Annotated in this window: 38 protein-coding genes, 4 tRNA genes, 4 rRNA genes, 1 pseudogene and 1 riboswitch (1 of these 48 running past the window's edge); of the genes and pseudogenes, 31 read left to right on the top strand and 16 right to left on the bottom strand. The window is 52.7% G+C overall.

Features of this window, described 5'->3' with window-relative positions; translation table 11 throughout:
• The first annotated feature begins 192 nt into the window (after positions 1-192).
• The 3 genes from rrf (SK39_RS10365) to birA all read left to right on the top strand — a co-directional run bounded on the left by rrf (SK39_RS10365) (position 193) and on the right by birA (position 2,687).
• A 5S ribosomal RNA gene (gene rrf / locus SK39_RS10365) occupies positions 193-308 on the top strand.
• A gap of 391 nt (positions 309-699) precedes the next feature.
• Positions 700-1,728, top strand: coding sequence for a UDP-N-acetylmuramate dehydrogenase (gene murB, locus SK39_RS10355; RefSeq protein WP_003845339.1), 1,029 nt, complete (start codon positions 700-702; stop codon positions 1,726-1,728).
• Positions 1,725-2,687, top strand: coding sequence for a bifunctional biotin--[acetyl-CoA-carboxylase] ligase/biotin operon repressor BirA (gene birA, locus SK39_RS10350; RefSeq protein ID WP_003031105.1), 963 nt, complete (start codon positions 1,725-1,727; stop codon positions 2,685-2,687). The genes murB and birA overlap by 4 nt, the downstream gene beginning before the upstream one ends.
• A 32-nt stretch (positions 2,688-2,719) precedes the next feature.
• Here the strand turns inward: birA and coaA are convergent, their stop codons facing one another.
• The gene (coaA, locus tag SK39_RS10345) at positions 2,720-3,670 is read right to left on the bottom strand and encodes a type I pantothenate kinase (RefSeq protein WP_003031107.1); all 951 of its coding nucleotides are present in this window, start codon (positions 3,668-3,670) and stop codon (positions 2,720-2,722) included.
• Positions 3,671-3,960: 290 nt separating this feature from the next.
• Positions 3,961-4,041 (bottom strand): annotated as a pseudogene (locus SK39_RS27570) (hypothetical protein); the annotation flags it as partial.
• A 19-nt stretch (positions 4,042-4,060) separates the two neighbouring features.
• Here SK39_RS27570 and SK39_RS10340 point away from each other — a divergent pair.
• The 13 genes from SK39_RS10340 (at position 4,061) to rpoC (ending at position 18,250) form a co-directional block, all read left to right on the top strand.
• Positions 4,061-4,136: transfer RNA gene (locus SK39_RS10340), tRNA-Thr, on the top strand.
• 8 nt (positions 4,137-4,144) lie between these two features.
• Positions 4,145-4,229: transfer RNA gene (locus tag SK39_RS10335), tRNA-Tyr, on the top strand.
• Positions 4,230-4,343: 114 nt separating this feature from the next.
• Positions 4,344-4,418 (top strand) — tRNA-Gly (locus tag SK39_RS10330).
• Positions 4,419-4,423: 5 nt separating this feature from the next.
• Positions 4,424-4,499: transfer RNA gene (locus tag SK39_RS10325), tRNA-Thr, on the top strand.
• A 118-nt stretch (positions 4,500-4,617) separates the two neighbouring features.
• A complete protein-coding gene (tuf, locus tag SK39_RS10320; RefSeq protein ID WP_003031109.1) occupies positions 4,618-5,802 on the top strand; it encodes an elongation factor Tu in 1,185 nt (394 codons plus the stop codon).
• A gap of 230 nt (positions 5,803-6,032) precedes the next feature.
• The gene (gene secE, locus SK39_RS10315) at positions 6,033-6,416 is read left to right on the top strand and encodes a preprotein translocase subunit SecE (RefSeq protein WP_003033128.1); all 384 of its coding nucleotides are present in this window, start codon (positions 6,033-6,035) and stop codon (positions 6,414-6,416) included.
• A 1-nt stretch (position 6,417) separates the two neighbouring features.
• Positions 6,418-6,963 carry a transcription termination/antitermination protein NusG gene (gene nusG / locus SK39_RS10310; protein WP_003033125.1) on the top strand — a complete coding sequence of 182 codons (546 nt, stop codon included), beginning with the start codon at positions 6,418-6,420 and terminating at the stop codon, positions 6,961-6,963.
• Between the two features lie 154 nt (positions 6,964-7,117).
• The gene (rplK, locus tag SK39_RS10305; protein ID WP_003033122.1) at positions 7,118-7,546 is read left to right on the top strand and encodes a 50S ribosomal protein L11; all 429 of its coding nucleotides are present in this window, start codon (positions 7,118-7,120) and stop codon (positions 7,544-7,546) included.
• A 3-nt stretch (positions 7,547-7,549) separates the two neighbouring features.
• Positions 7,550-8,257, top strand: a complete 708-nt coding sequence (rplA, locus tag SK39_RS10300; protein WP_003033119.1) for a 50S ribosomal protein L1 — start codon at positions 7,550-7,552, stop codon at positions 8,255-8,257.
• A 414-nt stretch (positions 8,258-8,671) separates the two neighbouring features.
• Positions 8,672-9,169: a 50S ribosomal protein L10 gene (gene rplJ / locus SK39_RS10295; RefSeq protein WP_001207203.1), complete on the top strand. Its 498-nt coding sequence runs from the start codon at positions 8,672-8,674 to the stop codon at positions 9,167-9,169.
• 66 nt (positions 9,170-9,235) lie between these two features.
• On the top strand, positions 9,236-9,601 hold the full coding sequence (gene rplL / locus SK39_RS10290; RefSeq protein ID WP_003033114.1) for a 50S ribosomal protein L7/L12: 366 nt from the start codon (positions 9,236-9,238) through the stop codon (positions 9,599-9,601).
• Between the two features lie 320 nt (positions 9,602-9,921).
• Complete coding sequence (gene rpoB / locus SK39_RS10285; protein WP_003033111.1) at positions 9,922-13,950, top strand: DNA-directed RNA polymerase subunit beta; 4,029 nt, start codon at positions 9,922-9,924, stop codon at positions 13,948-13,950.
• A 76-nt stretch (positions 13,951-14,026) separates the two neighbouring features.
• Complete coding sequence (gene rpoC, locus SK39_RS10280) at positions 14,027-18,250, top strand: DNA-directed RNA polymerase subunit beta' (RefSeq protein WP_003033107.1); 4,224 nt, start codon at positions 14,027-14,029, stop codon at positions 18,248-18,250.
• Positions 18,251-18,361: 111 nt separating this feature from the next.
• On the opposite strand, the gene SK39_RS10275 is transcribed toward rpoC, so the two are convergent.
• A complete protein-coding gene (locus SK39_RS10275) occupies positions 18,362-18,679 on the bottom strand; it encodes a PTS lactose/cellobiose transporter subunit IIA (protein ID WP_003033104.1) in 318 nt (105 codons plus the stop codon).
• 4 nt (positions 18,680-18,683) lie between these two features.
• Positions 18,684-18,989, bottom strand: coding sequence for a PTS sugar transporter subunit IIB (locus SK39_RS10270; protein WP_003033102.1), 306 nt, complete (start codon positions 18,987-18,989; stop codon positions 18,684-18,686).
• 1,092 nt (positions 18,990-20,081) lie between these two features.
• Here SK39_RS10270 and cspG point away from each other — a divergent pair.
• A complete protein-coding gene (gene cspG / locus SK39_RS10265; RefSeq protein WP_003033098.1) occupies positions 20,082-20,294 on the top strand; it encodes a cold shock protein CspG in 213 nt (70 codons plus the stop codon).
• Positions 20,295-20,413: 119 nt separating this feature from the next.
• Here cspG and thiH read toward each other — a convergent pair whose 3' ends face one another.
• The 7 genes from thiH to SK39_RS10230 all read right to left on the bottom strand — a co-directional run bounded on the left by thiH (position 20,414) and on the right by SK39_RS10230 (position 26,524).
• Complete coding sequence (gene thiH / locus SK39_RS10260; protein WP_048216977.1) at positions 20,414-21,547, bottom strand: 2-iminoacetate synthase ThiH; 1,134 nt, start codon at positions 21,545-21,547, stop codon at positions 20,414-20,416.
• Positions 21,544-22,314 carry a thiazole synthase gene (gene thiG / locus SK39_RS10255; protein ID WP_032937281.1) on the bottom strand — a complete coding sequence of 257 codons (771 nt, stop codon included), beginning with the start codon at positions 22,312-22,314 and terminating at the stop codon, positions 21,544-21,546. Before thiG ends, thiH begins: the two co-directional genes overlap by 4 nt.
• Position 22,315: 1 nt before the next feature.
• Positions 22,316-22,516, bottom strand: a complete 201-nt coding sequence (gene thiS / locus SK39_RS10250) for a sulfur carrier protein ThiS (RefSeq protein WP_003033088.1) — start codon at positions 22,514-22,516, stop codon at positions 22,316-22,318.
• A complete protein-coding gene (locus SK39_RS10245) occupies positions 22,497-23,255 on the bottom strand; it encodes a HesA/MoeB/ThiF family protein (RefSeq protein ID WP_032937282.1) in 759 nt (252 codons plus the stop codon). Before SK39_RS10245 ends, thiS begins: the two co-directional genes overlap by 20 nt.
• Positions 23,248-23,883, bottom strand: coding sequence for a thiamine phosphate synthase (thiE, locus tag SK39_RS10240; protein ID WP_032937283.1), 636 nt, complete (start codon positions 23,881-23,883; stop codon positions 23,248-23,250). The genes SK39_RS10245 and thiE overlap by 8 nt, the downstream gene beginning before the upstream one ends.
• Complete coding sequence (gene thiC / locus SK39_RS10235; protein ID WP_048216976.1) at positions 23,883-25,781, bottom strand: phosphomethylpyrimidine synthase ThiC; 1,899 nt, start codon at positions 25,779-25,781, stop codon at positions 23,883-23,885. The genes thiE and thiC overlap by 1 nt, the downstream gene beginning before the upstream one ends.
• A gap of 80 nt (positions 25,782-25,861) precedes the next feature.
• A riboswitch (TPP riboswitch) is annotated at positions 25,862-25,984 on the bottom strand.
• A 51-nt stretch (positions 25,985-26,035) separates the two neighbouring features.
• Positions 26,036-26,524 (bottom strand): Rsd/AlgQ family anti-sigma factor, encoded by a 489-nt coding sequence (locus SK39_RS10230; RefSeq protein WP_003033077.1) that lies wholly within the window; start codon positions 26,522-26,524, stop codon positions 26,036-26,038.
• Positions 26,525-26,620: 96 nt separating this feature from the next.
• Between SK39_RS10230 and nudC the strand changes: the two genes are divergently transcribed.
• The 6 genes from nudC (at position 26,621) to SK39_RS10200 (ending at position 30,986) form a co-directional block, all read left to right on the top strand.
• Positions 26,621-27,394, top strand: a complete 774-nt coding sequence (nudC, locus tag SK39_RS10225) for an NAD(+) diphosphatase (protein ID WP_003033074.1) — start codon at positions 26,621-26,623, stop codon at positions 27,392-27,394.
• 50 nt (positions 27,395-27,444) lie between these two features.
• A complete protein-coding gene (hemE, locus tag SK39_RS10220) occupies positions 27,445-28,509 on the top strand; it encodes a uroporphyrinogen decarboxylase (protein WP_048216975.1) in 1,065 nt (354 codons plus the stop codon).
• 9 nt (positions 28,510-28,518) lie between these two features.
• The gene (nfi, locus tag SK39_RS10215; RefSeq protein ID WP_003033072.1) at positions 28,519-29,199 is read left to right on the top strand and encodes a deoxyribonuclease V; all 681 of its coding nucleotides are present in this window, start codon (positions 28,519-28,521) and stop codon (positions 29,197-29,199) included.
• A gap of 33 nt (positions 29,200-29,232) precedes the next feature.
• A complete protein-coding gene (locus SK39_RS10210; RefSeq protein ID WP_003842015.1) occupies positions 29,233-29,823 on the top strand; it encodes a YjaG family protein in 591 nt (196 codons plus the stop codon).
• A gap of 186 nt (positions 29,824-30,009) precedes the next feature.
• On the top strand, positions 30,010-30,282 hold the full coding sequence (gene hupA, locus SK39_RS10205; protein ID WP_001044509.1) for a nucleoid-associated protein HU-alpha: 273 nt from the start codon (positions 30,010-30,012) through the stop codon (positions 30,280-30,282).
• Between the two features lie 11 nt (positions 30,283-30,293).
• Complete coding sequence (locus SK39_RS10200) at positions 30,294-30,986, top strand: DUF1481 domain-containing protein (RefSeq protein WP_048217411.1); 693 nt, start codon at positions 30,294-30,296, stop codon at positions 30,984-30,986.
• Between the two features lie 61 nt (positions 30,987-31,047).
• Here the strand turns inward: SK39_RS10200 and zraP are convergent, their stop codons facing one another.
• Positions 31,048-31,491: a zinc resistance sensor/chaperone ZraP gene (zraP, locus tag SK39_RS10195; protein ID WP_003842009.1), complete on the bottom strand. Its 444-nt coding sequence runs from the start codon at positions 31,489-31,491 to the stop codon at positions 31,048-31,050.
• Between the two features lie 18 nt (positions 31,492-31,509).
• Positions 31,510-31,698 (bottom strand): hypothetical protein, encoded by a 189-nt coding sequence (locus SK39_RS10190; RefSeq protein WP_032937285.1) that lies wholly within the window; start codon positions 31,696-31,698, stop codon positions 31,510-31,512.
• A 57-nt stretch (positions 31,699-31,755) separates the two neighbouring features.
• On the opposite strand from SK39_RS10190, the gene zraS reads away from it, so the two are divergent.
• Both zraS and zraR read left to right on the top strand, forming a co-directional pair.
• Positions 31,756-33,141, top strand: coding sequence for a two-component system sensor histidine kinase ZraS (gene zraS, locus SK39_RS10185; RefSeq protein WP_032937286.1), 1,386 nt, complete (start codon positions 31,756-31,758; stop codon positions 33,139-33,141).
• A gap of 5 nt (positions 33,142-33,146) precedes the next feature.
• Positions 33,147-34,472, top strand: a complete 1,326-nt coding sequence (gene zraR, locus SK39_RS10180; protein ID WP_032937287.1) for a sigma-54-dependent response regulator transcription factor ZraR — start codon at positions 33,147-33,149, stop codon at positions 34,470-34,472.
• Here the strand turns inward: zraR and purD are convergent.
• Together purD and purH are read right to left on the bottom strand one after the other, a co-directional pair.
• On the bottom strand, positions 34,469-35,758 hold the full coding sequence (gene purD, locus SK39_RS10175; RefSeq protein ID WP_032937288.1) for a phosphoribosylamine--glycine ligase: 1,290 nt from the start codon (positions 35,756-35,758) through the stop codon (positions 34,469-34,471). The two genes, zraR and purD, sit on opposite strands and share 4 nt — an antisense overlap.
• A gap of 15 nt (positions 35,759-35,773) precedes the next feature.
• The gene (purH, locus tag SK39_RS10170; RefSeq protein WP_032937289.1) at positions 35,774-37,363 is read right to left on the bottom strand and encodes a bifunctional phosphoribosylaminoimidazolecarboxamide formyltransferase/IMP cyclohydrolase; all 1,590 of its coding nucleotides are present in this window, start codon (positions 37,361-37,363) and stop codon (positions 35,774-35,776) included.
• A 621-nt stretch (positions 37,364-37,984) separates the two neighbouring features.
• Between purH and SK39_RS10155 the strand changes: the two genes are divergently transcribed.
• The 3 genes from SK39_RS10155 (at position 37,985) to rrf (SK39_RS10145) (ending at position 42,864) form a co-directional block, all read left to right on the top strand.
• Positions 37,985-39,526 (top strand): 16S ribosomal RNA (locus tag SK39_RS10155).
• Between the two features lie 225 nt (positions 39,527-39,751).
• Positions 39,752-42,658, top strand: a 23S ribosomal RNA gene (locus SK39_RS10150).
• 90 nt (positions 42,659-42,748) lie between these two features.
• Positions 42,749-42,864: ribosomal RNA gene (rrf, locus tag SK39_RS10145) — 5S ribosomal RNA — on the top strand.
• The 16S, 23S and 5S rRNA genes sit together here, the layout of an rRNA operon.
• Positions 42,865-42,969: 105 nt before the next feature.
• Here the strand turns inward: rrf (SK39_RS10145) and SK39_RS10140 are convergent.
• Positions 42,970-43,407 carry an acetyltransferase gene (locus tag SK39_RS10140; protein WP_032938238.1) on the bottom strand — a complete coding sequence of 146 codons (438 nt, stop codon included), beginning with the start codon at positions 43,405-43,407 and terminating at the stop codon, positions 42,970-42,972.
• 156 nt (positions 43,408-43,563) lie between these two features.
• On the opposite strand from SK39_RS10140, the gene metA reads away from it, so the two are divergent.
• The 3 genes from metA to aceA all read left to right on the top strand — a co-directional run.
• On the top strand, positions 43,564-44,493 hold the full coding sequence (metA, locus tag SK39_RS10135; protein ID WP_003841431.1) for a homoserine O-acetyltransferase MetA: 930 nt from the start codon (positions 43,564-43,566) through the stop codon (positions 44,491-44,493).
• A 268-nt stretch (positions 44,494-44,761) separates the two neighbouring features.
• On the top strand, positions 44,762-46,363 hold the full coding sequence (aceB, locus tag SK39_RS10130) for a malate synthase A (RefSeq protein ID WP_032948287.1): 1,602 nt from the start codon (positions 44,762-44,764) through the stop codon (positions 46,361-46,363).
• Positions 46,364-46,394: 31 nt separating this feature from the next.
• Positions 46,395-46,599, top strand: the 5' portion of a protein-coding gene (gene aceA / locus SK39_RS10125; protein ID WP_048216974.1) for an isocitrate lyase. The gene runs 1,100 nt beyond the window's last position; only the first 205 of its 1,305 coding nucleotides appear in the window; the start codon lies at positions 46,395-46,397; its stop codon lies beyond the right edge, outside the window.

The following is a 46,599-nucleotide window of genomic DNA, read 5'->3' as shown; positions in this document are numbered from 1 at the left end:
CTCCTGAAGGAACGTTAAAGACGATGACGTTGATAGGTCGGGTGTGTAAGTGTAGCGATACATTGAGCTAACCGATACTAATGAACCGTGAGGCTTAACCTTACAACGCCGAAGATGTTTTGGCGAAGAGACGACATTCAGCTTGAAACAGATTACATTAACCGGCGAGAAGCGGGTTAATAACAGAATTTGCCTGGCGGCTGTAGCGCGGTGGTCCCACCTGACCCCATGCCGAACTCAGAAGTGAAACGCCGTAGCGCCGATGGTAGTGTGGGGTCTCCCCATGCGAGAGTAGGGAACTGCCAGGCATCAAATAAAAGCGAAAGGCCCGGTCGAAAGACCGGGCCTTTTGTTTTATCTGTGGTCTGTCGGTGAGCGCTCTCCTGAGGAGGACAAATCCGCCGGGAGCGGATTTGAACGTTGCGCAGCAACGGCCCGGAGGGTGGCGGGCAGGACGCCCGCCATAAACTGCCAGGCATCAAATAAAGTGAAGAAGCCCATCCTGACGGATGGGCTTTTTTGCGTGTGTGCGGGGTAAAAACCGCCGGGCTGAACGTATTGTGCAGGCCTGATAAGCGCAGCGCATCACGCACATCGCAGCACCATCGGGTGCAAAGCAATATCCTGAGCCTCCATAACACAAGCCATCCTGCGGTATATGCGGTAAACTAGGCGCGATTTTGCATCAGGAAAGCGTCTATGAATCACTCCCTTAAAGCCTGGAACACCTTCGGTATCGATCAGCAAACGAATGAACTTGTCTGCGCCGAAAATGAACAACAATTACTGAATGCCTGGCAATTAGCCAATGCATCGCATCATCCAGTACTGATTCTGGGCGAAGGGAGTAACGTCCTGTTTCTTGATACCTTCCAGGGTACGGTGATCGTCAATCGTATTAAGGGTATTGAGATTACAGAGCAACCTGATGCGTGGCATTTGCACGTAGGCGCGGGTGAAAACTGGCATCAGTTGGTGTGCTATGCGCTGGAGCACAACATGCCTGGCCTGGAAAATCTGGCACTTATTCCGGGCTGTGTCGGCTCATCGCCAATCCAGAACATTGGTGCTTATGGTGTGGAACTTCAGCGTGTTTGCGAATATGTGGACTGCATTGAACTGGCGACCGGCAAACATCTGCGCGTCAGTGCTACAGAATGCCGTTTTGGTTACCGTGACAGCATCTTCAAGCATGAATACCAGGATCGTTTCGCAATTGTAGCCGTTGGTCTGCGCTTACCTAAACAGTGGCAGCCCGTTTTGACTTACGGTGACCTGACGCGCCTGGATCCTACAACAGTTACACCTCAGCAGGTTTTTGATTCAGTCTGCCATATGCGCACGACAAAACTGCCCGATCCGAAAGTAAACGGTAATGCGGGTAGCTTCTTTAAAAACCCAGTTGTCACTGGGAATATTGCGCAGGAGCTCCTGGCTAAATTCCCAACAGCACCTCATTACCCGCAGGCTGATGGTTCTGTGAAACTGGCAGCAGGCTGGCTTATCGATCAGTGCCAGCTAAAAGGTATGCGCATTGGTGGCGCGGCGGTACATCAGCAGCAGGCACTGGTGCTGATCAATGCAGATAATGCGACGAGTCAGGATGTAGTGCAACTTGCACACCATGTGCGCCAAAAAGTCGGTGAGAAATTTAATGTCTGGCTCGAACCAGAGGTCCGGTTTATTGGTCCGCAGGGTGAAATGAATGCTGTGGAGATCATTGCATGAAGGATAATACCGTCCCTCTGACGCTTATTTCATTATTGGCCGATGGAGAATTTCATTCCGGTGAGCAGCTCGGTGAAACGTTGGGAATGAGCCGTGCCGCAATCAATAAGCATGTCCAGACGTTGCGCGACTGGGGGGTTGATGTCTTTACTGTTCCAGGTAAAGGATACAGCTTACCGGAGCCTATCCAACTATTAGATGCCTCACTTATTCATTCTCAACTGGATGGTGGAAATATCACTGTCCTGCCGGTTATCGACTCAACCAATCAGTACCTGATGGACCGAATAGGTCAGCTGGAGTCAGGGGATGCCTGCGTCGCTGAATATCAGCAGGCCGGGCGCGGCCGCCGTGGTCGGAAATGGTTTTCACCGTTTGGTGCCAACCTTTACCTCTCAATGTTCTGGCGGCTGGAACAAGGACCGGCCGCCGCGATTGGCCTGAGTCTGGTTATTGGTATCGTCATGGCTGAGGTTTTGCGCGATCTGGGTGCGGATAAAGTCCGTGTAAAATGGCCCAACGACCTCTATTTACTCGACCGTAAACTGGCAGGGATCCTGGTTGAACTGACCGGTAAGACAGGTGATGCCGCGCAAATTGTTATCGGCGCAGGTATTAATATGTCCATGCGCCGGGTTGAGGAAAATGTGGTTAATCAAGGCTGGATTAACCTACAGGAAGCGGGCATTAACATTGACCGCAATACCCTTGCTGCCCGACTGATACGTGAGTTGCGCGCTGCGTTGGTGCTCTTTGAGCACGAAGGATTAGCACCGTATCTGTCTCGCTGGAAGAAACTGGATAACTTTATCGACCGCCCGGTAAAACTTATTATTGGTGATAAAGAAATATTTGGTATCTCTCGTGGAATAGACGCGCAAGGTGCATTATTGCTTGAACAAAATGGCGAGATCAAACCCTGGATGGGTGGAGAAATATCGCTGAGAAGTGCTGAATAATAAAAAGGGGAGCTGAGGCTCCCCTTTTTTATTTATTTACGTAGCCTGACTTGCTCAACGGCATGATTGGCGCTTTTAGTCATAATCAAGCTGGCTCTTTCACGTGTTGGTAAAATGTTTTGCTTTAAATTCAGCCAGTTAATCTCTTTCCATAGCGATGTGGCAGTATTGATAGCCTCATCTTCTGATAATTTTGCATAGTTATGGAAATAAGAGTCCGGGTTGGTAAACGCCCCTTCACGGAATTTCAGAAAGCGGTTGATATACCACGTCTGGAGTAATTCTTCTGGCGCATCAACATAAATAGAAAAGTCGACAAAGTCAGAAACAAATACATGATGTGGATCGTGAGGATAGTCCATCCCGCTTTGTAATACATTTAACCCTTCGAGTATTAATATGTCGGGCTGGGCAACGGTTTTGTCGCCATCAGGGATCACATCATAGATGAGATGGGAATAGACCGGTGCCGTGACGTTAGGTACGCCTGATTTCAGATCGGAAACGAATTTAACCAAGCGATGCATATCATAGGACTGGGGGAAGCCTTTCTTCTTCATTAGTCCACGATCTTTCAATACCTGGTTAGGGTGGAGAAAGCCATCGGTAGTAATCAATTCAACCTTACGATGCTCTGGCCAGCGACTGAGCAAGGCCTGCAAAACACGCGCTGTCGTACTTTTACCGACGGCAACGCTGCCAGCAATACTAATAATATAAGGAATACGCTCGCCATTCGTGCCTAAAAATTGCTCCAGCACTGCCTGACGTCGCAGGTTTGAACTGATGTAAAAGTTTAGCAAACGCGAGAGAGGCAAATAAATCTCGGCAACTTCTTCCAGCGATAAGTCTTCGTTAATGCCTTTAAGACGAGCAATCTCTTCCTCGGTCAGGGTCATCGGCACGGAATCACGAAGCGCAGCCCACTGGTTGCGATCAAACTGTAGGTAAGGCGACGTTAACGCTTGCTCTTTTATACTCATACGCATGGTCTGGCTGTCATTGCTATATCAGGTCTGCGGTAAAAAACGAAATCATCCCCGGTACGCAATGGCACGCACATTTCAGTTAATTTGGACAATGGGCAGGAGGGTAACACCAGATGGAGGGGAATAATAAGAAAAAATCATCCTCTGAAATGCAATGTGACGGGTATTCCAGATGTATAAAGATGTGCTTTCTCTCTATCAACGCGTGCATGCCGGAGCAAAATTCCTCCCTGAGGTGGCACCTGGCGTTGGAAATTTGTCCAATCCAAAGAAGAAATAGATTATTTATCGGTCGCATAGTGCAAAATGTGAGCGATAGAACATTTTATGCAATTTTTTAGTTGCATGAGTGCGCATGTCTCCATAAAATGCGCGCTACTTGATGCCGACTTAGCTCAGTAGGTAGAGCAACTGACTTGTAATCAGTAGGTCACCAGTTCGATTCCGGTAGTCGGCACCATCAAGTCCGGTGGGGTTCCCGAGCGGCCAAAGGGAGCAGACTGTAAATCTGCCGTCACAGACTTCGAAGGTTCGAATCCTTCCCCCACCACCACTTTCTGGCAGCGTTATCGCCGCCTGAGTTGATTAAAAAATTAATCAGCTCGAACAGAAAAGAGAGAAATCTCTTTTTTGTTACAGAAAGAACTGGGTAGCCGAGTTTCAGGATGCGGGCATCGTATAATGGCTATTACCTCAGCCTTCCAAGCTGATGATGCGGGTTCGATTCCCGCTGCCCGCTCCAGACGTGCTGATATGGCTCAGTTGGTAGAGCGCACCCTTGGTAAGGGTGAGGTCCCCAGTTCGACTCTGGGTATCAGCACCACTTCACTTCTCCTTCCCGTTTCTCTCTGTTTACTTTTAAAAGCATTCAACAGCTCAGGTATATTGCCTGGTTGATGTGGTGATATCACCGATTTATCCGTGTCTTAGAGGGACAATCGATGTCTAAAGAAAAATTTGAACGTACTAAACCGCACGTTAACGTCGGTACTATCGGCCACGTTGACCATGGTAAAACAACGCTGACCGCTGCAATCACTACCGTTCTGGCTAAAACCTACGGCGGTGCTGCTCGCGCATTCGATCAGATCGATAACGCGCCGGAAGAAAAAGCACGTGGTATCACCATCAACACTTCTCACGTTGAATATGACACCCCGACTCGCCACTACGCACACGTAGACTGCCCGGGCCACGCCGACTATGTTAAAAACATGATCACCGGTGCTGCGCAGATGGACGGCGCGATCCTGGTTGTTGCTGCGACTGACGGCCCGATGCCGCAGACTCGTGAGCACATCCTGCTGGGTCGTCAGGTAGGCGTTCCGTACATCATCGTGTTCCTGAACAAATGCGACATGGTTGATGACGAAGAGCTGCTGGAACTGGTAGAAATGGAAGTTCGTGAACTTCTGTCTCAGTACGATTTCCCGGGCGACGACACGCCGATCGTTCGTGGTTCTGCTCTGAAAGCGCTGGAAGGCGAAGCAGAGTGGGAAGCGAAAATCATCGAACTGGCTGGCTTCCTGGATTCTTACATCCCAGAACCAGAGCGTGCGATTGACAAGCCGTTCCTGCTGCCTATCGAAGACGTATTCTCCATCTCCGGTCGTGGTACCGTTGTTACCGGTCGTGTAGAGCGCGGTATCATCAAAGTTGGTGAAGAAGTTGAAATCGTTGGTATCAAAGAGACCGCTAAGTCTACCTGTACTGGCGTTGAAATGTTCCGCAAACTGCTGGACGAAGGCCGTGCTGGTGAGAACGTTGGTGTTCTGCTGCGTGGTATCAAACGTGAAGAAATCGAACGTGGTCAGGTACTGGCTAAGCCGGGCTCTATCAAGCCGCACACCAAGTTCGAATCTGAAGTGTACATTCTGTCCAAAGACGAAGGCGGCCGTCATACTCCGTTCTTCAAAGGCTACCGTCCGCAGTTCTACTTCCGTACTACTGACGTGACTGGTACCATTGAACTGCCGGAAGGCGTAGAGATGGTAATGCCGGGCGACAACATCAAAATGGTTGTTACCCTGATCCACCCGATCGCGATGGACGACGGTCTGCGTTTCGCAATCCGTGAAGGCGGCCGTACTGTTGGTGCGGGCGTTGTTGCCAAAGTAATGAGCTAATTGCCGAATAACATTTGACGCAATGCGCAATAAAAGGGCATCATTTGATGCCCTTTTTGCACGCTTTCACACCAGAACCTGGCTCATCAGTGATTTTTTTTGTCATAATCATTGCTGAGACAGGCTCTGAAGAGGGCGTTTAGTCCGAAACGCACCAGAGCATTTCGGTTTGGATCGCCTCGCTTACGCGGGGTGAAAATGTTTGTAGAATACTTCTGACAGGTTGGTTTATGAGTGCGAATACCGAAGCTCAAGGAAGCGGGCGCGGCCTGGAAGCGATGAAGTGGGTTGTTGTCGCTGTATTGCTGCTTGTAGCTATCGTTGGCAACTACCTCTATCGTGACATGATGCTGCCGCTGCGTGCGCTGGCCGTAGTGATTCTGATTGCCGCAGCGGGTGGTGTCGCGCTGTTGACAACAAAAGGTAAAGCGACCGTTGCTTTTGCCCGTGAAGCGAGAACCGAAGTCCGTAAGGTCATTTGGCCAACTCGCCAGGAAACATTGCACACCACATTAATTGTGGCTGCGGTTACCGCAGTAATGTCACTGATCCTGTGGGGACTGGATGGTATTCTGGTTCGCCTGGTATCCTTTATCACTGGCCTGAGGTTCTAAGATGTCTGAAGCCCCTAAAAAGCGCTGGTACGTCGTTCAGGCGTTTTCCGGTTTTGAAGGCCGCGTAGCCACGTCGCTGCGCGAATATATCAAGTTACAAAATATGGAAGAGCTGTTTGGCGAAGTCATGGTGCCGACCGAAGAAGTGGTCGAAATCCGTGGTGGCCAGCGTCGCAAGAGCGAACGTAAATTCTTCCCGGGCTATGTACTGGTCCAGATGGTGATGAATGACGCAAGCTGGCACCTGGTGCGTAGCGTGCCGCGTGTGATGGGCTTTATCGGCGGTACATCTGACCGTCCGGCGCCGATCAGCGACAAAGAAGTTGATGCGATCATGAACCGTCTGCAGCAGGTTGGTGATAAACCGCGTCCGAAAACGATGTTTGAGCCAGGTGAAATGGTTCGCGTTAGTGACGGCCCGTTTGCTGACTTTAACGGCGTGGTTGAAGAAGTGGACTACGAGAAGTCCCGCCTGAAAGTCTCTGTTTCTATCTTTGGTCGTGCGACCCCGGTAGAACTGGACTTTGCCCAGGTAGAAAAAGCCTAAACAGCGATCAAAAAAGCGGCGATTTAATCGTTGCACAAGGCGCGAGATTGGAATACAATTTCGCGCCTTTTGTTTTTATGGACCCTGTCCGTAAAACGAATTTAATCACGGGGAGCCTCCTTGAGGCGCTATAACCCAACTAGAGGAATTTAGAATGGCTAAGAAAGTCCAGGCCTATGTCAAGCTGCAAGTTGCAGCTGGTATGGCTAACCCGAGTCCGCCGGTAGGTCCAGCACTGGGTCAACAAGGCGTGAACATCATGGAATTCTGCAAAGCGTTCAACGCAAAAACTGATTCCATGGAAAAAGGTCTGCCGATCCCGGTTGTTATCACCGTTTACGCTGACCGTTCTTTCACTTTCGTTACCAAAACGCCTCCGGCAGCAGTTCTGCTGAAGAAAGCGGCTGGTATCAAGTCTGGTTCCGGTAAACCGAACAAAGACAAAGTGGGTAAAATTTCCCGCGCTCAGCTGCAGGAAATCGCGCAGACCAAAGCTGCCGACATGACTGGTTCCGACATTGAAGCGATGACTCGCTCCATTGAAGGTACTGCACGTTCCATGGGCCTGGTAGTGGAGGACTAAGAAATGGCTAAACTGACCAAGCGTATGCGCGTGATCCGTGACAAAGTTGATGCAACTAAACAGTACGACATCAACGAAGCTATTGCTCTGCTGAAAGAGCTGGCCACTGCTAAATTCGTAGAAAGCGTAGACGTTGCCGTTAACCTCGGTATCGATGCTCGTAAATCTGACCAGAACGTACGTGGTGCAACTGTACTGCCGCACGGTACTGGCCGTTCCGTTCGCGTAGCCGTATTTGCCCAAGGCGCAAACGCTGAAGCTGCTAAAGCTGCAGGCGCTGAGCTGGTAGGTATGGAAGATCTGGCTGACCAGATCAAGAAAGGCGAAATGAACTTTGACGTTGTTATTGCTTCCCCGGATGCAATGCGCGTTGTTGGCCAGCTGGGTCAGGTTCTGGGTCCGCGCGGCCTGATGCCAAACCCGAAAGTTGGTACTGTAACCCCTAACGTTGCTGAAGCGGTTAAGAACGCTAAAGCAGGTCAGGTTCGTTACCGTAACGACAAAAACGGCATCATTCACACTACCATCGGTAAAGTGGATTTTGACGCTGACAAACTGAAAGAAAACCTGGAATCTCTGCTGGTTGCGCTGAAAAAAGCGAAACCGACTCAGGCTAAAGGCGTGTACATCAAGAAAGTTAGCATCTCCACCACCATGGGTGCTGGTGTTGCCGTTGATCAGTCCGGTCTGACTGCGACTGTGGCGAACTAATATTCGCCTTTACGTGGGCGGTGATTTTGTCTACAATCTTACCCCCACGTTTCTGCTAATTGCAGACGTATATCCGAGATATTCAGGCTGTGGCAAGGCGACAACTGAGTGAATCGCCAGAAGCATAGTTAACTATGTGACTGGTGTGAACGAAGGCAGTCAACGCCGGCACAGATTGAATAGCGACAGATAGACAAGATTTGTTCGTTGGAGCCTGGCCTATCCAGGCCTCCGTCGAAGACCGCAGGTGTTTCGTAAGAAACTTAATGCCCTGCGTAGACGGTGACAGAACGCTAAGATTATTTCTGATACTCTGGCTTGTTTCTGCTCACCGTATTTAGACGCTCTCTCCGTTGGTGAGAGTGAAGTGAGTTCCGGAACATGAGTTCCGGCAAACATCCAGGAGCAAAGCTAATGGCTTTAAATCTTCAAGACAAACAAGCGATTGTTGCTGAAGTCAGCGAAGTAGCCAAAGGCGCGCTGTCTGCAGTAGTTGCGGATTCCCGTGGCGTAACTGTAGATAAAATGACTGAACTGCGTAAAGCAGGTCGTGAAGCTGGCGTATACATGCGTGTTGTTCGTAACACCCTGCTGCGCCGCGTCGTTGAAGGTACTCAGTTCGAGTGCCTGAAAGACACGTTTGTTGGTCCGACCCTGATTGCATACTCTATGGAACACCCGGGCGCTGCTGCTCGTCTGTTCAAAGAGTTCGCGAAAGCGAATGCAAAATTTGAGGTCAAAGCCGCAGCCTTTGAAGGTGAATTGATCCCGGCATCGCAAATCGATCGCCTGGCAACTCTGCCGACCTACGAAGAAGCAATTGCACGCCTGATGGCAACCATGAAAGAAGCTTCGGCTGGCAAACTGGTTCGTACTCTGGCTGCTGTACGCGATGCGAAAGAAGCTGCTTAATCGCAGTTATCTTTCTCAAGCATCTGCTTACGTATAAACTTATTCTGATTTTCAGGAACAATTTAAATGTCTATCACTAAAGATCAAATCATTGAAGCAGTATCCGCTATGTCCGTAATGGACGTTGTAGAACTGATCTCTGCAATGGAAGAAAAATTCGGTGTTTCCGCTGCTGCTGCTGTAGCTGTAGCTGCTGGCCCGGCTGAAGCTGCTGAAGAAAAAACTGAATTCGACGTAATTCTGAAAGCTGCTGGCGCTAACAAAGTTGCTGTTATCAAAGCAGTACGTGGCGCAACTGGCCTGGGTCTGAAAGAAGCTAAAGACCTGGTAGAATCTGCTCCGGCTGCCCTGAAAGAAGGCATCAGCAAAGACGACGCAGAAGCACTGAAAAAATCTCTGGAAGAAGCTGGCGCTGAAGTTGAAGTTAAATAAGCCAACTTTTCTGGTTGCAGCCTAAGAAATTAGGCTGATGGCTGGTGACTTTTTAGTCACCAGCCTTTTTGCGCTGTAAGGCGCCAGTAGCATTTCACACTGTTTGACTACTGCTGTGCCTTTCAATGCTTGTTTCTATCGACGTCTTAATATACTGCGACAGAGCATCAGTTCTGTGTAAATCGCAATGAAATGGTTTAAGCGTGATAGCAACAGGCATTGCGGAAAGTATTCGATTTTCCGGTCAACAAAATAGTGTTGCACAAACTGTCCCTTCGTCGGACAGATGGGTCGACTTGTCAGCGAGCTGAGGAACCCTAATGGTTTACTCCTATACCGAGAAAAAACGTATTCGTAAGGATTTTGGTAAACGTCCACAAGTGTTGGACATACCTTATCTCCTTTCTATCCAGCTTGACTCGTTTCAGAAGTTCATCGAGCAAGATCCTGAAGGGCAGTATGGTCTGGAAGCAGCTTTCCGTTCCGTTTTCCCGATTCAGAGCTACAGCGGTAATTCCGAGCTGCAATACGTCAGCTACCGCCTTGGCGAACCGGTGTTTGACGTTCAGGAATGTCAGATCCGTGGCGTGACCTATTCCGCACCGCTGCGCGTAAAACTGCGTCTGGTGATCTACGAGCGCGAAGCGCCGGAAGGCACCGTAAAAGACATTAAAGAACAAGAAGTCTACATGGGCGAAATTCCGCTCATGACTGACAACGGTACCTTTGTAATCAATGGTACTGAGCGTGTTATCGTTTCTCAGCTGCACCGTAGTCCTGGCGTCTTCTTTGACTCCGACAAAGGTAAAACCCACTCTTCGGGTAAAGTGCTGTATAACGCGCGCATCATCCCTTACCGTGGTTCCTGGCTGGACTTCGAATTCGATCCGAAGGACAACCTGTTCGTACGTATTGACCGTCGCCGTAAACTGCCTGCGACCATTATTCTGCGTGCACTGAACTACACCACTGAGCAGATCCTTGACCTGTTCTTTGAAAAAGTTGTTTTCGAAATTCGCGACAACAAGCTGCAGATGGAACTGGTGCCGGAACGCCTGCGTGGTGAAACCGCCTCCTTTGACATTGAAGCTAACGGCAAAGTCTACGTCGAAAAAGGCCGTCGCATCACTGCGCGCCACATTCGCCAACTGGAAAAAGACGATATCAAACATATCGAAGTTCCGGTTGAATACATTGCTGGTAAAGTTGCGGCTAAAGACTACGTTGACGAATCTACTGGCGAGTTGATCTGCGCAGCTAACATGGAGCTGAGCCTGGATCTGCTGGCTAAGCTGAGCCAGTCTGGTCACAAGCGTATCGAAACGCTGTTCACTAACGATCTGGACCACGGTCCGTACATTTCTGAAACTGTACGCGTCGACCCAACCAACGATCGTCTGAGCGCACTGGTAGAAATCTACCGCATGATGCGTCCTGGTGAGCCGCCGACTCGTGAAGCTGCTGAAAGCCTGTTCGAGAACCTGTTCTTCTCCGAAGACCGCTATGACCTGTCTGCGGTCGGTCGTATGAAGTTCAACCGTTCTCTGCTGCGCGACGAAATCGAAGGTTCCGGTATCCTGAGCAAAGACGACATCATCGAAGTGATGAAGAAGCTCATCGATATCCGTAACGGTAAAGGCGAAGTCGATGATATCGACCACCTCGGCAACCGTCGTATCCGTTCCGTAGGCGAAATGGCGGAAAACCAGTTCCGCGTTGGCCTGGTACGTGTTGAGCGTGCGGTGAAAGAGCGTCTGTCTCTGGGCGATCTGGATACCCTGATGCCTCAGGATATGATCAACGCCAAGCCGATTTCTGCAGCAGTGAAAGAGTTCTTTGGTTCCAGCCAGCTGTCTCAGTTTATGGACCAGAACAACCCGCTGTCTGAGATTACGCACAAACGTCGTATCTCTGCACTCGGCCCAGGCGGTCTGACCCGTGAACGCGCAGGCTTCGAAGTTCGAGACGTACACCCGACTCACTACGGTCGCGTATGTCCAATCGAAACGCCTGAAGGTCCGAACATCGGTCTGATCAACTCCCTGTCCGTGTATGCACAGACTAACGAATACGGCTTCCTCGAGACTCCGTACCGTAAAGTGACCGACGGTGTTGTAACTGACGAAATTCATTACCTGTCTGCTATCGAAGAAGGCAACTACGTTATCGCTCAGGCGAACTCCAACTTGGATGACGAAGGCCACTTTGTAGAAGATCTGGTTACCTGCCGTAGCAAAGGCGAATCCAGCTTGTTCAGCCGTGATCAGGTTGACTACATGGACGTATCCACCCAGCAGGTGGTATCCGTCGGTGCGTCCCTGATCCCGTTCCTGGAACACGATGACGCCAACCGTGCATTGATGGGTGCGAACATGCAACGTCAGGCGGTTCCGACTCTGCGCGCTGATAAGCCGCTGGTTGGTACCGGTATGGAACGTGCTGTTGCCGTTGACTCCGGTGTTACTGCAGTTGCTAAACGTGGCGGTACTGTTCAGTACGTGGATGCTTCCCGTATCGTTATCAAAGTTAACGAAGACGAGATGTACCCGGGCGAAGCAGGTATCGACATTTATAACCTGACCAAATACACCCGTTCTAACCAGAACACCTGTATCAACCAGATGCCTTGCGTATCTCTGGGCGAGCCGGTTGAACGTGGTGATGTGCTGGCTGACGGTCCGTCCACCGACCTCGGTGAACTGGCGCTGGGCCAGAACATGCGCGTGGCATTCATGCCATGGAATGGTTACAACTTCGAAGACTCCATCCTCGTATCCGAGCGTGTTGTTCAGGAAGACCGTTTCACCACCATCCACATTCAGGAACTGGCATGTGTGTCCCGTGACACCAAGCTGGGGCCAGAAGAGATCACCGCTGACATCCCGAACGTGGGTGAAGCTGCGCTCTCCAAACTGGATGAATCCGGTATCGTTTATATCGGTGCGGAAGTGACCGGTGGCGACATTCTGGTTGGTAAGGTAACGCCGAAAGGTGAAACCCAACTGACGCCAGAAGAGAAGCTGCTGCGTGCGATCTTCGGTGAGAAAGCGTCTGACGTTAAAGACTCTTCTCTGCGCGTGCCAAACGGTGTTTCCGGTACGATTATCGACGTTCAGGTCTTTACTCGCGATGGCGTAGAAAAAGACAAACGTGCGCTGGAAATCGAAGAGATGCAGCTGAAGCAGGCGAAAAAAGACCTGTCTGAAGAACTGCAGATCCTCGAAGCTGGCCTGTTCAGCCGTATCTACGCTGTGCTGGTTTCCGGTGGTGTTGAAGCTGAGAAGCTCGACAAACTGCCACGCGACCGCTGGTTAGAACTCGGCCTGACCGACGAAGAAAAACAGAATCAGCTGGAACAACTGGCTGAGCAGTACGACGAACTGAAACACGAATTCGAGAAAAAACTCGAAGCGAAACGCCGTAAAATTACTCAGGGCGACGATCTGGCACCGGGCGTGCTGAAGATTGTTAAGGTTTATCTGGCGGTTAAACGTCGGATCCAGCCTGGTGATAAGATGGCAGGTCGTCACGGTAACAAGGGTGTAATCTCTAAGATCAACCCGATCGAAGATATGCCACACGATGCTAACGGTACGCCGGTAGATATCGTACTGAACCCGCTGGGCGTACCATCGCGTATGAACATCGGTCAGATCCTTGAAACCCACCTGGGTATGGCTGCAAAAGGTATCGGCGATAAGATCAACGCCATGCTGAAACAACAGCAGGAAGTCGCGAAACTGCGCGAATTCATCCAGCGTGCTTACGATCTGGGTTCAGATGTTCGTCAGAAAGTTGACCTGAATACCTTCAGTGATGAAGAAGTTCTGCGTCTGGCTGAAAACCTGAAAAAAGGTATGCCGATCGCAACGCCGGTATTCGACGGTGCGAAAGAGTCTGAAATCAAGGAACTGTTACAGCTGGGTGGCCTGCCGACTTCCGGTCAGATCACACTGTTCGACGGCCGTACCGGTGAGCAGTTCGAGCGCCAGGTTACCGTTGGCTACATGTACATGCTGAAACTGAACCACCTGGTTGATGACAAGATGCATGCGCGTTCTACCGGTTCTTACAGCCTGGTTACTCAGCAGCCGCTGGGTGGTAAGGCGCAGTTCGGTGGTCAGCGCTTCGGGGAGATGGAAGTGTGGGCGCTGGAAGCATATGGCGCAGCATACACCCTGCAGGAAATGCTCACCGTTAAGTCTGATGACGTGAACGGTCGTACTAAGATGTATAAAAACATCGTGGACGGCAACCATCAGATGGAACCAGGCATGCCGGAATCCTTCAACGTACTGTTGAAAGAGATTCGTTCGCTGGGTATCAACATCGAGCTGGAAGACGAGTAACTCTCGATCAAACAGGTCACTGGTGCTGGCGTAACAGCCAGCGCCAGATTGTGCTAACTCCGACGGGAGCAAATCCGTGAAAGATTTATTAAAGTTTCTGAAAGCGCAGACTAAAACCGAAGAGTTTGATGCGATCAAAATTGCTCTGGCCTCGCCAGACATGATCCGTTCATGGTCTTTCGGTGAAGTTAAGAAGCCGGAAACCATCAACTACCGTACGTTCAAACCTGAACGTGACGGCCTTTTCTGCGCCCGTATCTTTGGGCCGGTAAAAGACTACGAGTGCCTGTGCGGTAAGTACAAGCGCCTGAAACACCGTGGTGTGATCTGTGAGAAGTGCGGCGTTGAAGTGACCCAGACTAAAGTACGCCGTGAGCGTATGGGCCACATCGAGCTGGCGTCTCCGACTGCTCACATCTGGTTCCTGAAATCTCTGCCGTCCCGTATCGGTTTGCTGCTTGATATGCCGCTGCGTGATATCGAACGCGTACTGTACTTCGAATCTTATGTGGTTATCGAAGGCGGTATGACTAACCTGGAACGTCAACAGATCCTGACTGAAGAGCAGTATCTGGACGCGCTGGAAGAGTTCGGTGACGAATTTGACGCGAAGATGGGTGCGGAAGCAATCCAGGCCCTGCTGAAGAGCATGGATCTGGAGCAAGAGTGTGAAACTCTGCGCGAAGAGCTGAACGAAACCAACTCCGAAACCAAGCGTAAGAAGCTGACCAAGCGTATCAAACTGCTGGAAGCCTTCGTACAGTCTGGCAACAAGCCAGAGTGGATGATCCTGACCGTTCTGCCGGTTCTGCCGCCAGATCTGCGTCCGCTGGTTCCGCTGGATGGTGGTCGTTTCGCAACGTCGGATCTGAACGATCTGTATCGTCGCGTTATCAACCGTAACAACCGTCTGAAGCGTTTGCTGGATCTGGCTGCGCCGGACATCATCGTACGCAACGAAAAACGTATGCTGCAGGAAGCGGTTGACGCCCTGCTGGATAACGGTCGTCGCGGTCGTGCGATCACCGGTTCTAACAAACGTCCTCTGAAATCTTTGGCCGACATGATCAAAGGTAAACAGGGTCGTTTCCGTCAGAACCTGCTCGGTAAGCGTGTTGACTACTCCGGTCGTTCTGTAATCACCGTAGGTCCATACCTGCGTCTGCATCAGTGCGGTCTGCCGAAGAAAATGGCACTGGAACTGTTCAAACCGTTCATCTACGGTAAGCTGGAACTGCGTGGCCTCGCCACCACCATCAAAGCCGCTAAGAAAATGGTTGAGCGTGAAGAAGCTGTCGTTTGGGATATCCTGGACGAAGTTATCCGCGAACACCCGGTACTGCTGAACCGTGCACCAACACTGCACCGTCTGGGTATCCAGGCATTTGAACCTGTACTGATCGAAGGTAAAGCTATCCAGCTTCACCCGCTGGTTTGTGCGGCATATAACGCCGACTTCGATGGTGACCAGATGGCTGTTCACGTACCGCTGACGCTGGAAGCCCAGCTCGAAGCGCGTGCGCTGATGATGTCTACCAACAACATCCTGTCTCCGGCGAACGGCGAACCTATCATCGTTCCGTCTCAGGACGTTGTATTGGGTCTGTACTACATGACCCGTGACTGTGTTAACGCCAAAGGCGAAGGCATGGTGCTGACTGGCCCGAAAGAAGCTGAGCGTATCTATCGCGCAGGTCTGGCCTCTCTGCATGCGCGCGTTAAAGTGCGTATCACTGAATACGAAAAAGATGAAAACGGCGAATTCGTTGCGCACACCAGTCTGAAAGACACGACCGTTGGTCGCGCCATTCTGTGGATGATCGTACCGAAAGGTCTGCCTTTCTCCATCGTCAACCAGGCGCTGGGCAAGAAAGCTATCTCCAAAATGCTGAACACCTGTTACCGCATTCTGGGCCTGAAGCCGACTGTTATCTTCGCTGACCAGACAATGTACACCGGCTTTGCTTATGCAGCGCGTTCAGGTGCATCTGTTGGTATTGATGACATGGTCATCCCGGAGAAGAAACACGAGATTATCTCTGAAGCGGAAGCTGAAGTTGCTGAGATCCAGGAGCAGTTCCAGTCTGGTCTGGTAACCGCGGGCGAACGCTATAACAAAGTTATCGATATCTGGGCTGCGGCGAACGATCGTGTATCCAAAGCGATGATGGATAACCTGCAAACCGAAACCGTTATTAACCGTGACGGCGTAGAAGAGCAGCAGGTTTCCTTCAACAGCATCTACATGATGGCCGACTCCGGTGCGCGTGGTTCTGCAGCACAGATTCGTCAGCTGGCCGGTATGCGTGGTCTGATGGCGAAGCCAGATGGCTCCATCATCGAAACGCCAATCACCGCGAACTTCCGTGAAGGTCTGAACGTACTCCAGTACTTCATCTCTACTCACGGTGCGCGTAAAGGTCTGGCGGATACCGCACTGAAAACAGCGAACTCCGGTTATCTGACTCGTCGTCTGGTCGACGTTGCGCAGGACCTGGTTGTTACTGAAGACGATTGCGGCACTCTGGAAGGCATCACCATGACCCCGGTTATCGAGGGTGGTGACGTTAAAGAGCCGCTGCGCGATCGCGTTCTGGGTCGTGTGACTGCTGAAGACGTTCTGAAGCCGGGTACGGCGGATATTCTGGTTCCACGCAACACGCTGCTGCACGAACAGTGGTGTGACCTGCTGGAAGAGAACTCCGTTGACTCCGTCAAAGTCCGTTCTGTTGTATCTTGTGACACCGACTTTGGTGTATGTGCGCACTGCTACGGTCGTGACCTGGCGCGTGGCCACATCATCAACAAAGGTGAAGCAATCGGCGTTATCGCGGCACAGTCCATCGGTGAACCGGGTACACAGCTGACGATGCGTACGTTCCACATCGGTGGTGCGGCATCTCGTGCGGCTGCTGAATCCAGCATTCAGGTGAAAAACAAAGGTAGCATCCGTCTGAGCAATGCGAAGTCGGTTGTGAACTCCAGCGGCAAACTGGTTATCACCTCACGTAACACCGAACTGAAACTGATCGACGAATTCGGCCGTACCAAAGAAAGCTATAAAGTGCCTTACGGCTCCGTTATGGCGAAAGGTGATGGCGAACAGGTTGCTGGCGGCGAAACCGTAGCAAACTGGGATCCGCACACCATGCCGGTTATCACCGAAGTGAGTGGTTTTGTCCGCTTCACTGACATGATCGACGGCCAGACCATTACTCGTCAGACCGACGAGCTGACCGGTCTGTCTTCTCTGGTGGTTCTGGATTCTGCAGAGCGTACTGCGGGTGGTAAAGACCTGCGTCCGGCACTGAAAATTGTTGATGCTCAGGGCAACGACGTTCTGATCCCAGGCACCGATATGCCTGCTCAGTACTTCCTGCCGGGTAAAGCGATTGTTCAGCTGGAAGATGGCGTACAGATCAGTTCTGGTGACACCCTGGCGCGTGTTCCGCAGGAATCCGGCGGTACCAAGGATATCACCGGTGGTCTGCCGCGCGTTGCTGACCTGTTCGAAGCACGTCGTCCGAAAGAGCCGGCAATCCTGGCTGAAATCAGCGGCATCATTTCCTTCGGTAAAGAAACCAAAGGTAAACGTCGTCTGGTTATCACCCCGGTAGACGGTAGCGAGCCGTACGAAGAGATGATCCCGAAATGGCGTCAGCTCAACGTGTTCGAAGGTGAACGTGTAGAACGTGGTGACGTGGTTTCCGACGGTCCGGAAGCGCCGCACGACATCCTGCGTCTGCGTGGTGTGCATGCTGTAACTCGTTACATTGTTAACGAAGTTCAGGACGTATACCGTCTGCAGGGTGTTAAGATTAACGATAAACACATCGAAGTTATCGTTCGTCAGATGCTGCGTAAAGCCACCATCGAAAGCGCTGGTAGCTCCGACTTCCTGGAAGGCGAGCAGGTTGAATACTCCCGCGTCAAGATCGCTAACCGCGAGCTGGAAGCGAACGGCAAAGTGGGTGCAACGTTCTCCCGCGATCTGCTGGGTATCACCAAAGCGTCTCTGGCAACCGAGTCCTTCATCTCTGCAGCATCGTTCCAGGAAACCACGCGTGTCCTGACCGAAGCCGCTGTTGCAGGTAAACGTGATGAACTGCGCGGTCTGAAAGAGAACGTAATCGTGGGTCGTCTGATCCCGGCAGGTACCGGTTACGCGTACCACCAGGATCGTATGCGCCGTCGCGCAGCGGGCGAACTGCCAGCTGCACCGCAGGTGACTGCTGAAGATGCGTCTGCCAGCCTGGCAGAACTGCTGAACGCAGGCCTGGGCGGTTCTGACAACGATTAATCGTTGCCGACCATAATAAAAAACCCGCTTCGGCGGGTTTTTTTATGTCCAGGTTTATTTCTGATGACGCTTATCAGGTCTACGAGGCTACGAAGCCATCCGGCAGTGTCATTAATTTACCGGCGGTAACCGCCGATAAAGCTCAATCATATCTCCCGCCAAATCCTGAATCACCATCGCGTTCATCAGGTGATCCTGCGAATGGACGGTGATGAGATTAACCGGTAGCTTGCCGGTTCCTTCGTCAATTCCGATCAGCTGGGTCTGGATTTTATGCGCTTGTTTAACGTACTCGCGTGATTCCGTCATCGCTTGTTCTGCACCGGAGAAATCACCTTTACGCGCCAGTTGCAATGCCGTCAGGGCCTGGCTGCGTGCAGCACCAGCGTTTACCAATAACTCCATGATGATCGTTTCTAACTCTTCCATACCATCACTCCAGTAGTTTCAGCGCCTTGTCCAGTACCGCATCGCCTTTCATCATGCCGTAATCCATCATGTCGATAACGGCGACCTTTTTGCCTAGTGGGTCGGCGATCGCCTGTAGCTTGGCCTGTTCATACTTAACCTGTGGACCGAGCAAAACGATATCCGCTGTAGCGATATTCTCTTCAAACTCGGCCACCGGGACGGCTTTGATAGTGACGTCGACGCCTTTTTTCTGGGCGGCATCTTTCATCCTTTGCACCAGCATGCTGGTGGACATTCCGGCGGCACAGCATAAAACGATGTTTTTCATAAGCAGTCTCGATCAACATGTGTGAGTTGATAATTATCGCGAGCCAGCTATAGCAACAACTGCTTTGCAACGATTGTGTGCAAGGCATCACAAAGAAAGCTGCTTTTTCTGAAACCGGTTACAAAAAGGGGCCAAACCCTGCGATCTGGACCGGGACCAGCGGCTTTTTGACTCGCTTATCACATGCTGGAATATATAATTACTGTCAATAAAGACATGTTATAAAAAACAGTATTGACAGCGTTTTTTAAACCCGTATGTTAATACTTAACAGCGGAGAAATTGTAGTTTGCTGTTAACGTAGTCAGTGTTAGTAGAGCTTGATTGGGGTTTGCGATAAAGGCCACGAAGTATTTTTTGTATGGGATAGTCGATGCTGAAAACGCTATTTTTTCACCTCGACAATGCTTTCAGGCCACGTAGTTGATATATCTAATCGCAAAAAATCAGTAAAACGCGACGATGTAACGCCATGATTTAATAGTAATTGTTCGTGATTTCTGCTTTTTGGTTATCACGAGGGAAATAAGGCAACGCATCAAAGAGTATATGTCGCGAGGGGAAGTGTACTTGTTTAGGTCACCAGCCTTGAGTTCTATTATCAAGCGGGTGGAATGTGTTTAACGGTAAATAGAGGAAAGCTTTAGTTAGTATCAAAATCCAATATTATCTGTAGTAAACGTGTACATTTTAAAGTAGTACCATCAGCAGTATTAAATCGTTAAGTTTATTAATGTTAAATTTGAAGTGTGTAGTAACGTAAAGCCCTGACTGCAATAGTCGGGGCTTTTGTTCATTGTAGATCAAGCTGTTATCCATGATGCTTAGCCGCGTTGGTTCAACATTGCATCACTCAGTGGGTATTAAAAAAATTAATGCTTGCTTAATGATTAGAAGTAGGTCTACTATAGCGGCATCGGTTTGGAACACAGACCTTATGCAAGCAGTTTTAGTAAAGCAGTTCTCAGTTCAAGCGTTATCCTCAGATACTCTTCTTCATGAGCCTCCTCCCTAAGTGCCCCATAAGTTAATTTCTGCAAAACAGGCCATCTTCGCTGCATAAGCGGCTCAAAAACATGAAAGGAAGTATCTATGTCTAACAAAATGACTGGTTTAGTAAAATGGTTTAACTCTGATAAAGGCTTCGGCTTTATCACTCCTCAGGACGGTAGCAAGGATGTGTTTGTGCATTTTTCCGCTATCCAGAGTAACGATTTTAAAACGTTAGACGAAGGTCAAAAGGTGGAGTTCTCCGTGGAGAATGGCGCTAAAGGCCCGTCTGCTGTTAACGTTGTCGCGCTGTAAACGCCGATAATTTCACGAAGGCTTACGATAGCGATGAAGGCCAGAGCCCGAGCAGTTAAGCACCAGTGAAGAAAAAACCCGCGAAAGCGGGTTTTTTTGTTTATGCGATAGCGTTGGGCTTAGGGCATCTGTGCCGCGCGTCCCAGATAGCTGTCCCAGTCTTTCCACACGGGCTGTAATCCCTGCGCCATCAGTGCTTCAGCAACGGCTTCCGGGCGACGATCGTCGTGCGGGGAGAACTGTTCCAGTTCGGGGTGGTTATCGGCATAACCACCGGGCTGGGTTTTTGAGAAGGCGCTGACGTTGTTGATCGCCAACGGGATCACATGGTCACGAAACCATGGCGATTCGCGGGTGGAGAGCGACAGCTCAATTTCTGGTGCCAGTAAACGAAACGCGCAAATGGTCTGGACCAACTGTCGCTCATCCATGATCGATGCAGGCTCAACGCCTCCGGTGCATGGGCGCAGGCGAGGGAAGGAGATAGAGTAGCGGCTCTGCCAGTAATGCTGCTGCATCCACAGCAGATGTTCAGCTACCATATAGCAGTCAACCCGCCAGCTGTCGGACAAACCAATCAACGCGCCAAGACCGATTTTGTCGATCCCTGCACGGCCCAGCCGGTCCGGCGTTTCCAGTCGCCAGAAGAAATCCTGCTTTTTCCCCTTCAGATGGTGGCGGGCGTAAATCGCCTCATGATAGCTCTCCTGATACACCATCACGCCATCCAGCCCCAGCGTCTTCAGCTCCGCATATTCAGCCTCTGACAGCGGCTGTACTTCCATCTGTAAAGAGGCAAACTGGCGGCGAATGGCAGGCAAATGGCGACGAAAGTAATCCATCCCCACTTTGGCCTGATGTTCACCGGTGACCAGTAGCAGATGCTCAAAGCCCAGCTCACGGATAGCCGCACACTCACGTTGTATCTCATCTTCGTCCAGCGTTTTGCGTTTGATACGGTTGCTCATCGAAAAACCGCAGTAGGTGCAGTCGTTGGCACAAAGGTTGGAGAGATACAACGGCACGTAAAAGCTCACCGTGTTGCCAAAACGCTGGCGGGTGAGCTTCTGCGCCCGCTGTGCCAGCGGCTCCAGATAGTCGGCGGCGGCAGGCGAGAGCAGCGCCATCAAATCATCGCGGCTAAGCTGCGAAGCGTTGAGGGCGCGTTCCACGTCAGCGGCGGTTTTACCGTTGATGCGCAGGCGGATGTCGTCCCAGTCCAGCTGTCGCCAGCGGTCGCTGAAGGTATTCATGCCAGTGCCTCCAGAAATCCCGTCAACGGGCTGGTGGCCTGCGCGAGCGAGCTTTTGCTGCCGGGGACGGCCTGGCGCGCCAGAAGGCCCGCTTCAACCGCCAGACGGAAAGCGGTGGCCATCATCACCGGATCGTCCGCCACGGCAATCGCCGTGTTGACCAACACCGCGTCAGCGCCCATTTCCAGCGCCTGCGTCGCATGGCTGGGCACGCCGATCCCGGCGTCGACCACCACTGGCACAGTGGCCTGTTGGATAATAATCTCCAGCATCGCTTTGGTTTCCAGCCCCTGGTTAGAGCCGATAGGTGCGCCGAGCGGCATCACCGCCGCGCAGCCCACGTCTTCCAGCCGCTTGCACAGTACCGGGTCCGCACCGCAGTAGGGCAGCACCACAAAGCCCTGTTTCACCAGCGCTTCGGCAGCTTTTAGTGTTTCAATCGGATCCGGCAATAGCCAGCGGGCATCTGGGTGGATTTCTAATTTCAGCCAGTTTGTGCCCAACGCTTCACGCGCCAGTTGGGCGGCGAAAATCGCCTCTTCAGCGGTTTTCGCTCCGGAGGTGTTAGGCAGCAGCGTCACGCCCGCGTCGATAAGCGGGGCCAGAATGGCATCGTTATGCTGGCGCAAATCCACGCGCTTCATGGCCAGCGTGACCAGCTGGCTGCCGGAGGCGCGAATCGCCTCGACCATCAGCTGCGATGAGGCAAATTTTCCGGTACCGGTGAACAGATGTGAACCAAACGTTTTGTCGGCAATACGTAACATATCAACCCCCTGCAATAACCTGAAAAAGCAGGATCTGGTCGCCTTCCTGCACGATTTGCTGCTGCCACTGCTCGCGCGGCAGGATCTGCTGATTGAGCGCCAGCGCCGCGCCCGGTTTAAGCTGATTAAGCTCGGTGAGCAGCCCGCTGACGGTTTGTCCCTCGGCGCACTGCATCGGCTCATCATTGAACTGAATCTGCATGTTGCCCTCCACATACCGGGCAGCCATTGGCCCGACGCAGCGCAAGGCTGCGCCACTGGCTGGTTTTACCGTCAAACAGGCGTAACTCGCCGCTGGGCGTCGCAATGCCGCTAAGCAGTTTGATGGCTTCCAGCGCCTGCAAGGTGCCCATCACGCCGACAACCGGGCCGACGATACCGGCGGTACGGCAGTTGCGTTCAGGCTCTACATCATCCGGCCACAGGCAGCGGTAACAACCTTGCTCCCACGGTGGCGTGAGCACCATCAACTGGCCGCCGAAACCGACGGCGCTGGCGGTAACCAAAGGTGTATTCAGCGACACGCAGGCGGCGTTAATTTCCTGACGCGTGGCCATGTTGTCGGTACAGTCGAGCACCACGTCGGCACGCGCTACCGCATGCCGGAGCGCATCGCCTTTCAGTCGCTGCTGGAGCGATACCAGTTCGATATCTGGGTTGAGCCGCGTCAGGCGCTGCTGGGCAATCTGCGATTTTGAACGCGCGATATCATCAGTGGTAAACAGGATCTGGCGCTGCAGATTGCTCAAATGAATGTCGTCATCGTCTACCAGCGTCAGTTTGCCGATACCTGCTCCCGCCAGATACAGCGCGGCAGGCGAACCTAACCCGCCTAAACCGATAATCAGCACATGGCTGTCGAGCAGCTTTTGTTGGCCCTCAATAGCGATATCGCCGAGCAGGATCTGCCGGCTGTAACGCATAAAGTCGCGGTCATTCATCGCCGACTCCCGCTATGTCGAGCAGCTGCGCCGTGGCTGCCTGCCAGTCAGCCGCCTGGGTAATGGCGCTGACCACGGCAATGCTGCCGACGCCGGTTGCCAGCACCGCGGGCGCACGTTCCAGGCTGATGCCGCCAATGGCGACGGTCGGGTAATCGGCCAGTCGTTCAATATGACTTGCCAGCTGCGTCAGCCCCTGCGGAGCGGAAGGCATCTGCTTGGTTTGCGTGGGGAAAACGTGGCCGAGTGCGATATAAGAAGGCTTAGCAGCGAGCGCGACATCAATCTCCATATCATCGTGAGTGGAAACCCCCAGGCGTAAGCCCGCCGCCTGAATCGCCTTCAGGTCGGTGGTTTCGAGGTCTTCCTGGCCCAGATGCACGCCGTAGGCGTTGTGCTTAATCGCCAGCCGCCAGTAATCGTTAATAAACAGGCGGGCGTCATAGCGACGCCCCAGCGCGATGGCGGCGATAACGTCGGCTTCCACCTCTTCATCGCGTTTATCTTTGATACGCAGCTGGATTGTGCGTACGCCCGCCTCCAGCAGACGTTCAATCCATGCAACGCTGTTCACTACCGGGTAAAGTCCGAGTCGGAACGGTACGGTTGGGAAATCAGGCTGATACATCAGGCTTCCTCCCGTTTGAGGTAAATTTCGCCGCCTTTGGCGCGGAAGTTTTCCGACATATCCGCCATCCCCACTTCAATGGTTTGCGCAGCGGCGTAGTCGCGTACTTCCTGGCTGATTTTCATTGAGCAGAATTTCGGCCCGCACATGGAACAGAAGTGGGCGACCTTGCCGGACTCTTGCGGCAGGGTTTCATCGTGATAGGCACGGGCGGTAAACGGGTCGAGCGCGAGGTTAAACTGATCTTCCCAGCGGAATTCGAAGCGCGCTTTCGACATGGCGTTATCGCGGATCTGCGCGCCCGGATGCCCTTTGGCTAAATCCGCGGCGTGGGCGGCGATTTTGTAGGTGATCAGCCCCTGCTTCACATCTTCTTTGTTCGGCAGGCCGAGGTGCTCTTTCGGCGTCACGTAGCACAGCATCGCACAGCCGAACCAGCCGATCATTGCCGCGCCAATGCCGGAGGTGAAGTGGTCATAGCCCGGTGCGATATCGGTGGTCAACGGCCCTAAGGTGTAGAACGGTGCCTCGTGGCAGCTCTCCAGCTCTTCGGTCATGTTGCGCTGAATCATATGCATCGGCACGTGGCCCGGGCCTTCAATCATCACCTGTACGTCGTATTCCCAGGCGATTTTGGTCAGCTCGCCCAGCGTATGCAGCTCGGCGAACTGCGCTTCGTCGTTGGCATCCTGAATCGAGCCAGGGCGTAGACCGTCGCCCAGTGACAGGGAAACGTCGTAGGCGGCACAGATTTCGCAGATCTCGCGGAAATGTTCGAACAGAAAGTTCTCTTTGTGATGTGAGAGGCACCATTTCGCCATAATTGAACCGCCGCGTGAGACAATTCCGGTCAGGCGTTTAGCGGTCATCGGCACGTAGCGCAGCAGCACGCCAGCATGAATGGTGAAGTAGTCGACGCCCTGTTCGGCCTGTTCCAGCAACGTATCGCGGAACGCTTCCCAGGTGAGATCTTCGGCGATCCCGTTGACCTTCTCCAACGCCTGGTAGATCGGTACGGTGCCGATCGGCACCGGGCTGTTACGCAGGATCCACTCGCGGGTTTCGTGAATATAGCGACCGGTGGAGAGGTCCATCACCGTATCTGCGCCCCAGCGGGTCGACCACACCAGTTTTTCTACCTCTTCTTCGATAGAGGAAGTGACCGCCGAGTTACCGATGTTGGCATTCACCTTCACCAGGAAGTTGCGGCCGATGATCATCGGCTCGGATTCCGGGTGGTTGATGTTGGCGGGAATAATCGCCCGGCCCGCAGCGACTTCATCACGCACGAATTCCGGGGTGATATTTTCCGGCAGACGAGCGCCAAAGTTCATCCCCGGATGCTGGTGGCGCAGCACTTCACTACGAATACGCTCGCGGCCCATATTTTCACGGATGGCGATAAACTCCATCTCCGGCGTGACGATCCCCTGACGGGCGTAGTGCAGCTGGGTCACGCGCTTACCGGCTTTGGCGCGCTTTGGCGTCAGCAGGCCGCTGAAACGCAGCTCGTCCAGGCCATCGTCGGCCAGGCGCTCTTTGGTGTAAGCGGAGCTGCGGTCGTCTAATTCTTCGCTGTCGTTACGCGCCGCAATCCACGGCTGGCGCAGTTTCGCCAGACCCTGCTGGACGTTAATCGCCACGTCAGGATCGCCATACGGCCCGGAGGTGTCGTACACCGGCACGGCTTCGTTGTCTTCAAATTGCGGGTTGTCTTTGCTGCCGCCAATCAGCGTCGGGCTAAGCTGGATTTCGCGCATCGGAATGCGGATATCCGGCTGCGAACCGGTAATATAAATGCGTTTTGAGTTAGGGAAGGCGGTCCCTTCCAGGGTATCGATAAAGTGTTGGGCTTGCGCGCGCTGTTCGCGGCGTGATGGTTTAGTAGTGGCAGACATAGCTCATTCCAAAAAAGTAAGGACGTGGCTTGTCAGACGACGGATGAAGCAAGAGAGGCGATCGCCCAAAGGCGAACGGTTGTAGATTGACTCTTGTTCCCTTCGCAGGTCTTAACCTGATCAGGTTCCGCGGATCCCGAATTAACGGTCTCAGCCTTTTCCACTCATGCTGTTGTGGAAAATAAGCACTCCGACAAGAAGTAACCTCTATCTTAGAGGTAATGAATGTAAACTACGCGTTAATGCGACAAATCTCAAGCAGGACGTTTGAGAGTGCCACTCTCGTGCATCGCATCAAATACCAGCATGATCAGCTTATCTTCGAGCACGAACCGGGCTTCCAGCGCTTCGCCGAGATCCGATAAAACCTTTTGAAACTCAAGGAAGTTATCATGATCAATCGCAGTTTCCAGGCTGGAGTCATAGTAGTCCATGATCAGCTGCGTATTAGCTTCCAGCAGCGGCCAAATTTTTGTGGCTTTTAAAAGCTGCCCGTTCCCTTCCAATTTATGGAGAATACGTTCATAAATACTGAAGTGTCCGGTGGAGAGGTAATCGACCAGGCTCTGACAAAAATCATCCAGCGCCTTTTCATTAAGTCGCATGTACGATTCTTTGCCAGGCTTAATGCCAACCAGATTGTAGTAAGCCACGAGCAGGTGCTTACGTACATGTAGCCAGCGATCAACCAGTTTATTACTTCCTCCGACGTGCTCCGTCAGGCTTTCCAGCTGGTTTAGCATGATTGACTCCGCAAGATGGTGTTTAGGAACTGCTCACCCGTAAATGTAAAAATAATGTAAACAACATGCCTGTGAAGCAAAGGTTGCGCAAGAGATATGGATCGTATAATTGAAAAATTAGATAGCGGCTGGTGGATTGTCAGTCATGAGCAAAAGTTATGGTTACCTCATGGCGAGCTACCTTATGGCGACGCAGCCCGTTTTGATCTGATTGGTCAGCGCGCGCTGCCAATAGGCGAGTGGGAAGGGGAAACTGTCTGGCTGGTGCAGCAGCAGCGTCGACACGATATGGGGTCGGTGCGCCAGGTCATTGACCAGGACGTTGGCCTGTTTCAACTGGCCGGACGAGGCGTACAGCTGGCAGAGTTTTACCGCTCGCATAAATTCTGCGGTTACTGCGGCCATCCCATGCACCCGAGTAAAACGGAGTGGGCGATGCTCTGTAGTCACTGCCGTGAACGTTATTACCCTCAAATTGCTCCCTGCATAATCGTCGCTATTCGCCGAGATGATTCCATCCTGCTCGCCCAACATGTTCGCCATCGCAACGGCGTGCATACCGTGCTGGCAGGTTTTGTCGAAGTGGGCGAAACCCTCGAGCAGGCGGTGGCGCGTGAAGTCATGGAAGAGAGCGGCATTAAGGTGAAAAACCTGCGCTATGTCACTTCTCAGCCGTGGCCGTTCCCACAGTCTTTGATGACCGCATTTATGGCGGAGTATGATAGCGGCGAAATCGTCATCGACCCGAAAGAGCTGCTGGAAGCGAACTGGTATCGCTATGACGATTTACCGCTCTTGCCCCCGCCGGGTACTGTCGCGCGTCGATTGATTGAAGATACTGTGGCAATGTGTCGGGCTGAGTACGAGTAAAGAGCGAGTGGTGATACACTGATGGACTGACGCAATAAGGAACTGCAAAAATGACCGAACTGAAGAACGATCGTTATCTGCGTGCGCTGCTGCGCCAGCCCGTTGATGTCACTCCGGTATGGATGATGCGCCAGGCAGGCCGTTATCTACCGGAATACAAAGCTACCCGTGCCGAAGCGGGCGATTTTATGGCGCTGTGCAAAAATGCCGAGCTGGCCTGCGAAGTTACGCTGCAGCCGCTGCGTCGCTATAAACTTGATGCCGCGATCCTCTTCTCCGATATCCTGACGATCCCGGATGCGATCGGACTCGGGCTGTATTTTGAAGCAGGAGAAGGTCCACGCTTCACCTCCCCGATTACCAGCAAGGCTGACGTCGACAAACTGCCGATCCCGGACCCGGAAGATGGGCTTGGATACGTGATGAACGCGGTGCGCACTATCCGCCGTGAACTGAAAGGCGAAGTGCCGCTGATCGGCTTCTCCGGTAGCCCGTGGACGCTGGCGACCTACATGGTTGAAGGCGGCAGCAGCAAAGCCTTCACCGTGATTAAAAAGATGATGTATGCCGACTCTAAAGCGCTGCATCTGCTGCTTGATAAGCTGGCGAAGAGCGTCACGCTGTACCTGAACGCGCAGATCAAAGCGGGCGCGCAGTCGGTGATGATTTTCGATACCTGGGGCGGTGTGCTGACCGGTCGCGACTATCAGCAGTTCTCCCTGTACTACATGCACAAAATCGTCGATGGCCTGCTACGCGAGAACGAAGGTCGTCGCGTACCTGTGACCCTGTTTACCAAAGGTGGTGGTCAGTGGCTGGAAGCGATGGCGGAAACCGGCTGTGATGCGTTAGGTCTCGACTGGACCACTGACATTGCCGATGCGCGTCGTCGTGTAGGTCATAAAGTGGCGCTACAGGGCAATATGGATCCGTCCATGCTGTATGCACCGCCAGCCCGCATCGAAGAAGAGGTGGCGACAATTCTGGCCGGATTCGGTCAGGGCGAAGGGCATGTCTTTAACCTGGGCCACGGCATTCATCAGGACGTCCCGCCAGAACATGCGGGTGTCTTTGTGGAGGCGGTACATCGGTTGTCCGAACAGTACCACCGCTAAGGAGTCATTATGGATCTCGCGTCATTACGCGCGCAGCAGCTTGAACTGGCCTCTTCATTGATCCGCGAGGATCGTCTGAAGAACGATCCGCCGGATCTGATCGGCGGGGCGGACGTTGGGTTTGAGCAGGGTGGCGAAGTGACGCGAGCCGCGATGGTCTTACTGAAGTATCCCACGCTTGAACTGGTTGAATACAAGGTGGCGCGTATCGCCACTACCATGCCTTACATTCCCGGTTTTCTCTCCTTTCGTGAAACCCCCGCGCTGATGGCCGCCTGGCAACTGCTCTCGCACAAGCCAGATCTGCTGTTCGTTGACGGGCACGGCATTTCGCACCCGCGCCGTCTGGGCGTGGCCAGCCATTTTGGCCTGCTGGTGGACGTCCCAACGATTGGTGTGGCGAAAAAACGGCTGTGTGGCAAGTTTGAACCGCTCGCTGCTGAACCCGGTGCGCTAGTGCCATTGCTGGATAAAGGCGAACAGCTGGCATGGGTCTGGCGCAGCAAAGCGCGCTGTAACCCGTTGTTTATCTCTACGGGCCACCGCGTGAGTATGGACAGCGCACTGGCGTGGGTACAACGCTGTATGAACGGCTATCGTCTGCCGGAACCAACGCGCTGGGCAGATGCGGTGGCATCCGAACGCCCGGCTTTTACGCGGCTTGCAGCAAAAGCGCCCCATATCGGGTAAACTGCGGCTAATTTCCGTATTTGAGAACTCATCATGTTACAAAATCCGATTCACCTGCGTCTGGAGAAGCTGGAAAGCTGGCAGCACGTCACATTTATGGCCTGTCTGTGCGAACGCATGTACCCGAATTACGCCATGTTCTGCAAGCAAACTGAATTTGGCGATGGACAGATTTACCGCCGAATTCTGGATCTGATTTGGGAAGCGCTGACGGTTAAAGACGCGAAAATCAATTTCGACAGCCAGCTGGAAAAGTTTGAAGAGGCCATTCCTTCTGCAGACGATTACGATCTGTACGGCGTTTATCCAGCGATTGATGCCTGTGTGGCATTAAGCGAACTGATGCATTCACGTCTTAGCGGTGAAACGCTGGAGCATGCAATTGAAGTTAGTAAAGCTTCGATTACGACGGTAGCGATGCTGGAAATGACCCAGGCTGGTCGCGAAATGACCGATGAGGAGCTCAAAGAGAACCCTGCCGTTGAGCAAGAATGGGATATTCAGTGGGAAATTTTCCGACTTTTAGCCGACTGTGAAGAACGCGATATTGAGCTGATAAAAGGGCTGCGTGCAGACCTGCGCGAGGCTGGCGAGAGCAATATTGGTATAAATTTTCAGCAATGACACCACAAAACGTGATTTAACGCCTGATTTGTCGTGCCTGAAGGCTTCCCATCCGCCCCCGGTCTGGTCTACATTTGGGGGGCGAAAAAAAGTGGCTATCGGTGCGTGTATGCAGGAGAGTGCTTTTCTGGCATTTCCGTCGCACTCGATGCTTAGCAAGCGATAAACACATTGTAAGGATAACTTATGAACAAGACTCAACTGATTGATGTAATTGCAGACAAAGCAGAACTGTCTAAAACACAGGCTAAAGCTGCTCTGGAATCCACTCTGGCTGCTATTACTGAGTCTCTGAAAGAAGGCGATGCTGTACAACTGGTTGGTTTCGGTACCTTCAAAGTGAACCACCGTGCTGAGCGCACTGGCCGCAACCCGCAGACCGGTAAAGAAATCAAAATTGCCGCAGCTAACGTACCGGCATTTGTTTCTGGTAAAGCACTGAAAGACGCGGTTAAGTAATTCGCGTGGCAGTGAACAGTTTTAACGAAGGGGCGGTTTCGCCCCTTTTGTCCATCTGGCGTCATACGCTTCGGCTTTCAGGTGTTCTGTTACTGTCTGCCTGCGGTAGCCATTCTGAGCTTCCTCCGTTCACGGCCAGCGGCTATGTTGGCGATCAGGGGGCGGTACGCATTTGGCGTAAAGACTCCGGTGACGATGTTCACTTGCTCTCGGTATTTAGTCCGTGGCGAAAAGGCGAAACCACTACCAGTGAATACCGCTGGCAGGGTGATTCGCTCTCTCTGATAGAACTCAACGTTTACAGTAAACCGGCTGAACATGTCCGTATACGCTTCGATGACCGGGGCGAACTGAGCTTCATGCAGCGTGAAGTCGACGGGCAAAAGCAGCAGCTTTCCAGCGATCAAATCGCGCTTTACCGCTATCGCGCCGATCAAATTCGCCAGACCAGCGATGCGCTGCGTCAGGGACGGGTGATATTGCGTCAGGGACGTTGGCATGCGGATAACACGGTCACAACCTGTGAAGGTGAAACGCTGAAGCCAGACCTGGAGTCGTGGGCGATAAACCATATCGAGCGCCGCCAGAAACATTCATCCGTAGAGGTGAGTGTGGCATGGCTGGAAGCGCCCGAAGGGTCGCAGATACTGCTAGTCGCCAATGAAGATTTTTGTCACTGGCAGCCTACAGCCAAAACTTTCTGAAAACCTGAAGACAGGTAGTCAGCAGGCCTGAACCGTATGGCGTCATCAGGCATCAAGTCTTTTACCAGTGACCCATTCCCATATGGCCGCCGCCGCGATGGTTACCGCCACCGCCGCATCCGCCGTAGCCCATTCCCGCGCCACGTGGCACGCCAGCCTGCGCCATTGCGACATCGCGTTTAACACGCTGCTCGTCCAGAGACTGATTCAACGCTTCCATCTCTTTTGCAACGGCATTAATTTTTGCCGTGTCCGGCGAACTGGCCGTTAATAGTGCATTGTACTCATAACGTTTGGATGTCAGCTGTTGGCGCAACGCGCTGGTCTGGGAGTAGTAATCATCATAGATTTTCTGCGCGGCAGCCTGCTGCTCAGCGGTCATTGGGGTACTGCCCCGTTGCTGCATTCCATCACCATATCCCCAGTGATTCTGCGCCAGTACCGGGGTGGAGCCCAGTGCGATAAGAGAAAGTGCAATCAGTGCCAGTTTGTTGTTCCGTTTCATCGTTCGTTCTCCTGTTGGTTAGCTTACATTCCCTTTTGCATCTTCCGTGCCAAAGCGGCAATCCCAGTCCTGCGGGCGTCGTACCCGCCGTCTTTGCAGGAAAACGAGTAAAAATGACTCGCCAGAACGTGCCAGCGAGTCATTTTTACCCGGTACTTTCAGCTGTTTGTGTCTGAGGGCAGGGTTATCAGGGGGAAAAAATGGCATGATTTCTGCTGTATACCTGCAACGATGAAAGGAACAAGTGGGGTAAAGGGAGAGCGTATGCGTCTTTATAAGGATACGGTGGCAAAGTGGTTGAGCCGACTCTTGCTGGCGGCAATCCTGATGTTAGTCGGCTGGTTTTCGATTATGACCATACGGGACTATGGTCGGGAAAGTGATGCCGCCCGACAAACGCTACTGGAAAAAGGCAGCGTGCTCATTCGCGCTCTGGAGTCTGGTACGCGTGTAGGCATGGGGATGCGCATGCATCATGCCCAGCAGCAGACGCTACTGGAGGAAATGGCCGTACAACCAGGCGTGCTATGGTTTGCCGTCGTCGATGAGCATGGTGTCATTATTACTCACAGCAATGCCGCGATGGTCGGAAAAACGCTCTATTCACCGGATGTCCTGCGACAGCTTAGTCCTGGGGAGCAAGAAAGCTGGCGGAATATTGAAATTCCAGCGAGGGATGGTGAAAAAACGCCGGCCCTGGAAATTTATCGCCAGTTTCAGCCGATGTATGGTCCAGGACGCCACGGCATGGCGCGCTGTGCCAGCAATGACGGGCAGCTTATCACCCCAGCGCAAACCATATTTATCGCCTTTGATGCCAGCGATCTGACAGCGACTCAGGCAAGAGAGTGGCGTAACACACTGATAGTCCTCTGTGCGCTGGCGGCTGTGTTGCTGGCCACCGTACTGACGTTCTTCTGGTATCAGCGCTATCAGCGCTCGTACAAAGAACTTCAGGATGCGATGAAGCGTAAAGAAAAACTGTTAGCGCTCGGGCATCTTGCGGCTGGAGTGGCGCATGAAATTCGTAACCCGCTTTCATCGATCAAAGGTCTGGCGAAGTATTTTGCCGAGCGAACCCCGGCAGGAGGCGAGTCGCATGAGCTGGCACAGGTGATGGCAAAAGAGGCGGATCGTTTAAATCGGGTGGTGAGCGAGCTGCTGGAGCTGGTGAAGCCTGCACATCTGACGCTGCAACAGGTGGATCTCAATGAGGTTATCACCCACTCATTACACCTGGTGGGTCAGGATGCGGCAAGCAGGGAAATCCAGCTCCGCTTTTCGGCCAATTCTACGCTGCCCGCTATCCAGGCCGATCCTGACCGACTGACTCAGGTTTTGTTGAATCTGTATCTGAACGCCATTCATGCGATTGGTCGTCAGGGCACGATCACGGTTGAAGCGAATGAAAGCAGCGGCGATCGCGTTAAAATTGTGGTTACCGATAGCGGGAAGGGAATTGCAGCGGAACAGCTGGAGGCCATTTTTACGCCTTACTTTACAACCAAAGCTGACGGAACCGGCCTCGGGCTGGCGGTGGTGCAGAACATTATCGAACAGCATGGTGGCACCATTCAGGTGGCAAGCGTTGAGGGCAAAGGTGCGACCTTTACTCTTTGGCTGCCGACCAAAGCGAAACAACAGGATTAACAAGGATGACGCGCGGAAAAATCAATATTCTGGTAGTAGATGACGATATCAGCCACTGCACCATTTTACAGGCGCTGCTGCGCGGCTGGGGTTATGAGGTCGCGCTGGCCTATAGCGGGCGAGCGGCGCTGGAACAGGTGCGCGAACGCGTATTTGATTTAGTGCTGTGTGATGTACGCATGGCGGAGATGGACGGTATCGCAACGCTGAAAGAGATTAAAGCGCTGAATCCGGCGATTCCGGTCTTGATCATGACGGCGTTCTCCAGCGTAGAGACCGCCGTTGAGGCGCTTAAAACCGGGGCGCTGGACTACTTAATCAAGCCGCTGGATTTTGACCGTCTGCAGGAGACGCTGGAAAAGGCGCTGGCGCATACGCGGGAAATGGGCGCTGAATTGCCGTCAGCGTCGGCTGCGCAGTTTGGCATGATTGGCAGCAGTCCGGCGATGCAGAAGTTGCTCAATGAAATCGCGATGGTTGCGCCCTCAGATGCGACAGTGCTCATTCACGGAGACTCCGGCACGGGGAAAGAGCTGGTGGCCCGGGCGCTGCATGCCAGCAGCGCCCGTCGCGATAAGCCGCTGGTGACGCTCAACTGCGCGGCGCTTAATGAATCGCTGCTGGAGTCCGAGCTGTTTGGTCACGAGAAAGGGGCGTTTACCGGGGCGGATAAACGCCGGGAAGGGCGCTTTGTGGAAGCCGATGGTGGCACGTTATTTCTTGATGAAATTGGCGATATCTCACCGCTGATGCAGGTGCGTTTGCTGCGGGCTATCCAGGAGCGAGAAGTACAGCGGGTTGGCAGCAACCAGACTATTGCGGTTGATGTCCGGCTGATAGCCGCTACGCATCGCGATCTAGCAGAGGAAGTCAGCGCCGGGCGCTTTCGTCAGGATCTCTACTATCGTCTGAACGTCGTCACCATTGAAATGCCAGCGCTGTGCCAGCGCCGGGAAGATATTCCGCTGTTAGCCGAACATTTTCTCCAGCGTTTTGCCGCGCGTAACCGTAAAGCGGTGAAAGGCTTTACTCCGCAGGCGATGGATCTGCTGATCCACTACGACTGGCCGGGCAATATCCGTGAGCTGGAAAATGCGATTGAGCGCTCGGTGGTGCTGCTGACGGGGGAATATATTTCCGAACGTGAACTGCCGATGGCGATTGCCGCGACGCCGATAAAAACGGAATTCAGTGGCGAGATCCAACCGCTGGTGGATGTCGAAAAGGAGGTGATTCTGGCGGCGCTTGAAAAAACGGGCGGCAATAAAACGGAAGCCGCCCGTCAGTTAGGCATTACGCGTAAAACGCTGCTGGCGAAAATTTCGCGTTAGCGTTGCTCGCGTTCAATGGCACGCCAGCCGATGTCGTTACGGCTGAAGCTGCCATCCCAGCGGATGTCGGTCATCAGGGCGTAAGCGCGTTTCTGCGCTTCAGCCACGGTGTTACCCAGCGCGGTGGCGCACAGCACGCGACCACCGTTGGTCAGCACGCGATCGTCTGCAGACAGTTTGGTACCCGCGTGGAACACTTTACCGTCAGCGACGTCTTCCAGCGGCAGACCGTGGATCTCATCGCCGGTATTGTAATTACCCGGATAACCTCCGGCGGCAATGACCACACCCAGCGAGGCGCGTTCGTCCCACTCGGAGGTTTTCTCATCCAGTTTGCCGTCACAGGCGGCGAGGCACAGTTCCACCAGATCGGACTTCATGCGCAGCATGATCGGCTGGGTTTCCGGATCGCCGAAGCGGCAGTTGAACTCGATAACCTTCGGGTTGCCCTGTTTGTCGATCATCAGACCCGCATAAAGGAAACCGGTGTAGGTGTTACCTTCCGCCGCCATGCCTTTTACGGTTGGCCAGATGATGCGTTCCATGGTGCGCTGGTGGACTTCGTCAGTTACTACCGGAGCAGGGGAGTAGGCACCCATCCCGCCGGTGTTCGGGCCGGTATCGCCATTGCCTACGCGTTTGTGGTCCTGGCTGGTGGCCATCGGCAGCACGTGCTCACCGTCGACCATGACAATAAAGCTCGCTTCTTCACCGTCGAGGAACTCTTCAATCACGATGCGGTGGCCCGCGTCGCCAAACGCGTTGCCGGCCAGCATGTCATGAACCGCGGCTTCGGCTTCCTCCAGCGTCATCGCCACGATAACGCCTTTCCCGGCAGCCAGGCCATCGGCTTTGATAACGATCGGCGCGCCTTTCTCGCGCAGGTAAGCCAGCGCAGGTTCGATTTCGGTGAAGTTCTGGTACTCCGCCGTTGGGATCTGGTGACGCGCGAGGAAATCTTTGGTGAAGGCTTTGGAGCCTTCCAGCTGCGCGGCACCTTCGGTTGGGCCGAAGATTTTCAGACCGGCGGCGCGGAAGGCATCAACCACGCCAATCACCAGCGGCGCTTCCGGGCCAACGATGGTCAGATCGATCTTCTCGTTCTGGGCAAAGTCCAGCAGCGCCGGGATATCGGTTACGCCGATGGCCACGTTTTGCAGCGTGGGTTCCAGCGCGGTGCCCGCATTGCCCGGGGCGACAAATACTGTTTCGACTTTTGTCGACTGCGCCGCTTTCCACGCCAGGGCGTGCTCGCGCCCGCCGTTGCCAATCACTAATACTTTCATCGTCTGCTCCGTGGATTAATGGCGGAAGTGGCGCATATCGGTAAATACCATCGCAATGCCGTGTTCATTGGCGGCGGCAATCACTTCGTCATCGCGAATAGAACCACCCGGCTGGATCACGCAGGTCACACCGGCGGCAGCAGCGGCATCAATCCCGTCGCGGAACGGGAAGAAAGCGTCAGAAGCCATTGCAGAACCTTTCACTTCCAGGCCTTCGTCGGCCGCTTTGATCCCGGCGATTTTCGCGGAGTACACGCGGCTCATCTGGCCTGCGCCTATGCCAATAGTCATGTTCTCTTTGGCATAAACAATGGCGTTGGATTTCACGAACTTCGCCACTTTCCAGCAGAACAGCGCATCGCGCAGTTCCTGCTCGGTCGGCTGGCGTTTGGTCACTACGCGCAGTTCACCTTCGGTCACCATACCCAGGTCACGGTCCTGAACCAGCAGGCCGCCGTTCACGCGCTTGAAGTCCAGACCCGGAACGCGCTGCGCCCATTGGCCGCAGACCAGCACGCGAACGTTCTGCTTGGCTGCGGTAATTTTCAGGGCTTCTTCGGTGGCGGATGGCGCGATGATCACTTCCACGAACTGGCGGGAGATGATCGCCTGCGCGGTTTCAGCATCCAGCTCGCGGTTAAAGGCGATGATGCCGCCGAACGCGGAGGTCGGGTCGGTTTTATAGGCGCGGTCATAAGCGTCAAGAATAGAGGTACTTACTGCTACACCACACGGGTTCGCGTGTTTGACGATCACACAGGCTGGCTCGTTGAATTCTTTCACGCACTCCAGCGCCGCATCGGTATCGGCGATGTTGTTGTAGGAAAGTGCTTTGCCCTGTACCTGCTGCGCGGTGGCAACGGAGGCTTCTTTAACATTCTCTTCTATATAGAAGGCAGCCTGCTGGTGGCTGTTCTCGCCGTAGCGCATATCCTGCTTCTTAATGAAGTTCAGGTTCAGCGTACGTGGGAAGCGACCGGCGGCTTCTTTGCTTTCGCCGTGGTAAGCCGGAACCATGCTGCCGAAGTAGTTGGCAATCATGCTGTCGTAAGCGGCGGTGTGTTCGAAGGCTTTAATCGCGAGATCGAAACGGGTGTCGAGGGTCAGAGAACCGTCGTTGGCATCCATCTCTTTAATAATGGCGTCGTAGTCGCTGCTCTTCACAACGATAGCTACATCTTTATGATTCTTCGCGGCGGAGCGCACCATGGTCGGGCCGCCGATATCAATGTTCTCTACCGCATCTTCCAGAGAACAGCCTTCGCGGGCGACGGTCTGGGCGAATGGATACAGGTTAACAACCACCATATCGATAGGAGCAATGTGGTGTTGTTCCATAATGGCATCATCCTGGCCGCGACGACCGAGGATGCCGCCGTGGACCTTCGGATGCAGGGTCTTCACGCGTCCATCCATCATTTCCGGGAAGCCGGTGTAATCGGAAACTTCGGTCACTGGCAGACCTTTCTCCGCTAACAGGCGCGCAGTGCCACCTGTAGACAGCAGCTCCACACCACGTGCGGAAAGTGCCTGAGCGAATTCGATGATACCGGCCTTGTCAGAAACACTGAGCAGAGCGCGGCGGACTGGACGACGTTGTTGCATGGTAAATCCCCTGGATTTGACTATTACAGAGAGCGTTAGGTGAATTCTTGGCTAAAAACTCAGCTAACGCCCCTTACGGGGCATCCTTGTTGTGCGGGGGCATTGTAACGAAAACGTTTGCGCAACGCTCGCGAATTTTTAATTTTCGATTTTGACCTCTTCTTTTTCTGTTGAAAGAGGCTGATATAACGAGAGGATCATAGAAACGATCGTGTGGTTTGTGGATAACTCTGTGCGTAAATGGGTATAAGGCGGGGTTTTGCTGTGGAATGCAGCAGTCAGTCATTTTTCTGCAATTTAAGGGTTGCGGGCCACAGGAAACTCCCTATAATGCGCCTCCATCGACACGGCGGATGTGAATCACTTCACACAAACAGCCGGTTCGGTTGAAGAGAAAAACCTGAAAATGAGGGTTGACTCTGAAAGAGGAAAGCGTAATATACGCCACCTCGCGACAGAGCGCTAAAGCGCGTCGCAACTGCTCTTTAACAATTTATCAGACAATCTGTGTGGGCACTTGAAGATACGGATTCTTAACGTCGCAAGACGAAAAATGAATACCAAGTCTCTGAGTGAACATACGTAATTCATTACGAAGTTTAATTCACGAGCATCAAACTTAAATTGAAGAGTTTGATCATGGCTCAGATTGAACGCTGGCGGCAGGCCTAACACATGCAAGTCGAACGGTAGCACAGAGGAGCTTGCTCCTTGGGTGACGAGTGGCGGACGGGTGAGTAATGTCTGGGAAACTGCCCGATGGAGGGGGATAACTACTGGAAACGGTAGCTAATACCGCATAACGTCGCAAGACCAAAGAGGGGGACCTTCGGGCCTCTTGCCATCGGATGTGCCCAGATGGGATTAGCTAGTAGGTGGGGTAACGGCTCACCTAGGCGACGATCCCTAGCTGGTCTGAGAGGATGACCAGCCACACTGGAACTGAGACACGGTCCAGACTCCTACGGGAGGCAGCAGTGGGGAATATTGCACAATGGGCGCAAGCCTGATGCAGCCATGCCGCGTGTATGAAGAAGGCCTTCGGGTTGTAAAGTACTTTCAGCGAGGAGGAAGGTGTTGTGGTTAATAACCGCAGCAATTGACGTTACTCGCAGAAGAAGCACCGGCTAACTCCGTGCCAGCAGCCGCGGTAATACGGAGGGTGCAAGCGTTAATCGGAATTACTGGGCGTAAAGCGCACGCAGGCGGTCTGTCAAGTCGGATGTGAAATCCCCGGGCTCAACCTGGGAACTGCATCCGAAACTGGCAGGCTAGAGTCTTGTAGAGGGGGGTAGAATTCCAGGTGTAGCGGTGAAATGCGTAGAGATCTGGAGGAATACCGGTGGCGAAGGCGGCCCCCTGGACAAAGACTGACGCTCAGGTGCGAAAGCGTGGGGAGCAAACAGGATTAGATACCCTGGTAGTCCACGCCGTAAACGATGTCGACTTGGAGGTTGTGCCCTTGAGGCGTGGCTTCCGGAGCTAACGCGTTAAGTCGACCGCCTGGGGAGTACGGCCGCAAGGTTAAAACTCAAATGAATTGACGGGGGCCCGCACAAGCGGTGGAGCATGTGGTTTAATTCGATGCAACGCGAAGAACCTTACCTACTCTTGACATCCAGAGAACTTAGCAGAGATGCTTTGGTGCCTTCGGGAACTCTGAGACAGGTGCTGCATGGCTGTCGTCAGCTCGTGTTGTGAAATGTTGGGTTAAGTCCCGCAACGAGCGCAACCCTTATCCTTTGTTGCCAGCGGTCCGGCCGGGAACTCAAAGGAGACTGCCAGTGATAAACTGGAGGAAGGTGGGGATGACGTCAAGTCATCATGGCCCTTACGAGTAGGGCTACACACGTGCTACAATGGCATATACAAAGAGAAGCGACCTCGCGAGAGCAAGCGGACCTCATAAAGTATGTCGTAGTCCGGATTGGAGTCTGCAACTCGACTCCATGAAGTCGGAATCGCTAGTAATCGTGGATCAGAATGCCACGGTGAATACGTTCCCGGGCCTTGTACACACCGCCCGTCACACCATGGGAGTGGGTTGCAAAAGAAGTAGGTAGCTTAACCTTCGGGAGGGCGCTTACCACTTTGTGATTCATGACTGGGGTGAAGTCGTAACAAGGTAACCGTAGGGGAACCTGCGGTTGGATCACCTCCTTACCTTAAAGAAGCGTTCTTTGTAGTGCTCACACAGATTGTCTGATGAATGATGAACTTCTGAATGTACTTTCGAGTGCATTAAGAAGTTTTGCTCTTTAAAAATCTGGATCAAGCTGAAAATTGAAACGACACACTGTTTCATTTCTCCGTAATAAGAAATGAAAAATGGTGTGTTCGAGTCTCTCAAATTTTCGCAATCAGAAGTGAAACATCTTCGGGTTGTGAGGTTAAGCGACTAAGCGTACACGGTGGATGCCCTGGCAGTCAGAGGCGATGAAGGACGTGCTAATCTGCGATAAGCGTCGGTAAGGTGATATGAACCGTTATAACCGGCGATTTCCGAATGGGGAAACCCAGTGTGTTTCGACACACTATCATTACGTGAATACATAGCGTAATGAAGCGAACCGGGGGAACTGAAACATCTAAGTACCCCGAGGAAAAGAAATCAACCGAGATTCCCCCAGTAGCGGCGAGCGAACGGGGAGCAGCCCAGAGTCTGAATCAGCTTGTGTGTTAGTGGAACGGTCTGGAAAGTCCGACGGTACAGGGTGATAGTCCCGTACACCAAAATGCACAGGTTGTGAACTCGAAGAGTAGGGCGGGACACGTGGTATCCTGTCTGAATATGGGGGGACCATCCTCCAAGGCTAAATACTCCTGACTGACCGATAGTGAACCAGTACCGTGAGGGAAAGGCGAAAAGAACCCCGGCGAGGGGAGTGAAAAAGAACCTGAAACCGTGTACGTACAAGCAGTGGGAGCCTCTTTATGGGGTGACTGCGTACCTTTTGTATAATGGGTCAGCGACTTATATTCTGTAGCAAGGTTAACCGTATAGGGGAGCCGAAGGGAAACCGAGTCTTAACTGGGCGTTAAGTTGCAGGGTATAGACCCGAAACCCGGTGATCTAGCCATGGGCAGGTTGAAGGTTGGGTAACACTAACTGGAGGACCGAACCGACTAATGTTGAAAAATTAGCGGATGACTTGTGGCTGGGGGTGAAAGGCCAATCAAACCGGGAGATAGCTGGTTCTCCCCGAAAGCTATTTAGGTAGCGCCTCGTGAATTCATCTTCGGGGGTAGAGCACTGTTTCGGCTAGGGGGTCATCCCGACTTACCAACCCGATGCAAACTGCGAATACCGAAGAATGTTATCACGGGAGACACACGGCGGGTGCTAACGTCCGTCGTGAAGAGGGAAACAACCCAGACCGCCAGCTAAGGTCCCAAAGTCATGGTTAAGTGGGAAACGATGTGGGAAGGCACAGACAGCCAGGATGTTGGCTTAGAAGCAGCCATCATTTAAAGAAAGCGTAATAGCTCACTGGTCGAGTCGGCCTGCGCGGAAGATGTAACGGGGCTAAACCATGCACCGAAGCTGCGGCAGCGACACTATGTGTTGTTGGGTAGGGGAGCGTTCTGTAAGCCGTTGAAGGTGGCCTGTGAGGGTTGCTGGAGGTATCAGAAGTGCGAATGCTGACATAAGTAACGATAATGCGGGTGAAAACCCCGCACGCCGGAAGACCAAGGGTTCCTGTCCAACGTTAATCGGGGCAGGGTGAGTCGACCCCTAAGGCGAGGCCGAAAGGCGTAGTCGATGGGAAACAGGTTAATATTCCTGTACTTGGTGTTACTGCGAAGGGGGGACGGAGAAGGCTATGTTAGCCGGGCGACGGTTGTCCCGGTTTAAGCATGTAGGCGGAGGTTCCAGGTAAATCCGGTACCTTTTTAACGCTGAGGTGTGATGACGAGGCACTACGGTGCTGAAGTAACAAATGCCCTGCTTCCAGGAAAAGCCTCTAAGCATCAGGTAACACGAAATCGTACCCCAAACCGACACAGGTGGTCAGGTAGAGAATACCAAGGCGCTTGAGAGAACTCGGGTGAAGGAACTAGGCAAAATGGTGCCGTAACTTCGGGAGAAGGCACGCTGATATGTAGGTGAAGTGGTTTACCCATGGAGCTGAAATCAGTCGAAGATACCAGCTGGCTGCAACTGTTTATTAAAAACACAGCACTGTGCAAACACGAAAGTGGACGTATACGGTGTGACGCCTGCCCGGTGCCGGAAGGTTAATTGATGGGGTTATCCGTAAGGAGAAGCTCTTGATCGAAGCCCCGGTAAACGGCGGCCGTAACTATAACGGTCCTAAGGTAGCGAAATTCCTTGTCGGGTAAGTTCCGACCTGCACGAATGGCGTAATGATGGCCAGGCTGTCTCCACCCGAGACTCAGTGAAATTGAACTCGCTGTGAAGATGCAGTGTACCCGCGGCAAGACGGAAAGACCCCGTGAACCTTTACTATAGCTTGACACTGAACACTGGTCCTTGATGTGTAGGATAGGTGGGAGGCTTTGAAGTGTGGACGCCAGTCTGCATGGAGCCATCCTTGAAATACCACCCTTTAATGGCTGGTGTTCTAACGTGGACCCGTAATCCGGGTTGCGGACAGTGTCTGGTGGGTAGTTTGACTGGGGCGGTCTCCTCCTAAAGAGTAACGGAGGAGCACGAAGGTTAGCTAATCCTGGTCGGACATCAGGAGGTTAGTGCAAAGGCATAAGCTAGCTTGACTGCGAGAGTGACGGCTCGAGCAGGTGCGAAAGCAGGTCTTAGTGATCCGGTGGTTCTGAATGGAAGGGCCATCGCTCAACGGATAAAAGGTACTCCGGGGATAACAGGCTGATACCGCCCAAGAGTTCATATCGACGGCGGTGTTTGGCACCTCGATGTCGGCTCATCACATCCTGGGGCTGAAGTAGGTCCCAAGGGTATGGCTGTTCGCCATTTAAAGTGGTACGCGAGCTGGGTTTAGAACGTCGTGAGACAGTTCGGTCCCTATCTGCCGTGGGCGCTGGAGAATTGAGGGGGTCTGCTCCTAGTACGAGAGGACCGGAGTGGACGCATCACTGGTGTTCGGGTTGTCATGCCAATGGCATTGCCCGGTAGCTAAATGCGGAAGAGATAAGTGCTGAAAGCATCTAAGCACGAAACTTGCCCCGAGATGAGTTCTCCCTGAGACTTTAAGTCTCCTGAAGGAACGTTAAAGACGATGACGTTGATAGGTCGGGTGTGTAAGTGTAGCGATACATTGAGCTAACCGATACTAATGAACCGTGAGGCTTAACCTTACAACGCCGAAGATGTTTTGGCGAAGAGACGACATTCAGCTTGAAACAGATTACATTAACCGGCGAGAAGCGGGTTAATAACAGAATTTGCCTGGCGGCTGTAGCGCGGTGGTCCCACCTGACCCCATGCCGAACTCAGAAGTGAAACGCCGTAGCGCCGATGGTAGTGTGGGGTCTCCCCATGCGAGAGTAGGGAACTGCCAGGCATCAAATAAAGTGAAAAAGCCCATCCTGACGGATGGGCTTTTTTGCGTGTGTGCGGGGTAAAAAAACGCCGGATGCGGTGTGCGCCAGCAGTTATCCGGATACGGCTACCCGTGTACGAGGTTGAGTAACGGGTACGCTCGTCCGAGATCGTCCACTTCCGTCCGTCCCGTCACAGTAAATCCCATCTTCTTATAGAATCCAACTGCCTGCTCATTCTGTTCATTAACGTTGGTCGTTAGCGTTGAAACCATTGATAAAGCATGTTCAATCAGCAGTTTACCAACGCCACTACCACGCACATCCGGATCGACAAACAACGCATCCATATGCTGATCGGTCAAAAGCATAAAGGCGACAGGCTCATCTTGTTCTGTCACTGCAACCCATAGCGGAGCTTCTGGTAAAAATGAACTTACCAGCTCTTCCAGCTCAATCCGATAATCCGTAGAGAGGAAATGGTGCGTCGCATCGACAGAACGACACCAAATAGATATGAGCTTATCGCCTTCGTCCTTACGCGAACGACGAATGGTAAAGGGCATGGCATTCTCCTTTTATCTTTACTGCACTATTCTACAGCAAGGGCCGTGAAACTTTCTCAACTTGAGGATGCAGGCTCGACATTCGCATGATTCCTGGGTATCTTCAGCTATCTGGATGTCTAAACGTTTAAACGTATGTAGTGAGGTTATCAGGTTATGCCAATTCGCGTGCAGGACGAGCTACCCGCCGTCAATTTCTTGCGTGAGGAAAACGTCTTTGTGATGACGACATCCCGCGCTTCCGGTCAGGAAATTCGACCACTGAAGGTGCTCATCCTCAACCTGATGCCCAAGAAGATTGAAACGGAAAACCAGTTCCTGCGCTTACTGTCTAACTCACCGCTACAGGTAGATGTTCAGCTATTGCGCATCGATGCTCGCGAGTCACGTAACACCCCTACGGAGCATCTGAATAACTTTTACTGTAATTTCGAGGATATCTGCGATCAGAACTTTGACGGACTGATCGTGACCGGCGCGCCGTTGGGTCTGGTCGAATTTAATGACGTGGCTTACTGGCCGCAGATTCAACAAGTGCTTGAATGGGCGAAAGATCACGTTACCTCAACGCTATTTGTTTGTTGGGCGGTGCAGGCCGCGCTGAATATCCTGTACGGAATTCCTAAGCAAACCCGTACGGACAAACTCTCAGGCGTCTATGAGCACCATATTCTGCATCCTCATGCGCTGCTGACGCGTGGATTCGATGATGCGTTCCTGGCTCCGCATTCGCGCTATGCCGATTTTCCTGCTGCGCTTATTCGCGACTACACCGATCTCGAGATTTTTGCTGAAACCGAAGAGGGAGATGCCTACCTGTTTGCCAGCAAAGATAAACGAATTGCCTTTGTGACGGGCCATCCGGAATATGATGCCCATACGCTCGGCAGTGAGTATTTTCGTGACGTCGAAGCGGGCCTAACGCCGGAAGTGCCCTATAACTATTTCCCGAAAGATGACCCGCAAAACAAACCGCGGGCAACCTGGCGTAGCCACGGTAATCTGTTGTTTACCAACTGGCTCAACTATTACGTCTACCAGATCACGCCATATGATCTGCGTCACATGAATCCAACGCTGGATTAATCTTCTGTAGCAGACGATCCTTAAGCGTTTCAGCATATTGAATCAGGCACCTTCGGGTGCCTTTTTTATTTCCGAAATGCACCTCACGGTGTAATTAAATTTTATTTATATTGTTATCAATAGGTTAATTGATAATTAAATTAAAAATGGAAATTGTTTTTGATTTTGAAATTTAAATGAGTAGTCTTAGTTGTGCTGAACGAAAAGCGCACAACGATCCTTCGTTCGCATTGGGGATGTGTTTGGATCAATGACGAGGAACTACGCAATGAATCAACAGGCAACGACAACCGATGAACTGGTCTTCACCAGGCCGCGTGGCGAACAGGAGCAACAAATTCTGACCGCTGAAGCAGTAGAGTTTCTGACTGAACTGGTGACAAGATTTACGCCAAAACGCAATAAACTTCTGGCTGCACGTATCCAGCAGCAGCAGGATATTGATGACGGTAAGTTGCCTGATTTTATTTCGGAAACGGCTTCCATTCGAGAAGGTGACTGGAAAATTCGCGGAATTCCTGATGATTTACTGGATCGCCGCGTAGAGATAACTGGGCCTGTTGAGCGCAAGATGGTTATCAACGCGCTGAACGCGAACGTCAAAGTCTTTATGGCTGATTTTGAAGATTCGCTGGCTCCTGAGTGGAGCAAAGTTATCGACGGGCAGATAAACCTGCGTGATGCGGTCAATGGCACCATTAGCTATACCAACGAAGCGGGCAAAATTTACCAGCTCAAACCTAATCCGGCTCTGTTGGTATGCCGCGTTCGTGGTCTGCATCTGCCGGAAAAACACGTCACCTGGCGTGGCGAATCCATCCCGGGCAGCCTGTTCGATTTTGCCCTCTATTTCTTCCACAATTACAAAACGTTGCTGGCAAAAGGCAGCGGCCCTTACTTCTACCTGCCAAAAACGCAGGCATGGCAAGAAGCAGCATGGTGGAGCGAAGTGTTCAGCTATGCAGAAGATCGCTTTAATCTGCCACGCGGCACCATCAAAGCGACTCTGCTGATTGAAACGCTGCCGGCCGTCTTCCAGATGGACGAAATTCTGCACGCCCTGCGTGACCATATTGTCGGTCTGAACTGCGGTCGCTGGGACTACATATTCAGCTATATCAAAACGCTGAAGAACCATCCGGATCGCGTGCTGCCGGACCGTCAGGTGGTGACGATGGATAAGCCATTCCTCAGCGCCTATTCGCGTCTGCTGATTAAAACCTGTCATAAACGTGGCGCATTCGCGATGGGCGGCATGGCAGCTTTCATTCCCAGCAAAGATGCGGAACGTAACAACCAGGTTCTGACCAAGGTAAAAGCGGACAAAGCGCTGGAAGCAAATAACGGTCATGACGGCACATGGATTGCTCATCCGGGGCTGGCAGATACCGCTATGGCGGTGTTCAACGACGTACTCGGTGAAAACAAAAATCAGCTGTTCGTGACCCGTGAAGAAGATGCCCCGATTACCGCAGAGCAACTGTTGGCACCTTGTGAAGGTGAGCGTACTGAAGAAGGCATGCGCGCCAACATTCGTGTTGCGGTGCAGTACATCGAAGCGTGGATCTCCGGTAACGGCTGCGTACCGATTTACGGTCTGATGGAAGATGCGGCCACTGCCGAAATCTCCCGTACCTCCATCTGGCAGTGGATCCACCACCAGAAGACGCTCAGCAACGGCAAGCCGGTTACCAAACCGCTGTTCCGTCAGATGCTGGCCGAAGAGATGCTGGTGATTCAGGACGAGCTGGGCGAACACCGCTACAGCAGCGGACGTTTTGACGATGCCGCGCGCCTGATGGAGCAAATCACTACCTCTGATGAATTGATCGATTTCTTGACCCTGCCAGGCTACCGCCTGCTGGCGTAATCCACCACATAACAATATGGAGCATCTGCACATGAAAACCCGTACTCAACAAATCGAAGAATTACAGAAAGAATGGACTCAACCGCGCTGGGAAGGCATCACCCGTCCATATAGCGCGGAGGAAGTGGTGAAATTACGTGGCTCGGTCAACCTGGAATGCACGCTGGCTCAGCTTGGCGCGGCGAAAATGTGGCGTCTGCTGCACGGCGAATCGAAGAAAGGTTATATCAACAGCC

Origin of the sequence: Citrobacter sp. BIDMC107 (assembly GCF_001037575.1) — a bacterium.
In the GTDB taxonomy this organism is placed as follows: domain Bacteria; phylum Pseudomonadota; class Gammaproteobacteria; order Enterobacterales; family Enterobacteriaceae; genus Citrobacter; species Citrobacter freundii.
This window is presented reverse-complemented; position numbering and strand designations above follow the sequence as displayed.

Coding starts and splice junctions, on each gene's coding strand:
- murB (WP_003845339.1), top strand. CDS start 700: ATGAATCACTCCCTTAAAGCCTGGAACACCTTCGGTATCGATCAGCAA.
- birA (WP_003031105.1), top strand. CDS start 1,725: ATGAAGGATAATACCGTCCCTCTGACGCTTATTTCATTATTGGCCGAT.
- coaA (WP_003031107.1), bottom strand. CDS start 3,670: ATGAGTATAAAAGAGCAAGCGTTAACGTCGCCTTACCTACAGTTTGAT.
- tuf (WP_003031109.1), top strand. CDS start 4,618: ATGTCTAAAGAAAAATTTGAACGTACTAAACCGCACGTTAACGTCGGT.
- secE (WP_003033128.1), top strand. CDS start 6,033: ATGAGTGCGAATACCGAAGCTCAAGGAAGCGGGCGCGGCCTGGAAGCG.
- nusG (WP_003033125.1), top strand. CDS start 6,418: ATGTCTGAAGCCCCTAAAAAGCGCTGGTACGTCGTTCAGGCGTTTTCC.
- rplK (WP_003033122.1), top strand. CDS start 7,118: ATGGCTAAGAAAGTCCAGGCCTATGTCAAGCTGCAAGTTGCAGCTGGT.
- rplA (WP_003033119.1), top strand. CDS start 7,550: ATGGCTAAACTGACCAAGCGTATGCGCGTGATCCGTGACAAAGTTGAT.
- rplJ (WP_001207203.1), top strand. CDS start 8,672: ATGGCTTTAAATCTTCAAGACAAACAAGCGATTGTTGCTGAAGTCAGC.
- rplL (WP_003033114.1), top strand. CDS start 9,236: ATGTCTATCACTAAAGATCAAATCATTGAAGCAGTATCCGCTATGTCC.
- rpoB (WP_003033111.1), top strand. CDS start 9,922: ATGGTTTACTCCTATACCGAGAAAAAACGTATTCGTAAGGATTTTGGT.
- SK39_RS10275 (WP_003033104.1), bottom strand. CDS start 18,679: ATGGAAGAGTTAGAAACGATCATCATGGAGTTATTGGTAAACGCTGGT.
- SK39_RS10270 (WP_003033102.1), bottom strand. CDS start 18,989: ATGAAAAACATCGTTTTATGCTGTGCCGCCGGAATGTCCACCAGCATG.
- cspG (WP_003033098.1), top strand. CDS start 20,082: ATGTCTAACAAAATGACTGGTTTAGTAAAATGGTTTAACTCTGATAAA.
- thiH (WP_048216977.1), bottom strand. CDS start 21,547: ATGAATACCTTCAGCGACCGCTGGCGACAGCTGGACTGGGACGACATC.
- thiG (WP_032937281.1), bottom strand. CDS start 22,314: ATGTTACGTATTGCCGACAAAACGTTTGGTTCACATCTGTTCACCGGT.
- thiS (WP_003033088.1), bottom strand. CDS start 22,516: ATGCAGATTCAGTTCAATGATGAGCCGATGCAGTGCGCCGAGGGACAA.
- SK39_RS10245 (WP_032937282.1), bottom strand. CDS start 23,255: ATGAATGACCGCGACTTTATGCGTTACAGCCGGCAGATCCTGCTCGGC.
- thiE (WP_032937283.1), bottom strand. CDS start 23,883: ATGTATCAGCCTGATTTCCCAACCGTACCGTTCCGACTCGGACTTTAC.
- thiC (WP_048216976.1), bottom strand. CDS start 25,781: ATGTCTGCCACTACTAAACCATCACGCCGCGAACAGCGCGCGCAAGCC.
- SK39_RS10230 (WP_003033077.1), bottom strand. CDS start 26,524: ATGCTAAACCAGCTGGAAAGCCTGACGGAGCACGTCGGAGGAAGTAAT.
- nudC (WP_003033074.1), top strand. CDS start 26,621: ATGGATCGTATAATTGAAAAATTAGATAGCGGCTGGTGGATTGTCAGT.
- hemE (WP_048216975.1), top strand. CDS start 27,445: ATGACCGAACTGAAGAACGATCGTTATCTGCGTGCGCTGCTGCGCCAG.
- nfi (WP_003033072.1), top strand. CDS start 28,519: ATGGATCTCGCGTCATTACGCGCGCAGCAGCTTGAACTGGCCTCTTCA.
- SK39_RS10210 (WP_003842015.1), top strand. CDS start 29,233: ATGTTACAAAATCCGATTCACCTGCGTCTGGAGAAGCTGGAAAGCTGG.
- hupA (WP_001044509.1), top strand. CDS start 30,010: ATGAACAAGACTCAACTGATTGATGTAATTGCAGACAAAGCAGAACTG.
- zraP (WP_003842009.1), bottom strand. CDS start 31,491: ATGAAACGGAACAACAAACTGGCACTGATTGCACTTTCTCTTATCGCA.
- SK39_RS10190 (WP_032937285.1), bottom strand. CDS start 31,698: ATGCCATTTTTTCCCCCTGATAACCCTGCCCTCAGACACAAACAGCTG.
- zraS (WP_032937286.1), top strand. CDS start 31,756: ATGCGTCTTTATAAGGATACGGTGGCAAAGTGGTTGAGCCGACTCTTG.
- zraR (WP_032937287.1), top strand. CDS start 33,147: ATGACGCGCGGAAAAATCAATATTCTGGTAGTAGATGACGATATCAGC.
- purD (WP_032937288.1), bottom strand. CDS start 35,758: ATGAAAGTATTAGTGATTGGCAACGGCGGGCGCGAGCACGCCCTGGCG.
- purH (WP_032937289.1), bottom strand. CDS start 37,363: ATGCAACAACGTCGTCCAGTCCGCCGCGCTCTGCTCAGTGTTTCTGAC.
- SK39_RS10140 (WP_032938238.1), bottom strand. CDS start 43,407: ATGCCCTTTACCATTCGTCGTTCGCGTAAGGACGAAGGCGATAAGCTC.
- metA (WP_003841431.1), top strand. CDS start 43,564: ATGCCAATTCGCGTGCAGGACGAGCTACCCGCCGTCAATTTCTTGCGT.
- aceB (WP_032948287.1), top strand. CDS start 44,762: ATGAATCAACAGGCAACGACAACCGATGAACTGGTCTTCACCAGGCCG.